Genomic DNA, 56425 nt, shown 5'->3' on the forward strand with positions numbered 1-56425 from the left:
GCAGATCAACAGCCAGCTGATGCAACGTAAATACGAAGGGTTCCTCAAGTGAGACTTGTCATCCTCGGTCCGCCCGGAGCAGGCAAAGGCACGCAGGCCGAACTGCTCTCGGAGGCGCTCGGTATCCCGCACATCTCGACGGGGGACCTGTTCCGCGCCAACATCTCGCAGGGCACGCCGATCGGCCTCGAGGCCAAGAAGTACCTCGACGCCGGTGACCTGGTTCCCTCCGCGGTGACCGTCGACATGGTGCGCGAGCGTCTCACTGAGCCGGACGCCGCCAAGGGCTTCATCCTGGACGGCTTCCCCCGCTCGGTGGAGCAGGCCGAGGCGCTGACCGGCATCCTCGAGGCACTGGGCGTCGAGCTCGACGGTGTGCTGTCGTTCGTGGTGGACGAGGACGCCGTTGTCGAGCGCATGCTTGCCCGCGGGCGCGCCGACGACACCGAGGACGTCATCCGCAACCGGATGAAGGTCTACGCCGCCGAGACCGCGCCGCTGCTGACTCACTACGCCGGCACCATCACCGAGATCGACGGCATGGGTGAGGTGGCCGACGTGCACCAGCTGGTGCTGGGCAAGCTCGGCAAGGCCTGATCCGTCCGTGAGCGTCTGACCGTGGTTCGTTTGCGAAAGCGCCGGGTGGTTCCGTTCCGCTCGGCCGGAGAACTGGACGCGATGGCCGCCGCCGGTGCGATCGTGGGCGCCGCCCTGGTCGCCTGCCGGGAGGCCGCCGTCCCCGGGGTCAGCACCCTCGACCTGGACGAGATCGCCGAAACGGTGATCCGCGAAGCCGGTGCCGTTCCGTCGTTCAAGGGCTATCACGGTTTCCCGGGATCCATCTGCAGCTCGGTGAACGATGTGGTGGTGCACGGCATCCCGTCGTCGGCCACGGTGCTGGCGCCCGGCGACCTGGTCTCCATCGACTGCGGCGCCATCCTCGACGGCTGGCACGGCGACTCCGCGTGGAGCTTCGGCGTCGGTGCGCTCTCGCGCGACGACTCCGAACTCAGCGACGCCACCCGCTTGTCCCTGGAGGCCGGCATCGCCGCGATGATCCCGGGCAACAAGGTCAACGACGTGTCGCGGGCCATCGAGGCCGGCACGCGGGCCGCGGAGAAGCGGTTCGGCCGGTCCTTCGGGATCGTCGAGGGCTACGGCGGCCACGGCATCGGCCGCGAGATGCACATGGATCCGTTCCTGGCGAACGAAGACAATCCCGGCCGCGGCAAAGAGGAACTGGTGGTCGGCTCCACGCTGGCCATCGAACCCATGCTGACCCTCGGCGGATCGGACACCAGCATCCTCGACGACGACTGGACCGTGGTGACCGACGACGGCACCCGCGCCGCCCACTGGGAACACACCGTCGCGGTGACCGAAGACGGCCCGCGCATCCTCACCTTGCGTCCCTGACCCCTGACCCCTGACCCCGGGGGGGCGTCAGACGTCGACGATCAGCGTGACCGGACCGTCGTTGGTCAGCGCCACCTGCATGTGCGCCCCGAACCGGCCGGTGGCCACCGTGGCGCCGAGCCCGCGCAACTCGGCGACGACGGCCTCCACCATCGGTTCGGCCACCGGGCCGGGCGCGGCCGCATTCCACGACGGCCGACGGCCCTTGTCGGTGTTCGCGTACAGGGTGAACTGACTGATCACCAGGATCGGGGCGGCCAGGTCGGCGGCCGACCGCTCCGGTCCGTCGGGGGCGTGGAAGATCCGCAGCCGCCACAGTTTGTCGGCGAGCTTGGCCGCGGCCGCCGCATCGTCGTCGTGGGTGACCCCGACCAGCGCCACCAGCCCGAGGTGTCCCGCAGGCAGGTCGAGGGTCCCGACCACCTCGCCGTCGACGCTGACCGAGGCGGCCGAGACCCGCTGGACGACCGCCCGCACTAGTGGGTGACCGGCAGGCCGGTCTGCACGGGGTCGGTGCCGGCTTCCAGGCGCACGACCACCTGCTTGGATGTGGGCGTGTTGCAGCCGACCGCCACCGATTCGCGCGGCACCAGGGCGTTGCCCTCGGGGAAGTAGACCGCGCAGCAGCCCTTCTTGGTGTCGTAGGAGACGACGCGGTAGCCGCGCAGCACCCGGTCGGGCTGGCCGGGCCACTCGGAGAAGATGTCGACCGTCTGCCCGTCGGACAGGCCGAGTTCGGCCAGGTCCTCGGGGTTCACGAAGATCACGAAGCGGCCGTTCGCGATGCCGCGATACCGGTCGCCGAGCGCATACATCGTGGAGTTGTGCTGGTCGTGCGCCCGCATGGTCTGCAGCACCAGCCGCCCCTCGGGGACGTGGAAGTGATCGACCTCGTGCACCGCGAAGTGGGCCTTGCCGTCGGCGGTGGGGAAGGTGCGCGAATCACGCGGCCCGTGCGGGAGCAGGAATCCCTTCTCCTTGCGGAGCCGCTCGTTGAAGTCGTCGAAGCCGGGGATCACCGCTTCGATCTTGTCGCGGATCTTGTCGTAGTCGGCTTCCATTCCCGCCCAGTCGATCTCGCCGACATCGGGGACCAGCCGCTGCGCGAGGCGGCTCAGCACCGACACGTCGGAGAGCAGATCGTCGCTCACCGGCGGCAGTTCGCCGTGGGTGGCGTTGACGAAGCAGACGGTGTCCTCGACCGTGGTGTGCTGACGTCCGGTGGCCTGCTCGTCGTATTCGGTGCGGCCCAGCACCGGAAGCAGCAGCGAGGCCTTGCCGGTGAGGACGTGCGAGCGGTTGAGCTTGGTGGTCACCGAGACGGTCAGGTCGACGTTGCCGATGCCTTCGGCGGACCGGTTGGAGTCCGACATCGCCGCCATCAGATTCCCCGCCATCGAGAACAAGACCTTGATCTTGCCGTCGTCGATGGCGTTCATCGCGTTCACCGAGTCGTAGCCGTGGGCGCGCGGGAAGGTGTGGGCGAAGGCCACGTCGAGCTTGTCGAAGTAGGCGTCGCCCATCTGCTCCCAGATGCCCATGGTGCGGTCGCCCTGGACGTTGGAGTGTCCGCGGACGGGGGAGGCGCCGGCGCCCGGCTTGCCGATGTTGCCCTTGAGGAGCAGCAGGTTCATGATCTCGGCGATGGTGGCCACCGCGTTGCGGTGCTGGGTGATGCCCAGGCACCAGGTGACGATGGTGGCGTCGGAGTTCAGGTAGCGCTCGGCGAGTTCCTCGATCTCCTCGGCGGCCAATCCGGTCGCGGCGAGCACCTCGTCGTCGTCGATCGCCATGATGTGGTCGCGGTACTCGTCGAAGTCCGCGCAGTAGGTGTTGATGAAGTCCCAGTCCAGGACGTTGCCCGGATCGGTCTCCTCGGCCAGCAGCACCCGCTTGGCGATCGCCTGGATCAGGTGCATGTCGCCGCCGATGTGGATCTGCACGAATTGATCGGCCATCGCGATGCCGTCGCCGATCACCCCGGCCGGCTTCTGCGGGTTCTTGTAGCGCAGGAGCGAGGCCTCCGGCAGCGGGTTGACCGCCACCATCGTGCCGCCGTTGACCTTGGTGTCCTGCAGGGCGTTGAGCATCCGCGGGTGGTTGGTGCCCGGGTTCTGGCCCATGACGATCACCAGGTCGGCCTTGCCGAAGTCGTCGTAGTGGACCGTCGACTTGCCGATGCCGATGGCCGGCACCATCCCGGAGCCGGTCGCCTCGTGACACATGTTGGAGCAGTCCGGCAGATTGTTGGTGCCGTAGGCGCGGGCGAGCAGTCCGAACAGGAACGCCGGCTCGTTGGTGATGCGCCCGGACGTGTAGAAGATGGCTTCGTTGGGGTCGTCGAGACTCTTGAGCTTGTCGGCCACCAGGTCCAGCGCGTCGTCCCACGAGATGGGACGGTAGTGGTCGTCGTCGGGGGCCTTGTACATCGGTTCGGCGATGCGGCCCTGCAAGCCGAGCCACCACTCCGACCGGCCGGCCAGTTCGGTCACCGAGTGCGCCTCGAAGAAGTCGCGCGGCACCACCAGCGGGGTGGATTCCCACACCACCGACTTCATGCCGTTCTCGCAGAACTCCAGCGGCTTGGACCGATCCGGGTTGGCCCACGCGCAGCTCGGGCAGTCGAAACCGGACTTGTGATTGATGGAGAACGAGACCTTCGCGGTGCGCGCCGGATCGAGCTCGCCGAGCGCGGGGAGCATCGCGTGCTCGATGGCGGGCAGGCCCACCGCCCACGTGGCGCGCGGCGTCACCTTCAGGTCGGCGTCAGTGAAGTCTTCCACCGGCGGTTTGAACGTCATGATTGTTCCTCTCCCCTGAGACCGTGCCGGTTGTCGGCGACCGGTCCTCGTCTTCTATGACCCGGTCCTCGCGGCTGTAGAGGACCAGGGAGTCTCCCCGGACGAACCCGGCGAGGGTGATGCCACGCGCCTCGGCCAGATCCACCGCCAGCGACGACGGCGCCGACACGGCCGACAGCACCGGGATGCCCGCCATCGCCGCCTTCTGCACCAGCTCGAAACTCGTCCGCCCGGACACCTGCAGCACGGTGCCGCGCAGCGGCAGGAGGTCGGCGTTGAGCGCCCAGCCGATCACCTTGTCGACGGCGTTGTGGCGGCCCACGTCCTCGCGGACCGCCAGCAGCTCACCGGTGGCGGCGTCGAACAGCGCCGCCGCATGCAGGCCGCCGGTCTTGTCGAACACGGACTGTTGGCCGCGCAGCCGCTCGGGCAGGTCGAGCAGGAAGTCCGCGGTAACGGTGACCGGGTCGCCGGCGGGATCGAAGGCCGAGGCGGTCTCGACGCCGTCGATACTGGTCTTCCCGCACACGCCACACGCGCTGGTGGTGGTGAAGTTGCGGGCGCTCGAGGCCGCCGGGGGCGGCACGTCCGGGCCGAGTGTCACGTCCAGGACGTTGTAGGTGTTCTCGGCGAGTCCGTCGGGGCCGCTGGTGACCGCGCCGGCGCAGTAGCGTGCCGTCTGCAGGTCGTCGCGCCGGGTCAGGACGGCTTCGGAGACCAGGAATCCGGCAGCGAGCTCGACGTCGTGCCCCGGCGTGCGCATGGTGACCGCGAGCGGGGATCCGTCGACGCGGATCTCCAGCGGCTCCTCAACGGCGAGCAGATCCGCGCGGCTGTCGGGGCTGAGGCCGCGCCGGACCCGAGTCACCCGCCGTCGGGCAGTGATTCGTCCCATCGCCCATCAATATACGGCTAACGGCCACCGCGGGGACCGTTCGCCGAGGTTCCCGCCGAGGCGGCTCACCGCGGCCCGACCGGCGACCGGGGAGGGGCTCACATCCGCTCTTTCACCCCGCTGCTGATCAGCCACCAGTTGACCGGATACGCGGTGCAGAAACCGGCCAGCATCGCGAGCTGCATGGTCAGCCAGAAGACCGGGGTGCCCACCGAGACCTGTCCGCCGAACCAGGCGGGAAAGACCACCAGTTGCGCGATCGCCATCACCCCGTACATGCCGATCTGCCAGGCCGACAGCGAGAGCACGTCGGCTTTGGCCGCGGCGCCGATGTTGCCCGGCCTGCTCCGCTGCGGATTCATCGGGGCGATCGCGAAGTACTGGAAGGTGATCCCGGTGGCCAGAGCCACGAAGTAGGCGATCACCCAGCCCGCGTACAGGGCGCCGTGGCTGATCGAATCGGGGAACAGCCAGTGCAGGCCGCCCACCACGGCGAACGACGGCAGCGCGAACAGGGTCCACTCCACGATCAGGTCGGCCAGCGAGCAGCCCGCACCGCAGTGGCTGGTACCGCAGAACACCGAGACCGGCATGCTGTGCGGTTTGCCGGACAGGCCGAGCGCCGGCTTGCCCATGCCGGGCATGTCCTTCATGTCCATGCCGGGCATGGTCTTCGTGCCGTCCATCGACGTCATGCGGTCCATCGGCTTCGACGTCGTCGCGGGCACCGCCTCCGCCCCGGCGTGGGTACGGTCCACGGCGGACGTGCCGGCGTGCTTGTCCGGCAGGTCGGCCCGGCCCCACCACAGATAGCCGGCCAGCCACAGAAGTGAGCCGAACAATGCGCAGATCGGCCACACCACGTTCATCACCTTCATCGGCTGCGGCCGGCGAGCGATGTCGGCGGCGATGAGCAGCGAACAGAGGATCCCGAGCGCCAGGCTGATCCACGCGACGATGATCAGCCATTCGGGCAGGGCAGAGTCGGAAACGGTCATCGTGAACTCCCCCGAATCGAGTGCAGCGGCCCCGTGCCGCGGAGCCGGCGCCCCCGCGGTGCCGGTCAGGAATACAGGTTGTCGACCTTCTCCGGCAGCAGCAGCGCCGTCAGCCAGCTGACGATCGAGATCACCAGGGCGCCGAAGATCGCCGCCCAGAAGAAGCTATCGACCTCCAGGCCCCAATGGGTCAGATTGTTGGTGATCCACGCCGTCAGTTCCAGCATGAACGCGTTGATGATGATGTGGATCAGGCCCAGCGTCAGCAGATACAGCGGAATCGACAGCACCTGAACGATCGGCTTGATGAACGCGTTCACCAGCCCGAACACCACCGCGATCAGCAGCACGACGCCGAACTTGGCCCACCATGAGGAGAGCGAACCGAAGTCGAACTCGAGGCCGGGTACCAGCTCCACCGCCACCCACAGGGCGAAGGCGGTCAGCAGGGTGCGGATCAGAAAGGAGCGCATGTCCCCAGTCTGTCAAACACGCGCGGGTTCGGGGGATAAGACGTGCCGTGATCGTTCCCGGTAGGGGCGGTTTGGCCGTGGCGGTGCGCCCGCGTACTATAGAACCTCGGTGCGTCACGCGGATTCCGCATGCCTGCGCGCCGCTCCCAACGGGAACGGTCCAGGCGGAGAACGCTGATGTGCCGACCGTAGCGGAAAACCAAGGATTCAACCGGGAGACGCACTATGCGCCGCCCAGAATCGCGGAGGATATGGCCAAGAAAGATGGAGCCATTGAGGTCGAGGGTCGCGTCGTCGAACCCCTGCCCAATGCGATGTTCCGCATTGAGCTGGAGAACGGCCACCGGGTGCTCGCCCACATCAGCGGCAAGATGCGGCAGCACTACATCCGCATCCTGCCGGAGGATCGCGTCGTCGTAGAGCTGTCGCCCTACGACCTCACTCGCGGCCGCATCGTCTACCGCTACAAGTAGACCGTCCGGGGCGAGCACGTTCCCGGGACTTTCAATAAGGAGAAGCTGACGTGAAGGTCAAGCCGAGCGTCAAGCCGATCTGCGAGAAGTGCAAGGTGATCCGCCGTAACGGACGGGTCATGGTGATCTGCGACAACCTGCGTCACAAGCAGCGTCAGGGCTGATCAACGTCCTTCTTCAGGTCCGCTTGAAGAACATGACAACTCAATATCGTCACCACCAAGGAACTCCCAGCACCAGCCTGCGCAGACGCGCGCTCGCCTACCCCCGGACCAGAGGCCGGGGCCCGACGCAGAGTCGGGACGGACTGGGAGCAGACCTCTGAAAATCGAAGGAAACGCCACATGGCACGTGTTGCTGGTGTCGATCTCCCCCGCGAGAAGCGGCTGGAGATCGCACTGACTTACATCTATGGAGTGGGTCGCACCACCTCCAAGGAGATCCTCGGCGCTACCGGGCTCAACCCGGACATGCGCGCCAAGGACCTCACCGACACCGACGTCTCGAAGCTCCGTGAGTACATCGAATCCTCGGTGAAGGTCGAGGGTGACCTGCGCCGCGAGGTCCAGGCCGACATCCGTCGCAAGATCGAGATCGGCTGCTACCAGGGTCTGCGCCACCGTCGTGGCCTGCCCGTTCACGGTCAGCGCACCAAGACCAATGCCCGTACTCGTAAGGGCCCGAAGAAGACCATCGCCGGGAAGAAGAAGTAATGCCCCCCAAGTCACGCAGTGCCGGCCCCAAGAAGGGCACTCGCCGTCGCGAGAAGAAGAACGTTCCGCACGGCCAGGCGCACATCAAGTCGACGTTCAACAACACCATCGTCTCGATCACCGATCCCGAGGGCAACGTGCTGAGCTGGGCTTCGTCCGGCCACGTGGGCTTCAAGGGCTCGCGTAAGAGCACCCCGTTCGCCGCGCAGCTCGCTGCCGAGAACGCCGCCCGCAAGGCCATGGAGAACGGCGTCAAGAAGGTCGACGTCTTCGTCAAGGGCCCGGGCTCGGGTCGTGAGACCGCCATCCGTTCACTGCAGGCAGCCGGCCTCGAGGTCGGCACCATCTCCGACGTGACCCCGCAGCCGCACAACGGCTGCCGTCCGCCCAAGCGGCGCCGGGTCTAGCGGGAGAGGGAGAAAGAGGAAACATGGCTCGTTATACCGGCCCCGCAACCAAGAAGTCCCGTCGTCTCCGCGTCGACCTGATCGGTGGAGACCAGGCTTACGAACGTCGTCCGTACCCGCCCGGCCAGCACGGCCGCGCGCGGATCAAGGAGACCGAGTACCTGCTGCAGCTGCAGGAGAAGCAGAAGGCCCGCTTCACCTACGGCGTCATGGAGAAGCAGTTCCGTCGTTACTACGAGGAGGCCAACCGCCGCTCGGGTAAGACCGGTGACGAGCTGCTGAAGATCCTGGAGACCCGTCTGGACAACGTCGTCTACCGTGCCGGCCTGGCCCGCACGCGTCGTCAGTCCCGCCAGCTGGTCAGCCACGGCCACTTCACCGTCAACGGTGTCTCCGTGGACGTGCCCAGCTACCGCGTCAGCCAGTACGACATCATCGACGTCAAGCGGAAGTCGCTGCAGACCCTGCCGTTCCAGATCGCCAAGGAGACCCTCGGCGAGCGTCCCGTTCCGGCATGGCTCCAGGTGGTCCCGTCGACCCTCCGCATCCTCGTGCACAGTGTGCCCGAGCGCGCGCAGATCGACGTGCCGCTCACCGAGCAGCTCATCGTCGAGTACTACAGCAAGTAATCACCGCGACAGCAGCCGCTGTCCGGTAACCCCCTCAGGCCGTCATATAGCGGGCGGTAGAAGGAGAATCACTCACCAATGCTCATTTCACAGCGACCCACTCTGTCCGAAGAGGTCATCGCCGAGAACCGGTCGAAGTTCGTCATCGAACCCCTCGAGCCGGGCTTCGGTTACACCTTGGGCAACTCGCTGCGGCGCACGCTGCTGTCGTCCATCCCGGGCGCGGCGGTCACCAGCATCCGCATCGACGGTGTCCTGCACGAGTTCACCACCGTCCCCGGGGTCAAGGAGGATGTCACCGACATCATCCTGAACCTCAAGGGCCTCGTGGTCAGCTCCGAAGAGGACGAGCCGGTCACCATGTACGTCCGCAAGCAGGGCCCCGGTGCCGTCACCGGCGCCGACATCGTGCCCCCGGCCGGTGTCACGGTGCACAACCCGGACCTGCACATCGCGACCCTCAACGACAAGGGGAAGCTCGAGATCGAGCTGGTCGTCGAGCGGGGCCGCGGCTACGTGCCGGCCGTGCAGAACAAGGCCACCGGTGCCGAGATCGGCCGTATCCCGGTCGACTCGATCTACTCGCCGGTCCTGAAGGTGACCTACAAGGTCGAGGCCACCCGTGTCGAGCAGCGCACCGACTTCGATCGTCTGGTGCTCGACGTGGAGACCAAGAACTCCATCTCCGCGCGCGACGCTCTGGCGTCCGCCGGTAAGACCCTGGTCGAGCTGTTCGGCCTGGCCCGGGAGCTCAACGTCGAGGCCGAGGGCATCGAGATCGGACCGTCGCCCGCCGAGGCCGATCACATCGCCGCGTTCAGCCTGCCGATCGAGGATCTGGAGCTGACCGTCCGCTCGTACAACTGCCTCAAGCGCGAGGGTGTGCACACCGTCGGCGAGCTGGTGGCACGCACCGAGTCGGACCTGCTCGACATCCGCAACTTCGGTCAGAAGTCGATCGACGAGGTCAAGGTGAAGCTGCACGGCCTGAGCCTGTCCCTGAAGGACAGCCCGGCCAGCTTCGACCCGTCGCAGGTCGCCGGTTACGACCCGGCCACCGGCACGTGGAGCGATGAGGTGTCGTACAGCGACGACGCTGGTGAGGATTTCGCCGAAACCGAGCAGCTGTAGCCCGCAGACCATTTGAGACTGCCGGTCTTCCGATCGGCGCCCCTCCTAGGAGAAATCAATGCCCAAGCCCACTAAGGGTACCCGCCTCGGCGGGTCGGCCAGCCACCAGAAGGCGATCCTCGCCAACCTGGCCACGGCGCTCTTCGAGCACGGCCGCATCACCACCACCGAAGCCAAGGCCAAGCGGCTGCGTCCGTACGCCGAGAAGATCATCACCCACGCGAAGGCCGGCGAGCTCGCCAACCGTCGCGAGGTGATGAAGGACATCCGCGACAAGGACATCGTTCACGTCCTGTTCGAGGAGATCGGTCCGTTCTTCTCCGACCGCGACGGCGGCTACACGCGCATCATCAAGACCGCGCCGCGCAAGGGCGACAACGCCCCGATGGCCGTGATCGAGCTGGTTCGTGAGCGCACGGCGGCCAACGAAGCGAGCCGCGCCACCCGCGCCGCCGCGTCGAAGAAGAAGGCGGAAGCCGCCGCGGAGACCGAGAACCCGGTCGAGGCCGTGATCGACGACGCCACCGAGGCCGAGGTCGAGAACGCCGACGCCGTCGCGGAGGCCACCGACGAGAACCAGGCCTCGGCGACCGCCGAGGACGCTCTCGCCGAGGGCGCCGACGTCGACGGCTCCAACGAAGAGAAGTAGTCGGAGCTCGCCATCAGCGAGAATCCGATGACGCAGCCCGCCGATCCCCATGAGGGGGCCGGCGGGTTCGTCGTATCCGCCCCGCAGGTGCGCCTGCGCCTGGTGATCGGCTACGACGGCACCGACTTCTCCGGGTGGGCCCGCCAGCCCGGACGCCGCACCGTGTGCGAGACGGTGGAGGACACCCTCGCCACGGTGCTGCGCGTACCGGTGCGGCTGACCGTGGCCGGCCGGACCGACGCCGGCGTGCACGCCACCGGGCAGGTGGCGCACTGCGACATCCCGGCCGCCGCCCTGGACGCCCGGTCGATCGGGGGAGACCCGGCACGACTGGTGCGCCGGCTCGCGAAGCTGCTTCCCGACGACGTGCGCGTGAAGGCGGTCGAGGCCGTGCCCCGCGAGTTCGACGCCCGATTCTCGGCGCTGGCCCGGCGGTACGAGTACCGGCTCTCCGATGCGCCGTGGGGGCCCGAGCCGCTGGCGGCCCGCAGTACCGCGCACTGGCAGCGCCCCCTGGACGCCGAGGCGATGAACGAGGCCTCCGCGCGTCTGCTGGGGCTGCATGACTTCGCCGCCTTCTGTCGTGCCCGGGAAGGGTCGACCACCATCCGCGAACTCCAGGAGTTCGCGTGGCACCGCGGCGACGACGGCGTGCTGGTCGGCCGGGTCCGGGCCGATGCCTTCTGCTGGTCGATGGTGCGGTCACTGGTCGGGGCGGTGGCCTCGGTGGGCGACGGCCGCCGCGACCTCGCCTGGTGTGCGGGCCTGCTGGACGAGCGGGTCCGCAGTGCGCAGGTGCCCGTGGCGCAGGCGCGCGGCCTGATTCTGGCCCAGGTGTACTACCCGGCGCGGCACGAGTGGGCGGCGCGCAACGCTCGCACCAGAGACGTCCGGAAGGCTTCAGATCTGGACGCCGGGGAGCTGGGCGGCTGCTGCGGCGGCTGAGTCCGGCTCAGTCGCGCCGATAGCCGTTGGACAACTCCGTCAGCAGTTCGGCCACCAGCGGGTTGGGGGTGGCGTCGGTGCGCAGCACCGCAGACACGGGCAGCGTGAACTCCAGCCCCCGCCGGCACACCAGCCCGGGGACCAGCGGATCCTCGTACAGCAGCGTCCAGCTGTCCGGGTGATTGATCAGTTCGAAGGCCACCGGGTGCCCCGGTCGCAGCCCAGGACCGTAGCGGGGTGTGCGGCCGGCGCGCGTGAAGACCCGGTCCACCAGCTGATGCAGCAGCACCTGCTGTTCGGCGGGCGGCAGCACCAGCGGATAGTCGGCCAGATCGTGCGGACCGGGACTGCGGCCGAGACCGGCCAGCGGATGCCGGGACGAGAAGGCCACCACCGGTTGATCCAGCCAGAGTGGATCCAGGTAGAGGCCCTCCCGGTCCACGGCGCCCCGCACCAGCGCCAGATCGGCCTCACCGGAGGCGACGGCGTCGATGCGCTGCACGAAGGACTTGATCAGGAAGTCGATCTCGGCCTCGGGGTGGCGGTCGCGCACCGCGGAGACCGCGCCCAGCGCGGTCCGCGCGAAGGACATGTTGGCGGCGATCCGCACCCGGTCGGGACGCGGGGCCACCGCCGCGACGGCGTCGTCGCGCAGCGCCAGCAACTCCTCCGCGCGCGGCAGCAGGGTCTGGCCGGCCTCGGTGAGAGTGACGGTGCGGCTGGAACGTTCGAACAGCTCGACCCCCAGTTCGCGTTCCAGGGCCGCGATCTGGTGGCTGACGGCGGATTGAGAGACGAAGCAGGCGCGCGCAGCGCGCGAGAATCCGCCCTGCGTCGCGACCGCGACCAGGTAGGTGAGCTGACGGAACTCCATGCCGCCATTATATGAGCAGAACAGATCGGTCTGATCCGATAATGCATGGTCGACGGGCTTGGCGGGACGTGTCTCCATCTACCACAGTGGTGGTCAGTGATTCGAGAGCAGAGGAGATCGCCCATGCGGACCACCGAGGTCGTCGTCATCGGTTCGGGCTTCGGCGGACTGGCCGCGGCCAAGCAGCTGGCCAAGTCGGCGGTGCCGACGACGCTGATCTCGGCCACCGCCGAGCACCTGTTCCAGCCGTTGCTGTACCAGGTGGCCACCGGGGTGCTCCCGGCCGCCGAGATCGCCCCGCCGATCGCTGGAATCCTCGACGGCAAGGACTGCATCGACGTGATCGAGGGTCGGGTGACGGCACTGGACGCCGACGCCCAGGTGCTCACCTACCGCACCGAGACCGGGGATCGGCAGATCGGCTACCGCCGACTGATCGTGGCGGCCGGTGCGGCGCAGGGCTACTTCGGGCACGACGAGTGGGCCGACCGCACCTTCTCGCTGAAGACCCTCGACGACGCCGTCGGTCTGCGCGCCCATCTGCTCGACTGCTTCGCCGCCCCGATGGCCGACACCGCGGCGCACACCTTCGTGGTGGTCGGCGGCGGCGCGACGGGCGTGGAGATCGCCGGCCAGATCCGGGAACTGCGTACCCGGCACTTCACCGACGTCCCGGCCGAGGTCTACCTCGTCGAGGGCGCCGGCGACCTGCTGCCGGTCTACGGTGGACGACTCTCGGACTTCACCCGCAAGACGCTGGAGGCCGAGGGCATCCGGGTGCTCACCGACACCTTCGTCACCGACATCGACGACGACGCCGTCACCGTGCGCGGCGCCGACGGCGCCGAGCAGACCATCGCCACCCGCACCGTGGTCTGGTCGGCGGGTGTGCAGGCGACACCGCTGGCGGCCGTGGTCGCCGAGGCCGCCAAATGCGAGACCGACCGAGCCGGACGCCTGCTGATCAACCCGGACCTGACCGTCGGCGCCCGCGCGGACATCTACGCGATCGGCGACATGACCAGCCTGAACGGCTATCCCGGCCAGAGCCCGGTCGCGATGCAGCAGGGCCGCCACGCCGCCGACATGATCCGCGGCAAGACGGTCACCGGCACCGCCTTCCGCTACCTCGACAAGGGCAGCATGGCCGTCGTCAACCGGCACAACGCCGTCGTCGACGCTCCGCTGGGGATCAAGCTCACCGGCCTGCTCGGCTGGTTCACGTGGCTCGCCGTGCACCTGTTCTACCTCGTGGGATTCCGCAACCGGTTCGCCGCCGTGTGGTCGTGGCTGCGTGCCTTCGGCGGGCGGGCGCGGCCGGGGTTCGACGAAGTGACGGTACCCGCGCGAGATTCCGGCGGTGCGGCAGACCGCGAACGTACGGCCGAGCGGGAGGAACCCGCAAGGGTGGCCTGACGGCCCGCCTCACGCGCGCGGTGGATTCCGCCCGTCAGCGTCGCTGTCGGTCAGGCGACGGCGGCCAGCGTCTGCGCGTAGCCGACGCGGGAGGCGATGTCGGGCATGGTGCCCTGCGAGATCGCCGGAATGTTGCTGTAGTGCGTGACCCCGTTGACGCCGCGGACGGTCACCTGGATGTAGCCGGTGGTCCTCCGGTCCTTCATCAGCAGGAACAGCAGACTGAACACACAGACCAGGAAGAAGCCGACCAGCGCCAGCACCAGGCCCGTCTGGGACATGGTCTCGGAGTACTGGGAGCGGTCGGTCACCGACCACTGCGAACCCTTGACCGGGAACGAGCCGCTCGGCGTGATCACCTGCGACTGTGTGACCGTGATGTCGCCGATCTGCACCAAGGGCGGTTCCATCGGCGGGGGGAACGATGCGCCGTATGCGCCGCCCGGCGGTGGGAAGCCGTTGACGGGATCGTGGGGGCCGAGCGGATTGGTCACCGCGGCATCGTCGCACACCGCCCCCGGTGTCGATCGATCAGCTGACGCTGCGTTCGTCCTCCATGGCCTCGAGGATCTCCTCCAGGATGTCCTCGTCGCCGACCATCGCGTCCAGGCGCTGACCCGCAGACATCAACGAGCGCCAGTTGTACGGATCGAACTCGACGGGCTCGGTGGCCGCGATGAAGTCGAGCACCAGTTGTGTGAAGCGTTGCGGCTGGTCGTGGAACGGGAAGTGGCCGGAGCCGGCGAAGAACTCGACCTGTGCGTGCGGGATCGCGGCGTGGATCAGCTCCGCGTGATGCACGGGGATCACGGTGTCCTTGTCTCCCCACACCACCAGCATCGGCAGACGTTCAGTGAGGTGTGCGCGGTCGAGCATGGTGATGGTCTGGCCACGCCAGTCCACCACGGCGCGCAGGGTGCGGATGAAGGCCGCCTGGGTGTGCGGGTCGGCGAGGTCGCTGAGGATGCGCAGCAGGTCCTGATGATCGATCATCAGGCCGCGCGGTGTCAGCCGCGCCGGCAGTCCGGGCACCGAGTCGGCGCGCACCAGCGACCGCGAGGCCCCGCGCAGCAGCGGCAGCATCCCGGGCAGGCCCAGAGCGCGCAGGGCGGTCGGCACACCGGGCACCGACGCCAGACGCAGCGCCGGATTGACGTCGGTGGTGACGCCGCCGGCGGCCACCAGCACCAGTCGCTGCACGAAGCGCGGGAACTGGTAGCAGAACTGCATCGCCACCCCGCCGCCCAGGGAATGGCCGACCACGGTCACCTTGCTGATCCCCAGCACCACCAGCAGGTCGCGCATCCCGTTCGCGAAGGCCGCCACGGAGTAGTCCGCGCGGGGCTTCTCCGACAGTCCGTGCCCGAGCAGGTCGGGGGCGATCACCGTGTGGTCGCGGGCCAGCTCGCCGATGATCTCCTCGAAGGTCGACGAGTTGTCGCCGATGCCGTGGATCAGCAGGATCGCCGGGCCCTCACCGGCGATCCGGAAGGCGCGGCGGTAGCCGTGGATCGTGCGGTACTCGATCCGCACCGGAGGAAGGTTCTTCCGGGCGGCGTCGTCGGCGTGCATCTCGGTCATGGGTGACCTCCGGCTCGGGCTGCGGCCCGGCGCGGACGCCGGGCGTTCACCCTCATTCAACCCCAGCGTCGCCGAGTCGTCAGAACTCAAGGCCCCGACCGAGGTGTGTCCTGGGTCTCAATCTGCCAGGAACGGAGGGTGTCTGCGCAGGCCGGTGCCCCCGAAGTCGTCGGCGATGATCGCCGCCAGTTCGACGAATCCGCGCCTCGTCCGGCGGTTGAGCAGCTCCAGATCGATATCCGCGCCCTCGGCCAAATGGTCGTCGAAGACGATCGGCTGGACCGCGCGGCACCGAGTCAGGAAGTGCTGGGCCAGCTGGTCGGTGTCGATGGACGACGATCCCGGGCGTGCAGAACTGAGCACCACCACCGACCGCGCGATCAGATGGCCGAAGCCGTGGCCGGCCAGCCAGTCCAGGGTGGCTCCGGCGCTGCGTGCCCCGTCGAGTGCGGGTGAGCTGACCAGGATCAGGGCATCCGCCAGATCCAGGACGCCGCGCATCGCGCTGTGCGACAGACCGGTTCCGCAGTCGGTCAGAATGATGTTGTAGTAGCGCTGAAGGATCGCCATCACGCCGCGGTACTCGTCCTCGCTGAAGGCCTCGGCGGCCGCCGGATCACGTTCGGAGGCCAGCACCTCCAGGCGGCTGGGCGCCTGCGAGGTGTGCGCCCGCACGTCCGAGTAGCGGTGGATAGCCGGATCGGCGAGCAGGTCCCGCACGGTGGACTCGGTCTGCCGCGGGATCCGCTGGCCCAGCGTCCCCAGGTCCGGATTGGCGTCCACGGCGATCACCCGGTCCCCGCGCAACGAGGCGAAGGTGGACCCCAGGCCCACCGCGGTGGTGGTCTTGCCGACCCCGCCTTTGAGCGACAGCACAGCGATCCGGTAGTCGCCGCGGACCGGTCTTCCGACTCTCTCGAGCAGCTCCTGATACTCCAGTTCGGCCGTGGACTCGCCGGGATTGATGGTCCCCGCGGACAGACTGTGCACCGCCCGCCGCCAGCCGCGCGCCGGTGCGCGCCGCGCCTTCCGCAGCAGCGCCACCTGATCGAGTGCCGGTCCCGGCGCCGGCCGTTGATCCGGCACTGCGCCGGCGGACCGGGGCGGATACGGCGCCGCTGCGGCCGGCGGTGACGCGGCCGTGGCGTGCGGGTGCACCGTCTCGGGGTGCGGAGGGCCGGGTTGCCGGCGATGGGGCTGCTCATGGGGCTGCTGGTGATGGGTTTGCGGTGGACTGGGCTGCGGTGAACTGGGCTGCGGCGAACTGGGCTGCGGTGGACTGGGCTGGGGCGGAGCGGGCTGCGGGGGACCGGCTTGCGGGGGAGTGGGGCCCGGTGCCGCCTGCGGTGAGACGGGCACCCCCACGTGCGAGAGGTCGAGCTGCGCGTCGTCCTCGCTGAGCCACGGTGGCAGTGCCACGGGTGTATCGGTCATGGTCTTCCCCCTTGGTCTCCCGGTTCTGGCCGGGAGCCGAACGCTACGGGGCCGCCGGTGCGCCGCGCCCGGAAAGGCCGCGATGGAACCGCGGCCGCCGGCGGTGCGTCCAAGTACGACGGGGCGGCGCCGGCGGCCGCCCATACGGCACGCCGTGCTCCGGGTGTCGAGGGAACCGCAGGCGCCGCCGCAGCGTCTAAACCGGCATGAAGACCAGCAACCTCACCAGCAGCACCCCGGACGGCAGCGGGCAACCACCGCCCGACACCAGCCATGCATCGTCACCCTGCGGCGGCCTTGCGGTCACCACCACCGCGGAGGGGCTGCCGATCGGTCTGCGCATCGCCCGATCCCAGCTGGCCGTCAGCCTGGACGTGGTCGCCGCCCGCATCGTCGCGCTGTGCGCTCTGGCCCGGGGGAGCAGCGCCCACCAGCGCCGCCTCCGGTTGCAGGAGACCGGCACCCCGGCCGAGGTGCTCGACGCCCTCGGCCTGCCCGACCGCAGGGCGCTCCTGCAGCTGGAAGAAGACGCCGACCGCTGGTGTGCTGCGACGGTGCGGCGATGACCGGCGCGATGGACCAGATCACCGCTGCGGCCGCCGCGCACCTGGCCGCCCTCGAACGCGTGCACCAGGACCTCACCGGGATGTCGGTGAGCGCGAGCACCGACGGCGGTCGCGTGACGGTCCGGCTGGACGCGACCGGTGCGCTGGCCGCACTGGACTTGCTGCCCGGCGCCGGACGCGGCGACGCCGCCCGCCTGTCCCAGCTGATCGTCGAGGCCGCCGCCGACGCCGCCCGGGAGCTGTGCGCCCGCCGCGCCGACCTCACCCGCGAGTTCCTCGCCGAGTTCGACGACACACCGGAAGCGCAGGGAACCGCGGACGCCCCGGCGGCGTCTAATCCGTATCCCGTCCGTCCTGGGCGGCACACAGACAGTCAGGGGGAACGATGAGGGACGTGACCGTCGCGGCCGAAGCCGTGGAGTCCTTCGCGGCGACCGCGGCCGCGCTGAGTGCGGCGACCGCCGCCGCCGGGACCGCCGACACCGCCGCCCAGACCGCGGTGATGACCGGCGCCTTCGGCCTGATCGGCCAGGAGTTCCTGGCCGCCTTCGGCATCGCGCAAGCCAACCATCTCGCCGCCGTCAGCGCACTCGCCGCCGTGCAGGCCGCGACCGCGGGCGCCGCCACCGCGGGCCTCGGGGCGTTCCGGGGCGCCGACGCGGACGGCGCCGGCGGGATCGCCGGCGCATGAGCGAGCAGGATGCGGCCGGCGAGCCCACCCTGGGCGAACTGCTGGCACCCACTGGACTGCCCGACCTGCTCGAGACCACACCGAGCCGGCTGCTGAACGACCTGGGGCTGGCGCACCTCGTGCCCGGGGCGGGTGCGGCGCCGACCGGCACGGGCGATCTCGCTGCGCTGTTCGCACCACCCGGGTTGCCGGACCTGCCGACACTTCCGGCCCTCGACCCGCTCGCGCTGCTGACTCCACTCCGCGAGCTGCTGAGCACTTTCGGAACCGGCACGCTGCCCGGCGGCTCCGGTGATCCGACTGTGATGCTGACCGGCATCGCCCAGACGCTGCAGTCCGGTATCGGGGCGGCGACCGGCGCGATCGAGGCGCTCAGCGGGCTGTGGGCCGGTGACGGGGCGACCGGAGCGGTCGCCAAGACTGCGCTGGCCACCGCCGACGCGGGTGGACTCGCCGCACAGTCGGCGGCGATGAGCACCGACATCTCGGGCGGCCTCGCCATCGTCGGTGCCGGACTGGCCGCGCTGCAGGGAGTGATCGTGAAGACCGCCGGCCTCATCGCGGCAGCGATGCCGGCGATCGCCACCCCGCCCGGACAGGTCGCCGTCCTCGGCTTCGCCGCCGAGGGCCTCACCGAGGCGATGGGCGTCGTCGCCGCCACCCGGGCTCAGCTGGCCGCACCGACCGCCAAGATGGCCGTCGACGGGGCGCCGGTCCCGGTGACCCCGCCGCCGGTCACCCCGGACACCGTCGCCGGACTCGTCCGGGCGGCGCTGCCGCTGGCGTCCTCCGGACTGCAACTGGCGGGTACCCTCCTCGGCTCGGCCGCGCCGGTGGGGCCGCCCGCCGTACCGGCCCCGGCCGGGGTCACACCGGCGTCGCCATTGCCGGCGTCCGCCATCGGTCCGGCCGCCGCCGGACCCGCGAACCCCGGCCCCACGACGATCGGGTCGACCGCGAGTTCGCCGGATACAGCTGCTGGGCCGACGGTCCGTCCGGCTGCGCTGGGCACGGCCGGTCCGGTGGCCGCCGAGCCCGTCTTGTCCGGCCGGCCGGTCAGTGCCGAGCCGGTCGGCGGGGCCACACCGTCTGCTCAGCAGCCGGCCCCGGGCTGGAACCGGCCCGCGGCCGCGACCGGTCTGGGAGCACCGATGGCGCCGATCGCCCCCGCCATGGCCGGGTCCGGCGCCGGGGCGACCCGCGTCAGCACCGTCGCGCGCGGCCCGGCCGTCGACGCCGGGATGCCGGTACCGGTGGCGGCAGTTCCGGTCCTCGGGGAGTCCGCGCCGCCGCCGATCACCGTCGACGTCGACTTCCGGCTCGGCGACCCGGAGGTGGGCGGATGAACCGGCCCCCGGATCGCCGGCCACCGGCAGGCAACCGACCGGATCCCGACGTGATCCGGCAGAGGTAGGGAAGAGGAGAAGCAGTGAACACGAACGGATTGAATCTGGACGTCGCCGGCGGCCAGGCGGCCGCCGCCGGCATCAAGGGGATCGTGGGCGACATGCGCGCGGTGATCGGCCGCATCAAAGCGTCCGCGGCCGGGGGCCTCAGTGACTGGAACGGAGTGGCAGCCAAGACCTTCGACGGCACCCACACCGACTGGAACGCCACCGCCATGCGATTGGAGCAGGCTCTCAACGCGATCGAGAACAAGCTCACCACCGGCTTCCACGGATACGACGACCAGGACACCGCGGCGAGCAAGCAGATCATCGGTGCGGCCGGCGGCGGCCTGAACCTCTGACCGCGCCCGGCCATCACCATCACCACATCGACACACGGGGGAGAACATGAACGGAGCGACCATCCGCTACAACTTCGAGGGCCTGGGCACTCTCGCCGGCGACCTGAAGAATCAGTTCGGCCGGCTCGAGGAGCTGTCCGGCCAGCTCAAGCGGCAGGCGAATGCGCTGTCGGCCAACTGGGACTCGGGCGGCGCCGCCGCCTACCGCACCGCGCAGGCCGAATGGGACAAGCTGTTCGCCGACGCCCGGCTGCGCCTGGACGGCCTGGGCACCGGGGTGGCCAACGCGAGCAACCGGATGCGCGAGACCGATCAGCGCGTCAGCAAGTCCTTCGCCACCTGACGGCGAATCCGCCGCCGAACCCGGCGGCACGTCCTCGGCTCCCCGACGGGGGTCCGGTTCGCGAACTACCGGCGGATCGGGTGCGCACCGCGCCGCCCGATCCGCCGGGGGCAGCGGCGCCCGGCGCACTACGCTGGCACAGTCTGAACAGCGGCCGGGCGAGGCGAGGAGAGTGCGATGTCGACCGAGGGCTCCAAGAAGGCGATCGTGGCGGCACTGCTGGCCAACGCCGGCATCGCAGCCGCCAAGTTCGTCGGGTTCGCCGTCACCGGCTCGTCGTCGATGCTCGCCGAAGGTGTGCACTCGGTCGCCGACACCTCCAACCAGGGGCTGCTGCTGCTCGGTCAGCGGCGCTCCAAGAAGGAGGCCGATCAGCTGCACCCGTTCGGTTACGGGCGGATGCGCTACTTCTACTCCTTCGTCGTGGCGCTGGTGATCTTCTCTCTCGGCTCCCTGTTCGCGCTCTACGAGGGCGTGCAGAAGATCCGCCACGCGCACGACCACGGTCTCGAATCACCGATCGTGGCCGTGGTGATCCTGCTGGTGGCAATGGCTCTGGAGGGCTACAGCTTTCACACGGCGCGGCGCGAATCGCGGCCCCTCAAGGGCAATGCCTCGTGGTGGAACTTCATCCGCAACTCGCGGAATCCGGAACTGCCGGTGGTGCTGCTCGAAGACGCGGGCGCCCTGATCGGCTTGGTACTGGCCCTGGGCGGCGTCGGGCTCACCATGGCAACCGGCAACGCGATCTGGGACGGGGTGGGCACCCTGTCGATCGGCCTGCTGCTGGGCGCGATCGCGGTACTGCTCATGATCGAGATGAAGAGCCTGCTGATCGGCGAAGGTGCCACCGAGGCAGAGGATCGCGCTCTGCGCGAGGCACTTCCGGGTGACGGCGTCGACCGCGTCATCCACATGAAGACCCAGTACCTGGGTCCTGATGAACTTCTGCTCGCGGCCAAGATCGCCATCTCGCCCGGCGCCGGGGCTCTTCAGATCGCGGCCGCCATCGATGCCGCTGAGGCGCGTGTGCGTGCGGCCGTCCCGCAGACGCGCGTGATCTACCTGGAACCCGACATCGAACGCGGTCCCGCGGACTGAGCGACGCGCACGCCCGCGTGCGCTACCGTCAGGAACATTCGCGAGCAGAAAGGCGCCCGATGACGGAAACCGGTACCACCGGCGGCCAGCGGCAGACGTGGACTTCGAACCGGGGATTCATCCTCGCGGCCATCGGCTCGGCGGTCGGCCTCGGCAACATCTGGCGCTTTCCCGGCGTCGCCTACGACAGCGGCGGCGGCGCGTTCCTCATCCCCTATCTGATCGCTCTGGTGACGGCCGGCCTGCCGATCCTGTTCCTGGACTACGCGATCGGCCAGCGGTTCCGCGGCTCGGCGCCACTGGCCCTGCGCCGGCTCTGGCGCAAAGCCGAGGTGATCGGCTGGTTCCAGACCATGCTGCTGTTCATCATCTCGGTGTACTACGCGGCCGTGATCGCCTGGGCGCTGAGCTACTTCTACTTCTCCTTCGGCAACAAGTGGGGTTCGGACACCGCGAGCTTCTTCGTCGACGACTACCTGCAGGCCTCCGAGCCGGGTATCTCGTCCGAACTGGTGGCCGGCGTCGCGTGGCCGCTGGCGCTGGTCTGGGTGGCCATCATCATCGTGCTGGCGCTCGGCATCGCCGGCGGTGTGGAGAAGGTCAACGTCATCGGCATTCCGCTGCTGGTGCTGGGCTTCGGTGCCCTGGTGATCCGGGCGGTGACCCTGCCCGGCGCCGCCGACGGCCTCAACGCGCTGTTCACTCCGGACTGGGGTGAGCTGGGCAATCTCAACGTCTGGATCGCCGCCTACAGCCAGATCTTCTTCTCGATGTCCATCGCCTTCGGCATCATGATCGCCTACAGCTCGTTCCAGCGGCGCCGGTCCAACATGACCAGCTCCGGTCTGGTGGTGGGCTTCGCGAACTCGTCCTTCGAGATCCTCGCCGGTATCGGCGTCTTCTCGGCGCTGGGCTTCCTCGCACACCAGGAGGGTGTCGGCGTCGCCGACCTGGAGGGCCTCACCGGGCCGATCCTCTCGTTCGTGACCTTCCCGGCGGTGATCTCCGAGATGCCGGGCAGCGCGTTGTTCGGCGCCCTGTTCTTCGGCTCCCTCGTCATCGCCGGCTTCACGTCGCTGGTGTCGCTGGTCGTCGGCGTCTCGGTCGCGATCCAGGAGAAGTTCGGACTGTCCCAGCGTGTCGCCGCGGTGGTGGTCGGCGTGGTCTGCGCCGTGGTCTCCTTCGGGCTGTTCGCCACCACCACCGGCCTGTTCGCCCTCGACACCGTCGACATGTTCGCCAACAACATCGGCGTGGTCAGCTCCGCGATCGCGATGTGCGTCGCCGTGGTCTGGTTCGCCCGCAAGGGCGACTTGCTGCGGCTGCACCTCAACTCCGTGTCGACGTTCGAACTCGGCAAGTGGTGGCTGCCGCTGATCGGTGTGTTCGCCCCGGTGTTCCTGCTCGTCATGATGATTCAGAAGATCGTCGACGTGATCAACAACGGCTACGAGGGCTATCCGGACTGGTACATCAACCTCTTCGGCTGGGGGACCGTGGCACTCGCCGTCATCGGTGCGATCGTCGGCACGGCGATCAGCTGGCGAGGCCGGGACGATCCGGCCTTCCGGCCGTGGCCCTCCGTTGACTTCCTGGAAGGACAGAAGCGATGACCGGACCTGCGATCGCCCTCCTCGTGGTGGCGGTAATCCTGGTGTGGGGCGGCCTGATCGCCAGCGTGCTGTTCATCCGCGCGCGGCCGGAGGTCGATCCGGCGTCGCTGCCGCCGCTGCCGCCGGAAGCCGACGAAGCGGACGAGACGCGCGCCGCGCAGCCGCATCCGACTCGCGACACCTGAACCCGCCGTTCCGGCGCGCCCGGAATAGCGTCGACTCCGCCGTCGGCTCGGCTACTTTGAACGGGTCCTGACAGCGGCCACCGGGGTCGGTGGGCAAGTGAAGGGAGCGCCGAGTGAGTAATCCGTTCACGCGGGTGAAGTCCGTCGAGCAGTCGATCGCCGACACCGACGAACCCGACTCCCGGCTTCGGAAAGACCTCACGGCCTGGGATCTGACCGTCTTCGGCGTCGCCGTGGTGGTCGGCGCCGGAATCTTCACGCTCACCGCGCGCACGGCGGGCAATGTCGCCGGCCCGTCGGTGTCGCTGGCCTTCGTGATCGCCGCCGTCGCCTGCGGCCTGGCCGCCCTCTGCTACGCCGAGTTCGCGTCGGCGGTGCCCGTCGCCGGCAGCGCGTACACGTTCTCCTATGCGACCTTCGGCGAGTTCGTCGCCTGGATCATCGGCTGGGACCTGATCCTGGAGCTGGCGCTGGCCGCCTCGGTGGTGGGCAAAGGCTGGTCGCTGTATCTGGCCAAGGTGATCGGCGTCGACGGCTCGACGGTGATCGAGTGGGGGTCGGTCAGCATCGACTGGGGTGCGCTGCTGCTGATCGGCGTGCTCACCGCGCTGCTGGCGCTGGGCACCAAGCTGTCGTCGCGGGTGTCGCTGATCATCACCGCGCTCAAGGTCTCGGTGGTGCTGCTGGTCATCATCGTCGGCGCGTTCTACATCTCGGCCAAGAACTATTCGCCGTACATTCCGCCGGCGGAGCCCGCCGAGCGCGGCGTGGGCATCCACCAGACACTGTGGTCGTGGATGTCCGGTGCCGACGGGAGCAACTTCGGCTGGTACGGCCTGCTTGCCGCCGCCTCCCTGGTGTTCTTCGCGTTCATCGGCTTCGACATCGTGGCCACCACCGCCGAGGAGACCAAGAATCCGCAGAAGGCACTGCCGCGCGGCATCCTCGGTTCGCTGCTGATCGTGACGGTGCTGTACGTGGCCGTCACCCTGGTGCTCACCGGCATGGTGCCGTACACAGAATTGGCGGGGGAGAGCGGAACGCTCTCGACCGCCTTCCAGCTGCACGGCATCACGTGGGCGGAGTGGATCATCAACCTCGGCGCACTCGCCGGCCTCACCACGGTGGTGATGGTGATGCTGCTGGGTCAGACGCGCATCGGTTTCGCGATGGCCCGCGACGGCCTGCTGCCCCGCGGCCTGTCCAAGACCGGCAGCCGCGGGACCCCGGTGCGCATGACCCTGCTCGTCGGCGCCGTCGCCGGCGTCCTGGGCACCTTCTTCCCGATGGGGGCACTCGAAGAGATGGTCAACATCGGCACGCTCTTCGCCTTCGTCCTGGTCAGCATCGGCGTCGTCGTGCTGCGGTACCGCCGTCCCGACCTGGAGCGGGGCTTCCGTGTGCCGCTGATGCCGCTCATCCCGATCCTGTCGGTGATCGCCTGCTTCTGGCTGATGCTGAACCTGTCGATCGAGACCTGGCTGCGTTTCGTGATCTGGATGGTGCTCGGTGTCGTCGTGTACCTGGCGTACGGGATGCGGCATTCGGTGCTGGGCATGCGTGAACGCGGCGAAACGCCCGCCCCGATCCACGATGTGCTCTGACGTGCCACGCCGGTGCAGCGCGCCGTCGGCGAGAGGATAGCCTTATGCCCGACGAATCACGGCCGCCATCGAGAGGGACCAGATGACCACCGCGCCCGACAGCGCATTGACCGCCGACGTAGTCAACGGAATCGATTTCAAGGTCGCCGACCTATCGCTCGCCGACTACGGCCGCAAAGAGATCCGCCTGGCCGAACACGAGATGCCCGGCCTGATGGAGCTGCGTCGCGAATACCACGACGTGCAGCCACTCAAGGGGGCCCGGATCTCCGGTTCCCTGCACATGACCGTGCAGACGGCGGTGCTGATCGAGACCCTCGTCGCGCTGGGCGCGCAGGTCCGCTGGGCGTCGTGCAACATCTTCTCCACGCAGGACCACGCGGCCGCCGCCATCGTCGTGGGCCCGTACGGCACCCCCGAGGAGCCGGCAGGCGTCCCGGTGTTCGCCTGGAAGGGCGAGACGCTGGAGGAGTACTGGTGGGCCGCCGAGCAGATGCTCACCTGGCCGGCCACCGACGAGAACCCGGCCGGCACCCCGAACATGATCCTCGACGACGGCGGTGACGCCACCATGCTGGTGCTGCGCGGCGCCGAGTTCGAGAAGGCCGGTGTGGTGCCGCCCACCGACGACGAGCATCCCGCCGAGTACAAGGTGTTCCTGGAACTGCTGCGCGCGTCGCTGGCGAAGAATCCCACCAAGTGGACCGCCACCGCCGAGTCGGTGCAGGGCGTCACCGAGGAGACCACCACCGGCGTGCTGCGCCTGTACCAGTTCGCCGCCGCCGACGAACTGGACTTCCCGGCGATCAACGTCAACGACTCGGTCACCAAGAGCAAGTTCGACAACAAGTACGGCACCCGCCACTCGCTGATCGACGGCATCAACCGCGGCACCGATGTGCTGATCGGCGGCAAGAAGGCCCTCGTCTGCGGCTACGGCGACGTCGGCAAGGGCTGCGCGGAGTCGCTGGCCGGTCAGGGCGCGCGCGTCCAGGTGACCGAGATCGACCCGATCAACGCCCTGCAGGCGATGATGGACGGCTTCGACGTCGTCACCGTCGAGGACGCGATCGGCAACGCCGACATCGTCATCACCTCCACCGGCAACCTGGGCATCATCACCTTCGAGCACATGAAGCAGATGAAGAACCAGGCCGTGCTCGGCAACATCGGCCACTTCGACAACGAGATCGACATGGCCGGCCTGGAGTCCGCCGAGGGCATGACCCGCATCAACATCAAGCCGCAGGTGGACCAGTGGGTCTTCCCGGACGGCAACAGCATCATCGTCCTGTCCGAGGGGCGCCTGCTGAACCTGGGCAACGCCACCGGTCACCCGTCGTTCGTGATGAGCAACAGCTTCGCCAACCAGGTGATCGCGCAGATCGAGCTGTGGACCAAGAACGACGAGTACGACAACGAGGTCTACCGGCTGCCCAAGCACCTGGACGAGAAGGTCGCCCGCATCCACGTCGAGGCGCTCGGCGGTCAGCTGACCAAGCTCACCAAGGAGCAGGCCGAGTACATCGGCGTCGACGTCGAAGGGCCGTACAAGCCGGAGCACTACCGCTACTGATCGAGCGAAGTCGAGATCCCTCGCCCGTCACCTCCCGCAGGTGGCGGGCGAGTGGCATCCGAGTTCGGCGTCAGGACCGGAGCGAGGCACCGGGGACGGTCAGGCGCAGCACCGCGGCGACCGCCTCGTCGCCGTCGGCGACGAGCCACGGCGACACCCACTGCCGGTCGGCCAGATCGAGGTAGGCGCGCCAGACGCGGGTCTGCAGGTCCGCGTCGCGCTCGTAGGCGTCCTTGGCCCGCGACGCATCGGTGTCCGCGCGCCCCTGGGCGCGATCCATCGCGACCTCCGGGGGCACGCCGAGCAGCAGCTGGTGGTCGGGCACCGGCAGGTCGAAGCGGCCGAACTCGAGCTCGCGGATCCACCGGACCACCTCGCCGTCGGGTCCCTGATCGAGCCGGGCGGCACTGTAGGCGGCGTTCGAGGCGACGTAGCGGTCGCACAGGACCAGCTCGAACTCCGCCAGCGCCGCCCGTAGGGCGGGTGCGGACCGGCGGCGGTCGAGGGCGAAGAGCACGGCCATCGCGTAGGCGCTGTCGCTCAGATCGCCGTGTTCGCCGTGGAGCGCCTCGGCGGCCAGATCGGCGGTGATCGAGTTTCCGTAGTCGGGGAAGGCCAGTGTCGTCATCGAGATGCCGTGGTCGGCGGCCTGCGCGCGGATCCGCTGCACGATGGTGTTCTTACCTGCGCCGTCCAGGCCTTCGATCGCCACGAGGATTCCCATGCCGCCGATCCTAGTGTCCGGGCCGGGGAGCAACCGGCGGCTGAGGTTCAGGAGCGGTCCTCAGGGTCGCCCAGGTTCTCCCGGAGTGCCCGCTTGGCTCGGGACAGGCGACTCCGCACGGTCTGGACGGGGATCGCGAGCTGGTCGGCGATGTCCTGGTACGTCAGATCACCGTAGACACGCAATACGAAAGGGACCCGGTAGTGCTCGGGCAGGTTGTCCAGGGCCTCCTGAATCAAGTCAGACCAGGCTACGTCGGTGGTGAAATCGCCTTCCGCGGCGAACTCATGATTCTCGATGGTCAGGGTCTGAGGTCGGCGCTTGGCCTGGGCGAGCGCGGCGTTGGAGGCGATCCGGTACAGCCAGCTGGAGAAGGCAGAATCCCCGCGGAAGGTGGCGAGTCCGCGCCACGCGGCCAGCAGGGTCTCCTGCAACGCGTCCTCGGCGTCTTCAGGGTTGCCGGTGATGCGATAACAGACCGACCAGAGGCGGTTCCGGTGTGCGCCGGCGAGTTCCGCGTAGGCGTGCTGGTCGCCTGCCATCGCGGACTGCAGCAGTGCAGCGGCATGGTCGTTGGCTGAGCCCGACCCCACCGCCGCCATTACTCCGCCCCCACCGCACGCGTGACGGTGGACGCCACGGCCTGAATTGTGAAGTATGTCACGGATGGATTCTAGCCCGGTGCGTCACTTGCCGTCGGAGTTAGTGGCGTGGGCAAACACTCCGGAGCAATCCGTCAGAGTTCGATGTCCCCGCCGTCTGCCGTCTGCTCGCCGTCGGGAGGGTCATCGGCGACCGGTTCGGACTCGAGCCCTGATCCGGGGTCGTCGTCGAGCCCGGACAGGGGATCCAGGTGGTCGTGGGGAAGGTCGTCCGCCTCGGGGAGATCGGCGATTTCGACGGAGTGGACGTCCGGCCCGGGCGGCAGGTACAGGTCGGAGTCCACGTGTGCCCCGAGATCGAAGGCGTGATCGAGGGCGCGGTTCCAGACTCCCAGCGGTGGTGTCAGCGTCTCGGGGTCCTCGTATCGCCGCCACCAATGCGTGAGGTCGTCGTTCACGGTCGGGTCGCCTGACTTGTCGCGTGCCATCAGAGCCCCGGCTGTTGCCGCCACCAGTCGAGCACTTCGTCACGGTCACCGGGGGCGTAGTGGAGACAGGCCATCGTGTTGGTGCTGTCGGTGGAGTGGCAGACCGAGAGAGGAGTCTCGTTCCAGTAGCGTCCACCGCCGCGAGTTCCGTCTTCATAGGTCCAGGACTCGTTGGGCGGTCGTTCGTAGTCCGCCACGTCTCCCGGGTACCGGGCGATGTCGATCTGACGGACTGTCGGGTCCTGCACGCGGCAGGTGATGGCGGCGGTCACGGCGGGAAGGTCCCACGGGCCGCAGCTGGCCGTGGGCTGCAGGTCTGGCGGAATCATCGCGAACAGAGCGCACTCCTCAGTAGCGGAGAAGGGACAGGTGGGAGTCGCCGAACCTTCGGGCTCGTCGCCGACGGGGGTGCCGGACAGTCCGGAGGCCGTCGGAGGTGGCGGTTCTCGGTCTCCGTTGAGGGAGACCACGGTGAGGACGAGCGTTGCGATCAGCACCAGCACGCCGGCGGCACCGCCGATGATCAGCGCCATCGTGCGACCGGACAGGGGAGGTTTCGACGGAGACGGAGGCGGAGGTGGTGGCGGTGGTGGAGGAGGCGGGGGCTCCGGCTTGCTCTGCCGGCGAGACCGGGGTTTGGCCAGGTCGTTGGCTGGCGTGATGAGGCCCTCGGCGCCGAGTGCGCCCTGGGCCACGACGGTCTTGGGGTCACCCAGCGTCGCGATGGCGCCGAGAGAGCTCAGCTCGCGGTGCACCACTGGGATATTGCTCGACCCGCCGACCAAGAAGATCCGGCTGATCGGGGCGGGGGTCACCGCGTCCGCTTCTGCGATGACGCGCCGGGTCAGCGCCAGCGCCTCGGCGACGTCGGCGGCGATGAGCTGCTCGAACTCCGTGCGGGTGATCTGCAGCGACGTCCCGTCGGGGAGCGCGATCACCGCCCGGTTCGACGACGACAGCGTCTCCTTGGCATCTCGGATCCGGTCCAGGACGGTCAGCCGGGCAGCGGGTTGGCTGAGCCGCCCGGCCAGCGCCGGTGCCGCCGACCGGCAATGGTCGAGCACCCACCGGTACAGCCGGGCGTCGAGGTCGTCGCCGCCGAGATCGTGCAGTCCACCGGATGCGGCGACGACGAAGGTACCCGGCCTGGTGCAGTCCAGCACCGTGACATCGCAGGTGCCCCCGCCGAAATCGAAGACGGCCAGGCGGTCACCGGCGGCCACCGGTGTGGCGGCCGCGTAGTAGGCCGCCGCCGCCTGGGATTCGCCGAGCAGACCGAGCCGATGCACGTCGAGGCCGGCGTTGCGGGCGGCGGCCACCAGCCGCTCGAGCATCTCGGTGCGCCACCCGTCCGGATGCGTCAGGACGACGCCGTCGAATCCACCGCCGTGACGCGACGTGGCGGTGGTGACGGCCCGACGCAGTACCGCGCCGGCCAGTTCGGCGGGGCGGTAGGAGTGGTCGCCGAGCGTCACGGTGTCGTCGCGGAGACGACGCTTGGGCATGGGTTCGAAACGCCCCGGCTCGGTGAGGGCGAGGTTGAGGGCGGCGGTGCCGACCACCAACTGATCGCGGTCGGCGAAGACCGCCGACGGCATCGCCGCCGCCGACGCCGACAACCGGACTTCGTGCACCGTCCCACGGCGGTCCCGGAATGCCGCGGTGGTGTTGGTGGTGCCCAAATCGATGCTGAGCAGGGACGCTCCGGGACGCATCGGCTCGCCCCCTTCGGCATGTCGGTCGGCCATCGGCCCGTTCATTCGGCTGCGCTCCAGACTGTCACGTCGGCTGCCCGTAGCGGGCGGCCGTCGCGAACCCGGGTCCACCCCGGACGCTCGGTTCTCATCACGGTGCCCAGCCGCCCGGAGGAACGAGTAGCCGGCACCGTGGCCACGCACCGGAACCGTTGCGGATCGAACGGGGCGCCGGGGTCCGGTGCCACCCGGGTCACCCCCGCGCGTTCCAGCTCTTGCCTCACATACGACCGCACCGAGTCCTCGGTCGACGTGTCGTAGGCGCCGGTGAGGGCCATGATGAGGTCGTCGGCACGCTCGGTGGCGGCCGGTGACGCCTCCGGCCCGCGGATCCCGCCGGAAGTGCGGTGTCCGACCGGGTCGACGGCGCCGCGCAGCAGATAGCCGGCCACCAGCGCCACCTCGGCGATCGCGGCTGCGGCGGCGATGAGGAGACCCCAGTTCATCGGGGATCTCGTGATGTCGTCGCGGCCGTCGCCACGCTCTTCACGGCCACCCCGGCACCCAAGACCACGGGCATCAGCACCCACGGGTTATGGGTGAGCCAGCCGATCGCGTCCGCCAGTCCGGTGGAGTCTTCGGTGCCACCGGCGACGCCGGCCGGTACCTCGGCTCCAGCTTGCGTCGAACCAGCCTGGGTCGAACCGAACCCGGCCGGTTCGGTCGCCGCCGTGGGCTGAGCCGCCGGGAGCCCGGTCTCGCCGGAGGCGAACTCGATGTTCGGTGAGGGGACGTCGCACACGATCATCTGATTACCGCTCTCGGCCCAGGCCTCCTCGAACCGGTACAGCGGCACTTCCAGCATGTCGCCGCCCTCCCCACCGGTGTCGGACAGATAGACCACGCCTTTCTCCACATCGATCTCGGAGATGACGACGCAGTGGTCGGCACCCTGATCGGTGCCTGTCAGCTGGTCGACCACTTCTTGTCCGGGATCCCAGTAGCCCGAGTCGACGGCCACCATGACGCCGTGGCCGCCGTCGAGCAGGTCCTGGAGAGTCGCCAGATCACCGAAGGCCACGGTGGCGGGTATCCCGGAGGCCTCCAGGATCTGCGCACCGGCTTCAGCGGTCATCCCGTTCTCGATCACCCCGTCGGCGAAGAGTCCGTGGTCGAGCGCGTACTGCACGAACACCGATTCATCGGCGAAGGTGGTTCCGGTGTACTCGGAGACGATCTGAGCGACGCTCGCCGGCACGCACGTTCCGTTCGCGGCCTGGGTGAACCAGTGCTCGGAGTACTCCTCGGCGGCCGCGCCGCCGGCCGGCGCCGATACCCCAGGGAGATCGGCGGGCAACTCGGGCACCTCGCCGGCCTCGGGGCCCGGATCGAGCGGGTCGTCCTCGGGGGTGTCGCAGAGGTATTCGATCGGCTCGTCGGCGGGAGTGTCCTCGGGGAAGTCGAGCTGGTCCATGACTGGCCTTTCGGTCTCGTCTGGTCGTCGGTGGAAGACCGCTGTGAGAAGTAGGAGTGCGCACAGCGGGAGAAAAGTTCCAAGACCGGTGGAAAGGTTCCAGACCCCTCTGGCGGCTCGGTACGGTGACCAGGTGGCCGGCAACACCGATGCAGTGCTGATGGACGCTGTTCGCGGGCTGCTGCGCGACGTCGCCGCGACGGTGCCGGCGCGGGAGCGGCCGGCGGTCGAGGCTGTGACCAGCCGGGTCTTCGGGGCGCCGACCGTCGCGCTGGCGGGTCGCGTCAGCTCGGGCAAGTCGACCCTGGCGAACGCCTTGATCGGACAGCAGATCGCACCGACCGATCAGCGGGAGTGCACCAGAGTGGCAACGCTGTACGAGTTCGGTGTGCCCGAGCGGGCGGAACTGGTGGGGCTCGACGGTGCGCGGCACGAGCGGCCGGCTTTCGGTTCGCGGGAGCTCGGATGTCCGCCGGAGGACGTCGATTTCGAGGTGGTGCATCTGGCTCAGGCGCCCCTGCGCGATCGTTACCGGATCATCGACACCCCCGGCCTCACCGGGCACACCACATCCTCGGAGCGGGCGACGCGCCGCGCGCTGATCGACGGACACGGTCTGCCCGCGCCGGACGCGGTGCTGTTCCTGGTGGAGGGCGGTCGCTTGCGGACCGACGAGGTCAGTTTCCTGCAGGACCTTGGTGCCTCACCGCGCAACACCATGCTGGTGAGCTCGCAGGCCGACACCGCCGGAGAGGGAGCCGCCGGTGACGTCGACCCCTTCGACGTCGCGGCCCAGCACGCTGCGGTCCTCGCCCGGGAGTTCGCACACTTCACGCAGCTCGTTGTGCCGGTGTCGGGGCTCATGGCCGAGGCCGCGGAACTGGGGATCTCCGAACGGGAAGCCGCGGCGCTGAGCTCGCTCGCCGGTATCGATCGGGACGAGTTGCTGCTGGCGATCCACGCCGGTGAGACCTCCCCGGAGATCGCCGGCCTGCTCGAGCGCATCGGACTGTACGGACTGCTGCACGGCAGGAACCGGGCCCGCGCCGGTGCCGTGGCGATGTCGGACTGGCTGCTCGACCGGTCCGGACTGGTGACTCTGCGCAGGGCGATCGACACGGTCCTGCGCCGTGCGAGCTCGGTCGGCCGGGCCCGCGTGGCGGTGGCCGGCGTGCGGGAACTCGCGGGGCGCAGCGCCGCGCGGGATGCGGTGGCGGCCCTGCTGGAACGGTTCGAACTGGCACCGGCCGCGCACCGGCTGCGCGAGACGGCCGTCGCGGACCGGTTGCGCCGGCGCGAGCCGGACAGTCCGGTGCTGGCAAGGCTGGCGGCCGTGCTGGCCGCCGACGGACCGGCGGCGGTGTGCGGTTTGCCGCCGTCGGCGTCGCCGGCGCAGATCACCTCGCGCGCCGCCGCTCTGCTGACCGACTGCCGGGCGCAGCGGATCGCGGTGCTGTCCAGTGCCGAGCGCGAGGCCCTCACCGTGCTGGAACGTACGTACCAATTGGCCGCCGAAGGCGGCAGCCGGTGAGTGAGGCGCCGAGACGACAGGCTCACACGCCGCTCGAAGCGGCGCAGTTGGTGCTGCGCAAACACGGCCGGGAGGCCGAGGCAGAACGGATCGTCGCGGTGGCCGGGCAGCCGCCTCCGGACCGGACGGTGGTGGTGGTCGGCGAGGTGAAGCGGGGAAAGAGTTCGCTGGTGAACTCCCTGATCGGTCGGGTCGGCGCGGCGAAGGTGGACGTGGGCCTCGCCACGGCCGCGCAGGTCCGCTACGTCCCGCCGGACGCCGGGCACCCGGACGGGTCGGCGTGCCTGCTGCTTCCCGACGCCAGCCGCCGGCCGATCCCGGCCGGCGAGGTCTTCCGGTGGGTCACCGTCGACGGCGACCTGGCCACCACTCCGGTCGACGGCATGGTGCCGGTGGGAGCCGAGGTTCGGGTGGCTGGACGCAGCCTTCCCGACGTGACGATCGTCGACACCCCCGGTGTTCACGGCCTCGACCACCGGCACGCCGAGGCGGTGGTGGGGGCGACCACCGGTGCCTGCGCGCTGCTGATGGTGTGCGACGCCCTCGCTCCGATCAGCGCGGCGGAACTGGAATTCCTGTCCGGCGTCGGGGCGGAGATCGGCACGGTGATCATGGCGGTCACCAAGGTGGACAAGTCGCCGACCGGCTGGCGGATCGTCGTCGAGGAGAACCGCCGACTGCTGCGCGAGCACGCGCCGCAGTTCGCCGGAATTCCGGTGATCGGGGTGTCGAACGTCTTCGCCGCGGCGGCGATCGCGCGCGACGGTGAGCCGCAGGCGCAGGTGCGCTGGCAGGCCTCGGGGATTCCCGACCTGGCACGTGCCTTTCAGGAGGCGCTCGGAGACCCGGCCCGCATCGTCGAACGCAATGCCGCCCAGTGTGCGGCGGTGGCGCTGACGGTTCTGCGTGCCGAATTGCGGCTGCGCCGGCAGGCGCTGGTCGACGGGCCGCGAACCCGGCAAGAGATGAGCGCAGAAGCGAGCCGTCTCGAGCGACTGCAGAACGAGCAGGGGGAGTGGAGCATCCGCCTCGAACAAGACCTGCAGCGCCTGAAGCTGCGGGCCCAGTCCCGTGGCCGCGATGCGCTGGGCGACTTCAGGGAACAGTGGGACAAACGCATCGGTGCGGCTACCACGGTGTCGGTGACCCGCGGCGGACAGGTCATGGCTGCCGAGCTGACGGTGGAACTGCAGGCGCTGGTGAACACCCTCACCCGCCAGGTCAGAGACGAACTCGCGGCGTTCGCCGAGAAGTGGCTCACCGGGGCGATCCTGCAGACCGCCGCCATGTCCGAGGCACTCGGGAGCCTGGACTCGGTGGACCTGCGGCCCCCGCCCGAATACGAACGGTGGAAGGGCTACCTCGCGCCCCGCACCATGATGTTCGCCGCCATGCGCCCGATGATGGCGCCGATCTTGGTGGGCCTGCAGCTGAAGTCGGTGGGCCAGGAGAAGCTGCGGACCGCGATGAATGCCGCGCTGCGGAGCGCGCAGGACGAGATGGGCGCTGCGATCCGGGCCGTCTACAACGAGGTCGGTCCCGAACTGAAACTGGCCTACCGTGCCGAACTGACGGCGTCGATCGCCGAGGCCAAGGAACTCCTCAAGGAGGCTGACGCCGACCGCAAAGCCGACGACGCGGCGCGGCGCAAGGACGTCAACACGTTGGACACCGAACTAGTGCTGATCGACCGGATTCTGCAGGCGTTCGCCGCACACCGGACGACCGGCGCCCCGGCGGGCGGGGATCGGGAGAGACCGGAGAAGGAAGCGACCGACCGGGAGGCGGGAAGCAATGCGCCGTAGACATCCGAAGCCGGAGAATCCGGAGCCGGGAAACGTGTACCCGGACCAGCGCGCCGCCGCCGGATCGAGGACGTTCCTGCCGAACGAACCCGGAGACATCCGCCATCTCCCCTACGCGAACGGTTCGGTCTCGGCCAACGTCGGCCACCTGACCTGGAGCTGCGACCAGTCGCGGGATTCGGTCGCCGAAGCGGCCACGGCGGCGCTGCGGCAACTGCTCGCCGGGGCGATACCGATCGACGACGTCTCGATCGGCGAGGGGGACGCCGGCCTCGTGATCGAGGTCTCGATCGGCCCGTTCCCCGACTCGGGCATGCGCGGACGGCTGGTGGTGGCGCCGACCCCGCCGACCCCCGGACAGTCCGGCGGCGCCGTCGCGCCCGGTACGCGCTCGTTCCTGTACTCGGAGACCTTCAGTCCGCAGGCCGGCGAACGCTGACCATCGGCGCCGGTGTTCAGCGGCGCCAGCGCTGCGCGGCCGCTCGCACGGCGTTGTCTTGCGTGGCGATCCAGGCGTCGGCCAGATCGGCGAGCGCCGCGAGCCCGGGCCGCCGGATCCCGATCTGATCGCCCTGGGCTTCGGGCCAATCGTCGTCGCGGGCGATCAGTGTGCGGAGGTCGCCGGGCGTTCCGTCCCAGCAGTGGAAGGTCAATCGCCAGCCCTCGGGCAGCGGCAGGAGTGCGACGTAGCCGGACGGCAGCCCGGACACCGACAGCACGCAGGTGTCGTGGAAGTTCGCTCCCTCCACTCGGGCATCGGTGAGCCGGGTGCCGAGCAGATCGGCACCGGTCAGATCGGCGCCGGTCAGATCGGCGCTCCACAGATCCGCACCGGTGAGCCGGGTCTCGTGGAGCCGGGCTTGGGTGAGCGTTGTGCCGATCAAGGTGGCGCCGGTCAGGTCGGCAGCGGCAAGATCACTGCGGTGTGCCGTCGCTCCGGAGAGTCTGACGTTGCGCATCGTCGCCTGGTGCAGGCGCGCCTCGGCCATTTGCGCCATTGACAGGTCGGCGCCGGTGAGGACCGCGGCGTGCAGGTCCGCGCGGTTGAGTGAGGCGCCCGTCAGGCCGGCGTCTGTCAGGACGGCCCCGGCCATCCGGGCGATCTGCAGGCGGGCGCCGTCGAGCCTGGCCCCGGTCAGATCACTCTCGCGCAGGTCGGCGCCCCGCAGATTGGCCCCACGCAGGTCGGCGCCCCGCAGCAGGGTTCCGCGGAGATCGGTGTCGCGCAGGTCCCGTTCCCGCAGATCGCGGCCGCTCAGGTCGCTGCCCGGCGCAATGTCCACGCATCGATTCTAATGCTCGTGGCACCCGTGCCACCGGGTATCAGGACCGGGCCGGGAACCTTTCTGGTCCAGGACGCCTCTTAGAAGTGAGAAGCCACCGAACCGGAGGAGACGACCATGACCGACTTCGACATCGACGGCGACGGCATCATCGACGCCGTCGGGTACGACACCGACGGCGACGGCCACCTGGACACCTACGACTACGACACCGACGGGGACGGCATCACGGACACCAGGGGGATCGACGCGAACCTGGACGGAGTCGCCGAGGTCAGTCTCTTCGACACCAACCGCGACGGGGCCTTCGACCGGGCCGAGGTCGACACGACGGGCGACGGACGACCCGATTACGTGTCGGTGGACACCAACTTCGACGGCGTGCACGAGGCTTTCTTGTTCGACACCGACGGCGACGGCCATCTGGACGCCTACGCAGCGGACGGCGACCAGAACGGGACCTACGACATCGTCCAGTTGGACGACGACGGAGACGGCACCGTCGACCGCACACTCACTCCGCAACGCGATTTGCCGCCCGAGCCCGGGGTCGCGGTGGTCGGCGGTGACTCGGGGACCGACTACACGATCGTCGGCGACCCGGTGCCGGGCACCGGTGCGGCCGAGAGCTGGCAGGTCGATGCGATGGTGGCCGAGCACAACGGCCGCATCGCCGACATCTGGCTCGACACCGACCGCGACGGCGACGGCACCCCCGATCACCGGGATCGGGCTCCCCGGGACTCGAGCCGGCGCTGACGGATGTCGCGCCGGAACGCGGCTCGAGGCCGCGGTCCGGCGCGTCGTCCACGTCTCGGTGAGATAACAGTGTCACGATGGTCGACATGAAGCCACGGATCCTGGTCGTCGACGACGATGCCTCGCTGGCCGAGATGCTGACCATCGCGCTGCGCAACGAGGGATTCGATCCGTACGTGGTCGGCGACGGCACGCAGGCGCTGCCGGCGGTCCGCGAACTGCGCCCCGACCTGATCCTCCTGGACCTGATGCTGCCCGGCATGAACGGCATCGACGTGTGCCGCGCCGTCCGCAACGAGTTCAATGTGCCGATCGTGATGCTGACCGCCAAGTCCGACACCGTCGACGTGGTCCTCGGCCTGGAGTCCGGCGCCGACGACTACATGGTCAAGCCGTTCAAGCACAAGGAACTGGTGGCCCGCATCCGCGCGCGCCTGCGCCGCACCGACGACGAGCCCGCAGAACTGCTGTCCATCGGGCCGGTGGAGATCGACGTGCCCGCCCACAAGGTCACCCGCGACGGCGTCCCGATCTCGCTGACGCCGCTGGAGTTCGATCTCCTGGTGGCGCTCGCGCGCAAGCCGCGGCAGGTCTTCACCCGCGAGGTGCTCCTGGAACAGGTGTGGGGTTACCGCCACCCCGCCGACACCCGCCTGGTGAACGTGCACGTCCAGCGGTTGCGCGCGAAAGTCGAGACCGACCCGGAGAACCCGGAGATCGTGCTCACCGTGAGGGGGGTCGGCTACAAGGCCGGACCGCCGTGATCAACCGACGGAGGGTCAACCGCTCCATCGCTTCTGTCCAACGCGCGGCCGCCGGTGTCGGCCGCGCGTTCGGTTCGCTATGGCGTCGTTCGCTCCAGCTGCGCGTGGTGGTCTCCACCCTGGCGCTGTCGTTCGTGGTGCTGCTGATCGTGGGCTTCCTGCTGATCAGCCAGATCGCCGGGCGCCTGCTCGAGGACAAGCAGGCCATGGCACTGAGTCAGCTGGAGCGCTCGCGGATCCTGGTCGAAAGGGTGCTCACCTCCAGCGAAGCCAGCGCGTCGACGCAGACGCGGCTGGCGCGGGCGCGGGCGTTGCTGACAGATCAGGACACCGATGCCGCGACCACCTCGTCGACCGGCGGCGCCTACGACACTGTGCTGCTGGTGCCGGGCCGGAGTGGGGAACCGCCGCTGGCCGGGACCGGACCGGTGTCGGAGGTCTCGCCGCAGCTGCAGGCCATGGTCTCCCGGGGACAGGTCGCCTATCAGTACACGACGGTGCAGCGCGGCAGCGAACAGGTGCCGGCGCTGGTGACCGGCACCCCGGTGGAGACTGCGATCCCCGGCCTGGAGCTGTACATGGTCTTCCCGATGGGCAGCGAGCAGAAGACGGTTTCGCTGGTCCGCAACACCATGCTGGTCGGCGGCGTCGTGCTCCTCGGGCTGCTCGCGGCCATCGCCTGGCTGGTGACGCGGCAGGTGGTCGGCCCGCTGCGGTCGGCGTCCCGGATCGCGGTGCGCTTCGCCGACGGCCGCCTCACCGAGCGCATGCCCGTGCACGGCGAGGACGAGTTCGCGCGGTTGGCGGTGTCGTTCAACGACATGGCCGAGAGTCTGTCCCGGCAGATCACCCATCTGGAGGAGTTCGGCGGCCTGCAGCGCCAGTTCACCTCCGACGTCTCCCACGAGCTGCGCACTCCGCTGACCACCGTGCGGATGGCCGCCGACATGCTGTACGAGGGCCGCGACGAACTCGACCCGATGCAGCGGCGCAGCGTAGAACTGATGGACAAGGAGCTCGACCGCTTCGAGACGCTGCTGACCGAGTTGCTGGAGATCTCCCGGCACGACGCCGGGCAGGCCGAACTCTCCGCCGAGAGGATGGACATGGCCATCCCGATCGAGGCCGCCCTGGCCACCGTGGAACCGCTGGCCGCCGACACCGGCACCGAACTGGTCGTGGATCTGCCGGTGGAGCCGGTGCTGGCCGAGATCGATCCGCGACGCATCGAGCGCGTGCTGCGCAACCTCCTCGCCAATGCCATCGACCACGGAGAACATCGACCGGTGACCCTCACCATGCGCTCGGACGGCGACGCCGTCGCCGTCACCGTGCGCGACGAAGGCATCGGACTCAAGCCAGGGGAGGAGAAACTGGTCTTCAATCGCTTCTGGCGCTCGGACCCGTCGCGGGTGCGCCGTTCCGGCGGCACCGGCCTCGGCCTGGCCATCAGCATCGAGGACGCCCGCCTGCATCAGGGGCGCCTGGAAGCAGCGGGCGAACCCGGCGTGGGCTCGTGTTTCCGACTCACCCTGCCGCTGGTGCGCGGACACAAACTGCTGGGCAGCCCGCTGCCGCTGCATCCGGCCGGGGGGACGACGCGATGAGGACACGCGTGAGGCGCGCACTGCTCGCCCCCTGGATCGTGGTGCTGGTGGCACTGATGGCGGCCACCGGCTGCGTGGCGATCCCGGACTCGTCGTCGCCCCAGCCGGTGCAGGAGTTCAACCGGTCCCTGCCGACCAACCTGGTGCCCACCCCCAAACGCTCCGACGACCCGGAGACGCTGGTCCGGAACTTCGTCAAGGCCATGGCCGATCCGGAGTCCGGGCACAGTGCCGCGCGGCGCTTCCTGACCCCGGGCGCCTCCGAACGCTGGGACGACCAGGGGCCGATGACGATTCTCAGCGACCTGCGGGTGGTGGTGGACGAACGCAGTGAGAGCGCGGTGCGGTTGCGGGTGATCGGCGAGCAGGTCGGTGTCCTCAGCACGATCGGCCAGCTGACGCCGAGCGCCGGCGAGAAGGTGATCCCGCTGACCCTGACCAGGCCCAACGGCGCCTGGCGGATCGAAGGCGACATGCTCGCCGGCACCGTCACCGACAGCACCCAGTTCGACGCCACCTACCGCCTCGCCCAGCTGTACTTTCCCGATCGCACGGCCACCCGGCTGGCCGGCGACCCGCGCTGGATGTACGGCGCCTCCGTCGATCCCACCGAACTGGTGAGCCGTCTCGTGTCCGGACCGGCACCCGACCTCACCGGAGCGGTGGAGACCGCGGCCGGCAAGGACGTGACCATGCGCGGCCCGGTGGTGCAGGAGGGGGAGCGGGTGACGATCAACCTCGGCGGTCTGACCGACGCCGACACGCGCAACCGCACGGTGATCGCAGCCCAGCTGATCTGGACGCTCGACGAGGCCGGGATCCGGGGCACCTATCTGATCAATGCCGACGGCAGTCCGCTGATCGCCGAGCGGTCCGACGGGTGGCGGCCGGCCGACGTCAAGGCGTTCGACCCCGAACCCGACACCGGCCCGATCCCGCTGCACGTGGTGCGCGGCGGTCTGTATCGGGTCACCGCGACCGGCACGGCGCCGGTCGCCGGCCCGCTCGGCACCGCCGACGATCTGCGGTCCGCGGCGATCTCGGTGAATCAGACCCGGGTGGCCGCGGTCGCCGACCGCGGCGATGAGCGCGTGCTGCTGCAGGGGCCGTACGGCGGGGACGTGACCGAGGTGACCAGCGCCGGCGAGATCAGCAGCCCCAGCTTCGGGGCCACCACCGACACCGGCTACGCGCTGGTCGACTCCGAACCCGTGCTGTGGACGGTGGACGACGCAGGCTCGACCGCGCGGGTGGTGCCGCTGGACATCAGCGAGGTCACGGCTGTCGACCCGGGCCCGATCACCTCGTTCAAGGTCTCTCCCGACGGCGTCCGCGTCGCCCTGGTGGTCGGCGGCCGCGTGCTGCTGGCGGCTCTGTCGACCAGCGACCGCGGCGCGCCCTCGTTGACCGGCGTGGACATGGTCTCCTACGGGGTCACCTCCCCGGTGGTCTCGATCGCCTGGGGCGGGGTCACCAACCTGTATCTGGCGCGGGAAGGCGACGACACCCCGATCATGCGGGTCCCGATCTCCGGGCTGCCCCCGACCGGACTGGTCTCGGGCAACCTGAAGCCCCCGGTGCGCGCGGTGGCCGCCACCCGCACCACCGTGTACGCGGGTGACGTGCGGGCGGTCCTGGAACTGGGAACCGCCCCGGGCTCGGCCGACCAGTACTGGACCTCGGTCGGCGACGTCCCCGACGGCGCCGTCCCGGTGACCCAGGCCGGATAGCCCCGGCGACGCGGCGCCGACCCTCCGCGGAACGTGACCGACCTGTGGTCCGAGACCGCGGAAGGTCGGCCGGCGATCGAGGGGAGTCGTGACTGCCGGCACGTCGCGCGCTCAGGGCTGGGGATACCGCCCTCGACAGCGCGGCCGCCGCCGCCGACGATGCCCACATGGCCGCTGGGATGCGCGGGGTGCTCGGGGCCGCGCTGGAACTGGCCGTGCCGGTCGAGTGCGGCGGCTGCCGGCGCCCGGGCACGCCGTGGTGCCCGCGGTGCGCCGCCGCGGTGCGCGACGATCCGGTCGTGCTGCGGCCCCGCGTCGAGATCGGTGTGCCGGCGTGGGCGACGGGCCGCTACCGGGGGCCGCTGAGAACCGCGGTGGTCGATCTGAAGGAGCATCGGCGGGCCGATCTGGTGCCGGTGCTCGGCGCGGTGCTCGCCCGCAGCCTGCTGCGGTTGGCCGAATGGGAGGCGATCGTCCCCGCCGCACGGCTGGCACTGGTCCCCGCGCCCACGCGGGTGCTGTCGGCGCGGCGGCGCGGCGGCGATCCGGTCACCGCACTGGCGCGCGACGCCGCCGCACGGCTCGGACCGCGCGTGGCCGCGGTGCCGCTGCTGACCATCGCGCCGTGGACGCGCGACTCGGCCGGGCTCTCCGCCGGCGGGCGCCTGGCGAACCTGCACGGGGCGGTGCGCCTGGTCCGCCGCCCGCCGCCCGCGCTGAAGGCGCCGCACCCCGGCACCGTCGTGCTGCTGGTGGACGACGTCCTGACCACCGGGGCGACGGCGGCCTCGGCCGTGACCGCCCTGGAGGCCTCCGGGGTCGCCGTCTCCGGTGTGGTGGTGCTTGCCGGTGCCTGAGTGACGGCTGTGAAGGCTGACACCAAGCCCTGTCTGTCGCGTGGAAATGTAGAGAAGAAGTGCCGGAGCAGATAACGTCGACGGTGACAGTGATGAACTTCAGCTGCAGGAGGTGGATGTCCTTCGCCCGGCGCCGAAGTTCGTCGGAATCGGGACTCGACTGATCGGCAATCTGCGGTGAGTCACTGCGAAGTAGTCGTGCAAATCCCTTGTGCGGCAAACGAATTGCAACCGTCCTGGATTTCAACCTCCGGGGCGGCGCGATCGGAGGAGGATGTCGATGTCGGTTGTTCATCGCAAAGGACAGCGGGAACCGAAGGGCCCAGCCCCCACCGAGGCCGAGGTGCGTGATTCTTCGGCCTTCGAGCGTCCCGCGTCGCTGCGGGCCGTCTCCGAACCGGCCCAGCCGGATGCCGAAGTGGTGATGAGCGGACGCAACGTGGTGATCCCGGATCACTTCCGCGTGTACGTGGGCGACAAGCTCGCCCGCCTCGAACGGTTCGACACCTCGCTGACGCGCTTCGAGGTGGTGCTCTACCACGAGCCCAACCGACGCCAGCAGAAGCAGGCAGAGGTGGTGGAGGTGACCGCGCGCTGCGACGGCCCCGTCGTCCGCGCGCAGGCCAGCGGTGAGAACTTCTACGCCGCCACCGAGCAAGTGATGGACAAGCTGCAGAAGCGGCTGCGCCGTGCCAACAACCGCAAGCGCATTCGCAAGAACGGTCCAGGCCGTGCGATGTCGCTGGCCGAGGCGACCGCGCCCGGCGCTCTCGTCGACGATCCGGACCCGGAGACCCTCGCCGAGGCCGAGGACCGGTGGGACGACGGCGTCGAACCGTACGAACCCGGTCGGGTGGTCCGCTTCAAGGAGCACGACGCCATCCCGATGACCGTCGACGACGCCCTCTACGAGATGGAACTGGTCGGACACGACTTCTTCCTGTTCCACGACAAGGAGAGCGACCGGCCGTCCGTGGTCTACCGGCGCCACGCCTTCGACTACGGGCTCATCCGCCTGTCCTGAGCGAAGCGAAGCGGAGTCGAAGGGCCTCGCCTGAGCGGAGCCGAACGCAGATCGGGGCGTCGTCCTGATCGGTGACAAACGAATGAACGGTACGATGGAATCCGGTCTGCACTTGACGTGCAGACCGGATTCTTTGACGATCACGACCGATGGGGACTGTGAGACCGTGCTGAACAAGCTGCTGCGCCTGGGTGAAGGCCGGATGGTCAAGAGGCTCGACGCCATCGCCGACCAGGTCGACGCCCTTTCCGACGAGATGGAAGCGCTGTCTGACAACGAGCTGCGCGCCAAGACCGAGGAGTTCCGCGAGCGGCTGAAGGACGGGGAGACGCTCGACCACCTGCTGGTGGACGCGTTCGCCGTGGCCCGCGAGGCGGCGGTGCGCGTGCTGGCTCAGAAGCACTTCCACGTGCAGATCATGGGCGGCGCCGCCATGCACTTCGGGAACATCGCCGAGATGAAGACCGGTGAGGGCAAGACCCTGACCTGTGTGCTCCCGGCCTACCTCAACGCGCTCAGCGGCGACGGCGTGCACGTGGTCACCGTGAACGACTACCTGGCCAAGCGTGACGCCGAGCAGATGGGCCGTGTTCACCGCTTCCTGGGTCTGCAGACCGCCGTGATCCTCACCGGTATGACTCCGGACCAGCGCCGCGTCGCCTATCACGCCGACATCACCTACGGCACCAACAACGAGTTCGGGTTCGACTACCTGCGCGACAACATGGCCCACAGCCTGGAAGAACTGGTGCAGCGCGGCCACAACTACGCCGTGGTCGACGAGGTCGACTCGATTCTGGTGGACGAGGCGCGGACCCCGCTGATCATCTCCGGCCCCGCGGACTCGTCGAGCAAGTGGTACACCGAGTTCGCGCGGATCTCACCGCTGCTGGAGAAGGACGTCCACTACGAGGTGGACATCAAGAAGAAGACGATCGGCGTGCACGAGGCCGGCGTGACGCTGGTCGAGGACCGCCTGGGCATCGACAACCTGTACGAGCCCGCCAACTCGCAGCTGGTCAGCTACCTGAACAACGCGATCAAGGTCAAGGAACTCTTCCACAAGGACAAGGACTACATCGTCCGCAACGGCGAGGTCCTGATCGTCGACGAGTTCACCGGCCGCGTCCTCGACGGCCGCCGGTTCAACGAGGGCCTGCACCAGGCGATCGAGGCCAAAGAGGGCGTCGAGATCAAGGCGGAGAACCAGACCCTCGCCCAGATCACGCTGCAGAACTACTTCCGCCTGTACGACAAGCTCGCGGGCATGACCGGTACGGCCGAGACCGAGGCCGCCGAGTTCCAGCAGATCTACAAGCTCGGCGTGGTCCCCATCCCGACCAACATGCCGATGATCCGCATGGACAAGTCCGACCTGATCTACAAGACCGAAGAGGCCAAGTTCGCGGCCGTGGTCGACGATGTCACCGAGCGCCACGAGAACGGTCAGCCGGTCCTGATCGGTACCACCAGCGTCGAGCGTTCGGAGTACCTGTCCCGGCTGCTGACCGAACGCGGGGTCAAGCACACGGTGCTGAACGCCAAGTTCCACGAGCAGGAGGCGCAGATCGTGGCCGAGGCCGGCCGGCTGTCGGCGGTCACGGTGGCCACCAACATGGCCGGCCGCGGTACCGACGTGGTGCTCGGCGGCAACCCGGACATCATCGCTGACACCCGGCTGCGCAAGGCGGGTCTGGATCCGGTGAACACCCCGGACGAGTACGAGGCGGCCTGGGACGAGGCCATCGAGGTGGCCCGGAGCAACGCCGCGAAGGAGGCCGAGGACGTCTGTGCGGCCGGCGGCCTCTACGTGCTGGGCACCGAGCGGCACGAGTCGCGCCGTATCGACAACCAGCTCCGCGGCCGCTCCGGCCGTCAGGGAGACCCGGGCGAGTCCCGCTTCTACCTGTCGCTGGGCGACGAGCTGATGCGGCGGTTCAACGCCGCCGCGCTCGACACCATCATGACGCGGTTCAACCTGCCCGAGGACGTGCCGATCGAGGCGAAGATGGTCACCCGGGCCATCCGCAGCGCACAGACGCAGGTCGAGGAGCAGAACTTCGAGATCCGCAAGAACGTCCTCAAGTACGACGAGGTGATGAACGAGCAGCGCAAGGTCATCTACGGCGAACGCCGCGAGGTCCTCGAGGGCGAGAACCACCGCGAGCAGATCCGCCAGATGGTGGCCGACGTGGTCGGCGCGTACGTCGACGGCGCCACCGTCGAGGGGTATGCCGAGGACTGGGACATCGACGAGCTGTGGACCGCGCTGGGCAACCTGTATCCGATCTCCCTGGACAAGGCGACCGTCTTCAGCGAGAACGAGTTCGGGGAGCGCGACGACCTGGACCGCGATGAGCTGCGCTCGATCGTCGTCGACGACGCGCTGGCCGCCTACGACCGCCGCGAGGCCGAGCTGGCCGCGATCGGCGGCGACGACGCCATGCGCCAGCTGGAGCGGTCGGTGCTGCTGATGGTGCTCGACCGCAAGTGGCGCGATCACCTCTACGAGATGGACTACCTGCGCGAAGGCATCCACCTGCGGTCGATGGCGCAGCGCGATCCGGTGGTCGAGTACCAGCGCGAGGGCTACGACATGTTCATGGGCATGCTCGAGGGCATGAAGGAGGAGACCGTCACCCTGCTGTTCAACGCGCAGGTGCAGGCGCAGGCTCCCGAACCCGCCCTGGGCAGTTCGGTCTCGGACATGCTGGCCGGCGGAGGTCTGGGCGGTGGCCTGGCCGCCGAGGACGAGAGCGAATCGCAGATCACCTACAGCGGACCGTCCGAGGACGGCACGCCCGAGGTGCGCTCGGCGGTCGAGGAACTCTTCTCGGGTACCCCGGCCGAGGTGCTGGGCGACGACGCGCACGAGCCGGTCACCGGCACCCGCAAGGAGCGCCGCGCCGCCGAACGGCGCAACCGCCGCCGCAAGTAGCGCCCGGCCCCCGCCGGCGATGCCCGTGCGGGGAGTGGTGCCCCTGCGCGGAGCGAGAATCCTGCGCCGATCCGGCGCGTCGTGGAACCGAAACGGTCCCCGGCGCGTCGGATCTGTATGACGGGGATACTGCTCGACGCGCAACGGGAGGCACCACCGGAACCGGAGCTGCCGCCGCCCGACCTGGATCTCGCCACGACGGTCCGGTCGTTCGCGGTGGCCGTCCTGGCCCGGACCCTGGAGGTGCTCGACGGCCGCCGGCCGCGGACGCAACTGGCCGGGGCGGTGGCCGATCCGGTGCTGGCGCAGATCACGGCGCTGCTGCAGCACGGGATCGTCGGGGGCAACGCCGACTGCGCCCGCCTGCATCGGGTGCACGTGCAGCTGCGTTCTCCGGCGGCGGCCGAGTTCTTCGGCACCTTCGTCCGGGGCGCCAGGGCGCGGGCCCTGGCCGGGAGTCTGGAGCGCCGCGAGGTGCGGGTCTCGCCTCCCGGTGTGCTCCCGCGCAGGACCCGCGAACGCTGGGTGGTCGCCGAGTTCACGATCCTGTGATCGTGGGCTCGTGAGCACGCAGACGGGGCGCATCGGCGGGCCCGTGACCGGCGGCGCGGATGCCGCGGCGGGGAACTATCATCGAGTGATCATGGTGAATCGACTGTCGCCGGACGACGCGATGTTCTATTTCCTGGGCGGGGCGGGTACGACGACCCATCTGGGCGCGCTGTTGATCCTCGATCCGGCGCAGGCCGGGCCCGGCGCGGCGAAACTGGACTACTCGTCCCTGGTCTCCCTGGTGGAGAACCGGCTGCAGTTGGTGCCCCGCTACCGGCAGGTGGTCACCGAGGTGACGCTCGGGCTGGCGCGGCCGCTCTGGGTGGACGACCCCGATTTCGACATCGCCTTCCACGTCCGGATGTCGGCGTTGCCGCAGCCCGGCAGCGACGAGCAGCTGCAGGAACTGATCGCCCGCGTCATGTCGCGGCCGCTCGACCGCGACCGGCCGCTGTGGGAGCTGTATCTGATCGAGGGCCTGGCCGACGGCCGCCTGGCGATCCTGAGCAAGACCCACCGCTGCCTGCTCGGTTCGGGGGAGGGCCTGGAGATCAGCGAGGTGATCACCGACGACACCGCGGAGCCGGAGCTGCTGCCCACCGATCTGTGGATGCCGGGACACCCGCCGGGACCGCGGAGCGTCACGATGGGGGCGCTGGCCGAGGCGATGGCGCGGCCGGGGGAACTGGTGGAATCGCTGTTCAACGGCAGCGGCCCGATCGCGGACCTGCTCACGCTGGCCGATCGTTCGGCGCGCTTCATCGGCAACTCGGTGCAGCAACTGGTGAACACCGCCCCCGACAGCCCCCTCAACACGGTCTCCAGTTCGGCACGGCTGTACACCTTCGCCTCGCTGTCGCGCGCGGAGTGCCTGCGTGTCGCCGAACGTTTCGAGTGCAGCTTCAACGACGTGGTCCTCGGCGTCATCACGGGTGTGATGCGCCGGTGGACGCTGTCGGTGAAGGACTCGGTGGCGCACGGCGAGACCGTGCGCGCGGTGCTGCCGCTGGGGGCGCGCGAGCCGGTGGCCGACGGTCGGCGGGGCGGCGGCTGGATCAGTGAGGGGCGCGCCGAGTTCGTCACCGACCTGCCGGTCGGGGAGGACGCGCCCGCGGTGCGCCTGATGCAGGTGGCGGGCTTGGCCGACCGCTACTCGCAGTCGCAGCGCCGCATGACCCCGGGGATGCGTCCACTCCTGCCGGAGCTCGGCGTGGTGCCCTTCGCCGACGTGTCCACCCGGGTGTTCAACAGCATCTTCCAGCGGTCGTTCAACGTGCCGATCAGCATGGGCGACCACCGGATCGCTCCCCGCTACGTGGCCGGGGTGCCGGTGGTCTCGCTTTACACGATCCCGACGCTGATCACCCAGCGTGCGCTGGCGATCAGCGTCAGCGAGTACGGCGAGAGCGTGGAGTTCGGCTTCATGGCCGACCGGAACGTGGTGGGCGACCTGCCGGCGATGGCCGGCTACGTCGCCGAGTCGATGGAAGAACTGGCCACGGGCGGGTTTCCGGACCGGCCCTTCGACCGCCGTGCGGTGACCGGCGACGACTCCCGGAACGAGGTGGACGAATGAGGGTGTACCTGCCCGCGACCCTGTCCGACGTGCAGCAGTTGCTGGCCGACGGCGCCTGGATGCCGCTGGGCGGTACCGGCTTCGCCCTCACGCCTGCGCTGCGCGAGGCGTACGTGGCCGGCGACGACGAGGAATTGTCCGAGGTGGCCCTGCGCGAAGCCGCCCGGGCCAGCCTGCGGTTGCTCGCGGCGCGGGACGGCGACCTGCCGGTGCGGCGGGTGGTGGTGGTCGCCGAGCGCGACGATGCGGCGGCACGCCCGGACCTGGACGTGGCCGTGGTGCGGATCTCCGGTCCGGTGACCGAAGATCAGGTGGTCGCGGTGCATGTGGACGGCGCCGACGCCGAGACGGCGGTGCGCGCGGCGGTGGACTGTATCGACGAGGCCGACCTCGGTGACGAAGATGCCGAATTGGCGCTCGGCGATGCCGAGGACCACGACCTGGCCTGGTACGCGACGCAAGAACTGCCGTTCCTCCTGGACCTGCTGTAGCCGAGCGGTGCCTCCGGTCGACTTGCGCCGCACGGCTACGGGTCCGTAAGTTACGGTACCGTAGGTAGCCTGGCGGGAACTCCGGCCGAGCGGGTTCGAGAGGGAGGTCACGATGAGTGCGTGGCGGGAACGATTCGAGGCTCCGGCACGTGCCGCAGCGTCGTCCAGCAAGGGGGCGCACTGGTTGCGCGCCGCCGCGGCGCGCGTGACCACACCGCTGTTGCCCGACGACTATCTGCACCTGGCCAATCCGCTGTGGTCGGCGCGTGAACTGCGCGGCAAGGTCGTCGCGGTGACCGCGGAGACCGAGGACTCGGCGACCATCGTCATCCGGCCGGGCTGGGGCTTCTCCTTCGACTACCGCGCCGGGCAGTACATCGGGATCGGCATTCCGGTGGAGGGGCGCTGGACCTGGCGGTCGTACTCGCTGACCAGCGACCCGGACACCTCGCGCGGAGACAAGACCGTGGCGATCACCGTCAAGGCGCTGCCCGAGGGCTTCCTGTCCTCGCATCTGGTGAGCGGGCTGGCGCCGGGCACGGTGGTCCGGCTGGCCGCACCGGCGGGCGAATTCGTCCTGCCCGAGCCGCTGCCCGAGAAGCTGCTGCTGGCCACGGCCGGCAGTGGGATCACCCCCATCATGTCGATGCTGCGCACCATGCGCCGCCGCGGCCGGCGCAGCGACGTGGTGCTGATCCATTCCGCGCCCGCCGAGGATGCCGTGCTGTTCCGCGACGAACTCCAGGCGCTCGCCGACGACGGGATGCTGACGCTGCGGTTGTGGCTCACCCGCGACAGCGGGCGGCTGACGCCGGAGGCGCTGACCAGGCTGTGCGGGGACTGGGCGCAGAGGGAGACCTGGGCGTGCGGTCCCGGGGGCTTTCTGGACATGCTCACCGGAGCCTACGAGGGCGCCGGAGTGGGCGATTCCCTGCATATCGAGCGCTTCGCCCTCGAACGCGGCGCCCACGGCGCGCAGGGGGGCACCGTCACGTTCGGCACTCGCGACAAGACGATCGACGTCGACGGCGCCACCACGCTCCTCGAAGCGGGGGAGCAGGCCGGGGTGCAGATGCCCTACGGCTGCCGCATGGGAATCTGCCAGACCTGCGTCATCATGCTCGACAAGGGTTGTGTGCGCGATCTGCGGACCGGCGTCGAGCACGTGGAGGGCGAGCGTATCCAGACGTGCGTGAGCGCTGCCGCGGGCGACTGCACACTCGACGTCTGACGTCCCGGGCCGTGCCTGCGCGGAATCGTGTCCGGAAATAGCCGACGGAAGCGGACAGAATCTGTCCGCAATGCCTGGGAACGTAGGAGTTGCCCGAGAAGGCGCCGACAATCCGGAGGACACCATGTACACACCAGCCCGCGACGACGAACTGACCGGTCTCACGAACTACGCCGATCAGCAGCTGGGCGCTCTGCGCGCCGCGCTGTACGGACTCACCGAGGAGCAGGCGCGGTCGACGCCCTGCCGCAGCAGCCTCTCGGTCGGCGGGATCGTCAAGCACGTCGAGCAGGGAATGGCCGGCGCGATCGACCGGCTGCGCAACGGTGCGCAGTCGCCGGAGCTGGACGAGGCCGGAGTCGCCGCGTACCTGGACGGCCTGGTCCTCGGTGCCGACGAATCGGCGGCCGAGCTCGTCGAGCGCTTCGACCGCACCCGGGTGGAGTTCCTCGAGGCGCTGGCGCAGACGGATCCGGACAGCGAAGCGGAAGCGCCGCCCGCGCCGTGGTCGGGGATCTACGAGTCCACGCCCATCAAGAACCGCTACTACCTGGTGCATCAGATCGAGGAGTTCGCGCGTCACGCCGGGCACGCCGACATCATCCGCGAACAGATCGACGGACAGTCGGTGCCGGGGCTCGAGATGTCGATGGCCGGTGCACCGGCGAATCAGTTCTTCACCCCGTTCGTCCCCGAGCCCGGGACGCTGCTGACGTGACCGGGTGATCCGGTTCACGTCTGGTCGAGGGTAGACAACCTACGGTGCCGTAACCTACGCTTGCGTAAGTTGTAGAGACTCGACGTGAGGAGAGCCAATGGCGATCAAGGACATCCCCGAGTACGCGCACCTGACCGATTCCGATGTGGCGGCCATCGCCGTCGAACTCGAGCAGATCCGGACCGACATCGAAGCCGATCGGGGCGAGCGCGATGCGCGCTACATCCGGAACACGATCGCCTTCCAGCGCGGTCTGGAGCTCTCCGGGCGCGCCTTGATCTTCGGCTCGCGCAAGCGTTCGCTGTGGTGGGCCGGAGCCGGCGCGCTCGGCGTCGCCAAGATCATCGAGAACATGGAGCTCGGGCACAACGTGATGCACGGGCAGTGGGACTGGATGAACGATCCGGAGATCCACTCGACGTCGTGGGAGTGGGACAACGCCGGCCCCAGCGCGCACTGGAAGCACCAGCACAACTTCGTCCACCACAAGTACACCAACGTCCTGGGCATGGACGACGACGTGGGCTACGGCCTGCTGCGCGTCACCCGCGACCAGCGCTGGCGCCCGTTCTACCTGGGCAACATCCTGTGGAACACCGTCTTGTGTGTGGCCTTCGAATACGGTGTCGCCGCGCAGCACCTGGAGCTGGGTAAGAAGCGCAAGACCGACGAGGAACGCGCCCAGTTCCGGCAGGACCTGCGCGACGCCGGCCGAAAGATCGGCAAGCAGGCGGCCAAGGACTACGTGGTCTACCCGGCGCTCGTGGGTGGGGCCACCCGCTCGCGGCGCGGCTGGCGCAAGGCGCTCACCGCCAACGTGATGGCCAATGTGATCCGCAACGTGTGGACCAACGCGGTGATCTTCTGCGGGCACTTCCCCGACGGCGCCGAGAAGTTCACCAGACGCGACATGGCCGTGGAGAACAAGGGTCAGTGGTATCTGCGGCAGATGCTCGGCAGCGCCAATTTCCGGTCCGGTCCGGTGCTGGGCTTCATGAGCGGCAACCTGTCGTACCAGATCGAGCACCACATCTTCCCGGACCTGCCGAGCAACCGGCTGCCGGAGATCTCGGTGCGCGTGCAGGCCATCTGCGCCGAGTACGACCTGCCGTACACCACCGGCTCGTTCCCGCTGCAGTACGCGAAGTCCTGGCGCACCATCGCCAAGCTGTCGCTGCCGAACAAGTACCTCAAGGCCACCAGCGACGACGCCCCCGAGACGGCCTCGGAACTGCGGTTCAAGGAGTCGCCCGAGCAGCGCCTGACGGCCTCGGTGGATCCGCGCACCGGCCGTCGACGCGGCCTGAAGTCGGCGCTGGTGCGCCGGCGGGACCGCCGCCGCGGCGTGGCGCAGTTGCCGGTGCGCAGTGATGATCGACCGGCGGCCTGAGACGGGTACTGCATTTCCGTCTCGGGCGGGGCATACTGGACAGTAATGGCGATCTCAGACATCAACGAGTATGCGCACCTGAGCGATGCGGACGTCGAAGCACTCGGCATCGAACTCGATGCGTTGCGTCGCCGTGTGGAATCCGAGCTCGGCGAGAGCGACGTGCGGTACCTGCGCCGCACCATCGCCGCCCAGCGCGGTCTGGAGGTGGCCGGGCGGCTGGCGCTGTTGGGCAGCGGGCGCAGGTCGCTGTGGCTGGCCGGTACCGCCTCACTCGCCCTGGCCAAGATCATCGAGAACATGGAGCTCGGGCACAACGTGATGCACGGGCAGTGGGACTGGATGAACGACCCCGAGATCCACTCCACCACCTGGGAGTGGGACATGGTGTGCGCGGCGCCCCACTGGAAGCACTCGCACAACTACATCCACCACAAGTACACCAACGTCCTCGACATGGACCACGACGTCGGTTACAAGATGCTCCGCGTCACGCGCGATCAGCCGTGGGAGCCGCGCCGGCTGTTCCAGCCGGTGTCCAACCTGTTCCTGGCCGCCACCTTCGAGTGGGGCATCGCCCTGCACGACCTCGACATCGGCGGGATCATCGCCGGTCGCCGGTCGAAGGAAGAGGGGATCCCCGAGGTCAAGCGTTTCCTCGGTAAGGCGGCCCGCCAGATGGGCAAGGACTACGTGCTGTTCCCGGCGCTGTCGGGCCGGAACTTCAAGCACACCCTCACCGCGAATCTGACGGCGAACCTGATCCGCAACCTGTGGGCCTACGTGGTGATCTTCTGCGGGCACTTCCCGGACGGGGCGGAGAAGTTCACCGTCGAGACCCTCGAGGACGAGACGCCGGGCCAGTGGTATCTGCGTCAGATGCTCGGAACAGCGAACTTCGAGGCCGGTCCGGGGCTGGCCTTCATGAGCGGCAACCTCTGCTACCAGATCGAGCACCACCTGTACCCGGACCTGCCGAGCAACCGGCTGGCCGAGGTCTCGGTGACGGTCCGCGAGCTGTGCCAGAAGTACGATCTGCCGTACAACACCGACAGCTTCACCATGCAGTACCTGCGGACGCTGCGGACCATCAACAAGCTGGCTCTGCCCGACCGGTTCCTTTCCGACACCGTCGACGATGCGCCCGAGACCACCTCGGAGCGGCGCTTCGACGGGCTGGCCACGCGCTCGCCGGGGCTGCGCACCGCGCTGACCCGGCTCAAGGAGAGCCGCGCTTCGCGCGCCCTCCGCAACCGTCGGCTCTAGTCCGCCGGGCGTCTCAGCGCAGACCGCCGCCCGGCGGCGGGCTCTCCGGTACCGGTTCGGCCGGCCCGGGATCGCGGACGGCGACGAGTAGGGCGCGGACCGCCATCGCGCGGCGGTGCGAACTGCCGGTCAGCAGATCGAGCGCGCACTCGGGATCGGCGGGCGGCCCCAGGTGGGTGCAGCCGCGCGGACAGTCGGCGATCGCCTCCCGCAGGTCGGCGAAGGCGTCGATGATCTCGTCGGGCGTCACGTGGGCCAGACCGAACGACCGGATGCCGGGGGTGTCGACCACCCAGCTCCACCCGTCGGCCCCGCCGTCGCGCGCGGGCAGCGGCAGGGCGACCGACTGAGTGGAGGTGTGCCGCCCCTTGCCGACCCCGGAGACGCGGCCCACGGCGCGCTCGGCATCCGGCACCAGCCTGTTGACCAGGGTGGATTTGCCCACGCCGGAATGGCCGATCAGGGCGGTGAGATGGCCGTCCAGGGCGGCGGCGACCTCGTCGATCGGGTCGTCGCGACCGGCCACCAGCACCGGCAGTTCGAGATCGGCGAAGTGCGCGGTGAACTCGGCCGGATCGGCCAGGTCGGATTTGGTCAGGCACAGCATGGGGCTCAGTCCGCCGGCGTAGGCGGCGGCCAGGGCGCGTTCGACGAAGCCGGTGCGCGGCGGCGGATCGGCCAGGGCCGTCACGATCATCAGCCGGTCGGCGTTGGCGACCACGATCCGCTCGTACGGGTCGGTGTCGTCGGCGGTGCGTCGCAGCACGGTGGAGCGGTCGTCGACGCGCACGATCCGCGCGAGGGTGTCGGGCTTGCCGGACAGGTCGCCCACCACCGCCACCCGGTCGCCGACGACCACGGGGGTGCGGCCGAGTTCGCGGGCGCGCATGGCGACCACGTGGCGTCCGGGATCGCCGTCGATCACGCAGCCCCAGCGGCCCCGGTCCACCGAGACCACCATCGCGGTCTGCGCATCGGTGTGCGCCGGCCGCGTCTTGGTGCGCGGCCGCGTGCCCTTCCCGGGACGGATCCGCACGTCGGATTCGTCGTAGGAGCGGGCGGACCGGCTCACCGGGCGGCGTCCCCGGTCGCCGCGAGCTGCGCCCACTGCCGGGGGAAGTCGGGCATGGTCTTGGCGGTGGTCTCCACGTTCTCCACCGTCACGCCGGGGACGGCCAGCGCGATCGCGCACCCGGCGGTGGCCATCCGGTGGTCGGCGTACGACAGCCAGCGCCCGGCGTGCAGCCGGTCGCGGCGCCCGGTGATCACCAGGCCGTCCGGGGTCTGCGTGCAGTCGCCGCCGAGACGGTTGATCTCCGTGGACAGCGCGGCCAGCCGATCGGTCTCGTGACCGCGCAGGTGGGCGATGCCGCGCAGGGTGGAGGTGCCGTCGGCCAGCGCGGCCAGGGCCGCGACCGTGGGGGTGAGTTCGCCGACCTCGTGCAGATCGATGTCCAGGGGCGCCAGCACCGCCGGCCCGGTCACGGTCAGCAGGCCGTCGTCGGATCGCGTTGCGGTGCAACCCATGTCGCGGAGGATCCCGACGATAGCGGCTCCCGGTTGCGTGGTCTGCTCCGGCCAGCGCGGCACGGCCACCCGGCCGCCGGTGACGGCCGCGGCGGCGAGGAAGGCGGCGGCGTTCGACAGGTCCGGTTCGATCTCCCAGTCGACGGCGCGGATGGGGCCGGGCGCCACCGACCAGCACGTGACCGCGCCGTCGGGGCCGGCCGCGGTGGTCACGTCGACGCCGGCGGCGGCCAGCATCTCGACGGTCATCTCCACGTGCGGCATGGACGGGACCGGGTCGCCGTCGTGGGTGATCTGGGCGCCGTCGCCGAACCGAGCGGCCGACAGCAGCAGTCCGGAGACGAACTGCGAGGACGCCGAGGCGTCGACGGTGACCGGACCTCCGGTCACCGTTCCGGTGCCGTGGACGGTGAACGGGAGCCCGTCGCCGTCGATGGCCACGCCGAGCGTGCGCAGGGCGTCGAGCACCGTGCCGAGCGGGCGGCTGCGCGCCTGTTCGTCACCGTCGAAGGCGACGTCGCCGTCGACCAGTGCGGCCACCGCAGGCAGGAAGCGCATCACCGTCCCGGCCAGGCCGCAGTCGACGGTGCGTTCGCCGGAGCGGTCCGGGTGCACCGGCATGGGGGTGACGGTGACGTCGGTGGGATCGCCGGGCGCCACGGTGATTCCGGCGCCGAGGGCGGCCAGGCCGTCGAGCATCAGGTCGGTGTCCCGGCTGCGCAGGGTGCCGCGCACCCGGGAGGGGGCGTCGGCCAGGGCCGCGAGGATCAGTGCGCGGTTGGTGATGGACTTGGAGCCGGGCAACTCGACGACCCCGTCCACGGGTCCATCAACGGTCGGCGCTGCCCAATCACTCATGCGTCTCAGTCTGTCATGTCCGGTCTCGCGGGCGGCCCGGCCCGTGACGCCTGCCCTCAGCGGAGGTCGCCGGGCCGCTCGCCCGTGGTCGCGAATGCCCCATAGAAGGCGCCGAGGCTGCCGAATCCGCTGGCATGGGCGATATCGGCGACGCCCCGGTCCGCCCAGCGCGCATCCCGCAGACGGGTTCTGGCCGCGCCGATCCGTGCGGATCGGATCATCGCGGTGGGCGTCGTACCGTGTGCACGTGCGGCCGACTGCAGCGCGCGCAGCGACCACCCGAGACGGCCGGCCAGATCGGCCGGGGTGAGGTCCGGATCGTCGGAGTACTCACCGATGAGCTCGGTCGCGAGGTCGAAGAGCCCGGGCCTGGAGCCACCAGTAGCCAGTCGCGCCAGCAGCCTGACGGCGAGCTCGAACGAGTCTAAGAAAGGCGGTGCGTCCAGCTTTCGACGATGGACGAGCAGATCGTCGACGAGGCCGACGACCACTGCTCCGGGCCCGCCGGTCAGGTCGATCATGTGCGGCGCGCGCGGATCCGGGAGTCGCGGCCACTGCGCGATGGGGAAGCTCAGGACCCGCGCCTGCGTGCCGGCCCGGTGTGCCACCGCGAAACTCGCAGCCATGGAGACTGCGATCGCCTGCCCCGGGCGGATGATCGCTTGCGCGTCTCCCGACTCGACTGCGAGGACGCCGCGATTCGGCAGGAGTACCCGGATCGTGTCGTCGCCGTCGCGGCGCGCGGCCGCAGCCTCCCGGCGGTACGTGATCGCGTCGGACTCGAACGCGACGATCTGGCAGTCCGCGGCCCGTTGCACCCTGGTGCGGCCGGTGAACCCGGGGCGTGCGTCTGCGGTGAGCGTCAATCCGCCGTGGTTCTCGCGGACATGATCGGTCCACGCCTCGAACCGGACCTCCGGAGAATCGCGGACCGTCGAGTAGTCCGCGACTTCGTACGCGGGACTCCTCGACGACAGCATCCTCGACTCCTCTCGGCGCATCGTGCGCGATGACGCAGGGACCGTGCGCGTGCGTGGAGGTGTGCTCCGCCGACGGCGCATACGGTTCGGATAGTACCTGTGACGACCGTCACCGGTCGTGAGGAAGGATCTGCCATGCTCCCCGTCCAGACCGTTTCCGTGCGTGACGCGCAGCTCGCCCATGTCGATTCCGGACCGGCCGCCGGCGACACATTCGTGCTCAGTCACTCGCTGTTCTTCGACCACACGATGTTCGATCCGCTCACCGAGCTCCTGGTGGCCGCCGGACACC

The 56425-nt window shown here is 69.5% G+C and carries 60 protein-coding genes (2 of these 60 cut by a window edge); 41 read left to right on the plus strand and 19 right to left on the minus strand.

What is annotated here, in order from left to right:
- The 3 genes in view from secY to map are tightly spaced (at most 21 nt apart) and all read left to right on the plus strand, a layout consistent with a single transcriptional unit that may run on beyond the window.
- Positions 1–52, plus strand: the 3' end of a protein-coding gene (gene secY / locus ABD732_RS04595; protein ID WP_344781043.1) for a preprotein translocase subunit SecY. The gene continues 1280 nt to the left of window position 1, outside the view; the window shows 52 of its 1332 coding nt (coding positions 1281–1332); its start codon lies beyond the left edge, outside the window; its stop codon occupies positions 50–52.
- Positions 49–597 carry an adenylate kinase gene (locus tag ABD732_RS04600; protein ID WP_344781045.1) on the plus strand — a complete coding sequence of 183 codons (549 nt, stop codon included), beginning with the start codon at positions 49–51 and terminating at the stop codon, positions 595–597. The genes secY and ABD732_RS04600 overlap by 4 nt, the downstream gene beginning before the upstream one ends.
- A 21-nt stretch (positions 598–618) precedes the next feature.
- Entirely contained in the window at positions 619–1416 is a 798-nt protein-coding gene (gene map / locus ABD732_RS04605) for a type I methionyl aminopeptidase (RefSeq protein WP_344781047.1), read from the plus strand.
- A 27-nt stretch (positions 1417–1443) separates the two neighbouring features.
- Here the strand turns inward: map and dtd are convergent, their stop codons facing one another.
- From dtd to ABD732_RS04630, 5 genes are all read right to left on the minus strand, one after another.
- Positions 1444–1893, minus strand: coding sequence for a D-aminoacyl-tRNA deacylase (gene dtd / locus ABD732_RS04610; protein WP_344781049.1), 450 nt, complete (start codon positions 1891–1893; stop codon positions 1444–1446).
- On the minus strand, positions 1893–4217 hold the full coding sequence (locus ABD732_RS04615; protein ID WP_344781051.1) for an FdhF/YdeP family oxidoreductase: 2325 nt from the start codon (positions 4215–4217) through the stop codon (positions 1893–1895). Before ABD732_RS04615 ends, dtd begins: the two co-directional genes overlap by 1 nt.
- Positions 4183–5112, minus strand: a complete 930-nt coding sequence (gene fdhD, locus ABD732_RS04620; RefSeq protein WP_344781053.1) for a formate dehydrogenase accessory sulfurtransferase FdhD — start codon at positions 5110–5112, stop codon at positions 4183–4185. The genes ABD732_RS04615 and fdhD overlap by 35 nt, the downstream gene beginning before the upstream one ends.
- 98 nt (positions 5113–5210) lie before the next feature.
- Positions 5211–6110, minus strand: coding sequence for a DUF4396 domain-containing protein (locus tag ABD732_RS04625; RefSeq protein ID WP_344781055.1), 900 nt, complete (start codon positions 6108–6110; stop codon positions 5211–5213).
- A 65-nt stretch (positions 6111–6175) separates the two neighbouring features.
- Positions 6176–6583 (minus strand): phage holin family protein, encoded by a 408-nt coding sequence (locus ABD732_RS04630; RefSeq protein ID WP_344781057.1) that lies wholly within the window; start codon positions 6581–6583, stop codon positions 6176–6178.
- Between the two features lie 251 nt (positions 6584–6834).
- Here ABD732_RS04630 and infA point away from each other — a divergent pair, with 251 nt between their 5' ends.
- The 8 genes from infA to truA all read left to right on the plus strand — a co-directional run bounded on the left by infA (position 6835) and on the right by truA (position 11530).
- Positions 6835–7056: a translation initiation factor IF-1 gene (gene infA / locus ABD732_RS04635; protein WP_065023936.1), complete on the plus strand. Its 222-nt coding sequence runs from the start codon at positions 6835–6837 to the stop codon at positions 7054–7056.
- 50 nt (positions 7057–7106) lie between these two features.
- Positions 7107–7220, plus strand: coding sequence for a 50S ribosomal protein L36 (gene rpmJ, locus ABD732_RS04640; protein WP_009679193.1), 114 nt, complete (start codon positions 7107–7109; stop codon positions 7218–7220).
- Positions 7221–7400: 180 nt separating this feature from the next.
- A complete protein-coding gene (gene rpsM, locus ABD732_RS04645; protein ID WP_344781063.1) occupies positions 7401–7769 on the plus strand; it encodes a 30S ribosomal protein S13 in 369 nt (122 codons plus the stop codon).
- Complete coding sequence (rpsK, locus tag ABD732_RS04650; protein WP_246991829.1) at positions 7769–8176, plus strand: 30S ribosomal protein S11; 408 nt, start codon at positions 7769–7771, stop codon at positions 8174–8176. Before rpsM ends, rpsK begins: the two co-directional genes overlap by 1 nt.
- 23 nt (positions 8177–8199) lie before the next feature.
- Complete coding sequence (rpsD, locus tag ABD732_RS04655; protein WP_344781067.1) at positions 8200–8805, plus strand: 30S ribosomal protein S4; 606 nt, start codon at positions 8200–8202, stop codon at positions 8803–8805.
- 78 nt (positions 8806–8883) lie between these two features.
- Positions 8884–9936: a DNA-directed RNA polymerase subunit alpha gene (locus tag ABD732_RS04660; RefSeq protein WP_344781069.1), complete on the plus strand. Its 1053-nt coding sequence runs from the start codon at positions 8884–8886 to the stop codon at positions 9934–9936.
- Between the two features lie 58 nt (positions 9937–9994).
- On the plus strand, positions 9995–10585 hold the full coding sequence (gene rplQ, locus ABD732_RS04665; protein ID WP_344781071.1) for a 50S ribosomal protein L17: 591 nt from the start codon (positions 9995–9997) through the stop codon (positions 10583–10585).
- Between the two features lie 27 nt (positions 10586–10612).
- Complete coding sequence (truA, locus tag ABD732_RS04670; protein ID WP_344781073.1) at positions 10613–11530, plus strand: tRNA pseudouridine(38-40) synthase TruA; 918 nt, start codon at positions 10613–10615, stop codon at positions 11528–11530.
- A gap of 7 nt (positions 11531–11537) precedes the next feature.
- On the opposite strand, the gene ABD732_RS04675 is transcribed toward truA, so the two are convergent.
- On the minus strand, positions 11538–12404 hold the full coding sequence (locus ABD732_RS04675) for a LysR family transcriptional regulator (protein WP_344781075.1): 867 nt from the start codon (positions 12402–12404) through the stop codon (positions 11538–11540).
- 123 nt (positions 12405–12527) lie between these two features.
- On the opposite strand from ABD732_RS04675, the gene ABD732_RS04680 reads away from it, so the two are divergent.
- Positions 12528–13820, plus strand: coding sequence for an NAD(P)/FAD-dependent oxidoreductase (locus ABD732_RS04680; protein WP_344781077.1), 1293 nt, complete (start codon positions 12528–12530; stop codon positions 13818–13820).
- A 50-nt stretch (positions 13821–13870) separates the two neighbouring features.
- Here the strand turns inward: ABD732_RS04680 and ABD732_RS04685 are convergent, their stop codons facing one another.
- The 3 genes from ABD732_RS04685 to ABD732_RS04695 all read right to left on the minus strand — a co-directional run bounded on the left by ABD732_RS04685 (position 13871) and on the right by ABD732_RS04695 (position 16835).
- Positions 13871–14314: a hypothetical protein gene (locus ABD732_RS04685; RefSeq protein ID WP_344781079.1), complete on the minus strand. Its 444-nt coding sequence runs from the start codon at positions 14312–14314 to the stop codon at positions 13871–13873.
- 37 nt (positions 14315–14351) lie between these two features.
- Complete coding sequence (locus ABD732_RS04690; protein ID WP_344781081.1) at positions 14352–15401, minus strand: alpha/beta fold hydrolase; 1050 nt, start codon at positions 15399–15401, stop codon at positions 14352–14354.
- Between the two features lie 117 nt (positions 15402–15518).
- Positions 15519–16835 (minus strand): MinD/ParA family ATP-binding protein, encoded by a 1317-nt coding sequence (locus tag ABD732_RS04695; protein WP_344781083.1) that lies wholly within the window; start codon positions 16833–16835, stop codon positions 15519–15521.
- Positions 16836–17041: 206 nt separating this feature from the next.
- Between ABD732_RS04695 and ABD732_RS04700 the strand changes: the two genes are divergently transcribed.
- The 11 genes from ABD732_RS04700 (at position 17042) to ahcY (ending at position 26264) form a co-directional block, all read left to right on the plus strand.
- Positions 17042–17401 (plus strand): hypothetical protein, encoded by a 360-nt coding sequence (locus tag ABD732_RS04700; protein ID WP_344781085.1) that lies wholly within the window; start codon positions 17042–17044, stop codon positions 17399–17401.
- Entirely contained in the window at positions 17398–17790 is a 393-nt protein-coding gene (locus tag ABD732_RS04705) for a YbaB/EbfC family nucleoid-associated protein (protein WP_344781087.1), read from the plus strand. The genes ABD732_RS04700 and ABD732_RS04705 overlap by 4 nt, the downstream gene beginning before the upstream one ends.
- Positions 17787–18092 (plus strand): hypothetical protein, encoded by a 306-nt coding sequence (locus ABD732_RS04710; RefSeq protein ID WP_344781089.1) that lies wholly within the window; start codon positions 17787–17789, stop codon positions 18090–18092. Before ABD732_RS04705 ends, ABD732_RS04710 begins: the two co-directional genes overlap by 4 nt.
- Positions 18089–19438 (plus strand): hypothetical protein, encoded by a 1350-nt coding sequence (locus tag ABD732_RS04715; protein WP_344781091.1) that lies wholly within the window; start codon positions 18089–18091, stop codon positions 19436–19438. The genes ABD732_RS04710 and ABD732_RS04715 overlap by 4 nt, the downstream gene beginning before the upstream one ends.
- Before the next feature lie 83 nt (positions 19439–19521).
- Positions 19522–19842 (plus strand): WXG100 family type VII secretion target, encoded by a 321-nt coding sequence (locus ABD732_RS04720; RefSeq protein WP_344781093.1) that lies wholly within the window; start codon positions 19522–19524, stop codon positions 19840–19842.
- A gap of 46 nt (positions 19843–19888) precedes the next feature.
- Positions 19889–20185 (plus strand): WXG100 family type VII secretion target, encoded by a 297-nt coding sequence (locus ABD732_RS04725; RefSeq protein ID WP_344781095.1) that lies wholly within the window; start codon positions 19889–19891, stop codon positions 20183–20185.
- A 177-nt stretch (positions 20186–20362) separates the two neighbouring features.
- Positions 20363–21286, plus strand: coding sequence for a cation diffusion facilitator family transporter (locus ABD732_RS04730; protein ID WP_344781097.1), 924 nt, complete (start codon positions 20363–20365; stop codon positions 21284–21286).
- A 59-nt stretch (positions 21287–21345) separates the two neighbouring features.
- Positions 21346–22899, plus strand: a complete 1554-nt coding sequence (locus ABD732_RS04735) for a sodium-dependent transporter (RefSeq protein WP_344781099.1) — start codon at positions 21346–21348, stop codon at positions 22897–22899.
- Positions 22896–23084 carry a MetS family NSS transporter small subunit gene (locus ABD732_RS04740; RefSeq protein ID WP_344781101.1) on the plus strand — a complete coding sequence of 63 codons (189 nt, stop codon included), beginning with the start codon at positions 22896–22898 and terminating at the stop codon, positions 23082–23084. The genes ABD732_RS04735 and ABD732_RS04740 overlap by 4 nt, the downstream gene beginning before the upstream one ends.
- Positions 23085–23197: 113 nt before the next feature.
- The gene (locus tag ABD732_RS04745) at positions 23198–24688 is read left to right on the plus strand and encodes an amino acid permease (protein ID WP_344781103.1); all 1491 of its coding nucleotides are present in this window, start codon (positions 23198–23200) and stop codon (positions 24686–24688) included.
- An 82-nt stretch (positions 24689–24770) separates the two neighbouring features.
- Positions 24771–26264 (plus strand): adenosylhomocysteinase, encoded by a 1494-nt coding sequence (gene ahcY, locus ABD732_RS04750; RefSeq protein ID WP_344781105.1) that lies wholly within the window; start codon positions 24771–24773, stop codon positions 26262–26264.
- Positions 26265–26334: 70 nt separating this feature from the next.
- Here ahcY and ABD732_RS04755 read toward each other — a convergent pair whose 3' ends face one another.
- The 6 genes from ABD732_RS04755 to ABD732_RS04780 all read right to left on the minus strand — a co-directional run bounded on the left by ABD732_RS04755 (position 26335) and on the right by ABD732_RS04780 (position 31246).
- Positions 26335–26988 (minus strand): dTMP kinase, encoded by a 654-nt coding sequence (locus ABD732_RS04755; RefSeq protein WP_344781107.1) that lies wholly within the window; start codon positions 26986–26988, stop codon positions 26335–26337.
- A gap of 47 nt (positions 26989–27035) precedes the next feature.
- Positions 27036–27581, minus strand: coding sequence for an RNA polymerase sigma factor (locus ABD732_RS04760; protein WP_344781109.1), 546 nt, complete (start codon positions 27579–27581; stop codon positions 27036–27038).
- A 143-nt stretch (positions 27582–27724) separates the two neighbouring features.
- On the minus strand, positions 27725–28048 hold the full coding sequence (locus ABD732_RS04765; protein WP_344781111.1) for a hypothetical protein: 324 nt from the start codon (positions 28046–28048) through the stop codon (positions 27725–27727).
- Positions 28049–28077: 29 nt separating this feature from the next.
- Positions 28078–29826 (minus strand): Hsp70 family protein, encoded by a 1749-nt coding sequence (locus tag ABD732_RS04770; RefSeq protein WP_344781113.1) that lies wholly within the window; start codon positions 29824–29826, stop codon positions 28078–28080.
- A gap of 8 nt (positions 29827–29834) precedes the next feature.
- Positions 29835–30278: a nucleotide exchange factor GrpE gene (locus tag ABD732_RS04775; protein ID WP_344781115.1), complete on the minus strand. Its 444-nt coding sequence runs from the start codon at positions 30276–30278 to the stop codon at positions 29835–29837.
- Positions 30275–31246 (minus strand): cysteine peptidase family C39 domain-containing protein, encoded by a 972-nt coding sequence (locus ABD732_RS04780; protein WP_344781117.1) that lies wholly within the window; start codon positions 31244–31246, stop codon positions 30275–30277. The genes ABD732_RS04775 and ABD732_RS04780 overlap by 4 nt, the downstream gene beginning before the upstream one ends.
- A gap of 133 nt (positions 31247–31379) precedes the next feature.
- On the opposite strand from ABD732_RS04780, the gene ABD732_RS04785 reads away from it, so the two are divergent.
- From ABD732_RS04785 to ABD732_RS04795, 3 genes are read left to right on the plus strand one after another with little or no spacing between them, the layout of a single operon-like run.
- Positions 31380–32777 carry a dynamin family protein gene (locus ABD732_RS04785; protein WP_344781119.1) on the plus strand — a complete coding sequence of 466 codons (1398 nt, stop codon included), beginning with the start codon at positions 31380–31382 and terminating at the stop codon, positions 32775–32777.
- Positions 32774–34582: a dynamin family protein gene (locus ABD732_RS04790; RefSeq protein ID WP_344781121.1), complete on the plus strand. Its 1809-nt coding sequence runs from the start codon at positions 32774–32776 to the stop codon at positions 34580–34582. The genes ABD732_RS04785 and ABD732_RS04790 overlap by 4 nt, the downstream gene beginning before the upstream one ends.
- Positions 34572–35021: a hypothetical protein gene (locus tag ABD732_RS04795; protein WP_344781123.1), complete on the plus strand. Its 450-nt coding sequence runs from the start codon at positions 34572–34574 to the stop codon at positions 35019–35021. Before ABD732_RS04790 ends, ABD732_RS04795 begins: the two co-directional genes overlap by 11 nt.
- A 16-nt stretch (positions 35022–35037) precedes the next feature.
- Here the strand turns inward: ABD732_RS04795 and ABD732_RS04800 are convergent, their stop codons facing one another.
- Entirely contained in the window at positions 35038–35865 is an 828-nt protein-coding gene (locus ABD732_RS04800; protein WP_344781125.1) for a pentapeptide repeat-containing protein, read from the minus strand.
- A gap of 117 nt (positions 35866–35982) precedes the next feature.
- Between ABD732_RS04800 and ABD732_RS04805 the strand changes: the two genes are divergently transcribed.
- The 14 genes from ABD732_RS04805 to ABD732_RS04870 all read left to right on the plus strand — a co-directional run bounded on the left by ABD732_RS04805 (position 35983) and on the right by ABD732_RS04870 (position 52768).
- Positions 35983–36624 carry a hypothetical protein gene (locus tag ABD732_RS04805; RefSeq protein WP_344781127.1) on the plus strand — a complete coding sequence of 214 codons (642 nt, stop codon included), beginning with the start codon at positions 35983–35985 and terminating at the stop codon, positions 36622–36624.
- 77 nt (positions 36625–36701) lie between these two features.
- A complete protein-coding gene (mtrA, locus tag ABD732_RS04810) occupies positions 36702–37388 on the plus strand; it encodes an MtrAB system response regulator MtrA (protein WP_344781128.1) in 687 nt (228 codons plus the stop codon).
- Positions 37385–38995, plus strand: a complete 1611-nt coding sequence (gene mtrB, locus ABD732_RS04815) for an MtrAB system histidine kinase MtrB (RefSeq protein WP_344781130.1) — start codon at positions 37385–37387, stop codon at positions 38993–38995. The genes mtrA and mtrB overlap by 4 nt, the downstream gene beginning before the upstream one ends.
- Positions 38996–39003: 8 nt before the next feature.
- Positions 39004–40725 carry an LpqB family beta-propeller domain-containing protein gene (locus ABD732_RS04820; RefSeq protein WP_344781132.1) on the plus strand — a complete coding sequence of 574 codons (1722 nt, stop codon included), beginning with the start codon at positions 39004–39006 and terminating at the stop codon, positions 40723–40725.
- A gap of 167 nt (positions 40726–40892) precedes the next feature.
- A complete protein-coding gene (locus ABD732_RS04825) occupies positions 40893–41582 on the plus strand; it encodes a ComF family protein (RefSeq protein WP_344781134.1) in 690 nt (229 codons plus the stop codon).
- Positions 41583–41862: 280 nt separating this feature from the next.
- Positions 41863–42606, plus strand: a complete 744-nt coding sequence (gene hpf, locus ABD732_RS04830) for a ribosome hibernation-promoting factor, HPF/YfiA family (protein WP_344781136.1) — start codon at positions 41863–41865, stop codon at positions 42604–42606.
- 166 nt (positions 42607–42772) lie between these two features.
- On the plus strand, positions 42773–45544 hold the full coding sequence (gene secA / locus ABD732_RS04835; RefSeq protein WP_344781138.1) for a preprotein translocase subunit SecA: 2772 nt from the start codon (positions 42773–42775) through the stop codon (positions 45542–45544).
- 117 nt (positions 45545–45661) lie between these two features.
- Positions 45662–46096, plus strand: coding sequence for an Rv3235 family protein (locus tag ABD732_RS04840; RefSeq protein WP_344781140.1), 435 nt, complete (start codon positions 45662–45664; stop codon positions 46094–46096).
- A 91-nt stretch (positions 46097–46187) separates the two neighbouring features.
- The gene (locus tag ABD732_RS04845) at positions 46188–47672 is read left to right on the plus strand and encodes a wax ester/triacylglycerol synthase family O-acyltransferase (protein ID WP_344781280.1); all 1485 of its coding nucleotides are present in this window, start codon (positions 46188–46190) and stop codon (positions 47670–47672) included.
- Positions 47669–48163 carry a DUF6912 family protein gene (locus tag ABD732_RS04850; RefSeq protein ID WP_344781141.1) on the plus strand — a complete coding sequence of 165 codons (495 nt, stop codon included), beginning with the start codon at positions 47669–47671 and terminating at the stop codon, positions 48161–48163. Before ABD732_RS04845 ends, ABD732_RS04850 begins: the two co-directional genes overlap by 4 nt.
- Positions 48164–48275: 112 nt before the next feature.
- Positions 48276–49394 (plus strand): ferredoxin reductase, encoded by a 1119-nt coding sequence (locus tag ABD732_RS04855; RefSeq protein WP_344781143.1) that lies wholly within the window; start codon positions 48276–48278, stop codon positions 49392–49394.
- A 124-nt stretch (positions 49395–49518) separates the two neighbouring features.
- Positions 49519–50112: a mycothiol transferase gene (locus tag ABD732_RS04860; RefSeq protein ID WP_344781144.1), complete on the plus strand. Its 594-nt coding sequence runs from the start codon at positions 49519–49521 to the stop codon at positions 50110–50112.
- Positions 50113–50209: 97 nt separating this feature from the next.
- Positions 50210–51502, plus strand: a complete 1293-nt coding sequence (locus ABD732_RS04865) for a fatty acid desaturase family protein (RefSeq protein ID WP_344781146.1) — start codon at positions 50210–50212, stop codon at positions 51500–51502.
- Positions 51503–51547: 45 nt separating this feature from the next.
- Positions 51548–52768 carry a fatty acid desaturase family protein gene (locus ABD732_RS04870; RefSeq protein ID WP_344781148.1) on the plus strand — a complete coding sequence of 407 codons (1221 nt, stop codon included), beginning with the start codon at positions 51548–51550 and terminating at the stop codon, positions 52766–52768.
- A gap of 13 nt (positions 52769–52781) precedes the next feature.
- On the opposite strand, the gene rsgA is transcribed toward ABD732_RS04870, so the two are convergent.
- The 3 genes from rsgA to ABD732_RS04885 are packed head-to-tail and all read right to left on the minus strand — an operon-like array spanning position 52782 to position 56133.
- Positions 52782–53840 (minus strand): ribosome small subunit-dependent GTPase A, encoded by a 1059-nt coding sequence (gene rsgA, locus ABD732_RS04875; RefSeq protein WP_344781150.1) that lies wholly within the window; start codon positions 53838–53840, stop codon positions 52782–52784.
- Entirely contained in the window at positions 53837–55153 is a 1317-nt protein-coding gene (aroA, locus tag ABD732_RS04880) for a 3-phosphoshikimate 1-carboxyvinyltransferase (RefSeq protein ID WP_344781151.1), read from the minus strand. The genes rsgA and aroA overlap by 4 nt, the downstream gene beginning before the upstream one ends.
- A gap of 56 nt (positions 55154–55209) precedes the next feature.
- Positions 55210–56133: an AraC family transcriptional regulator gene (locus ABD732_RS04885; RefSeq protein ID WP_344781153.1), complete on the minus strand. Its 924-nt coding sequence runs from the start codon at positions 56131–56133 to the stop codon at positions 55210–55212.
- Between the two features lie 135 nt (positions 56134–56268).
- Here ABD732_RS04885 and ABD732_RS04890 point away from each other — a divergent pair, with 135 nt between their 5' ends.
- Positions 56269–56425, plus strand: partial view of an alpha/beta fold hydrolase gene (locus ABD732_RS04890; protein WP_344781154.1) — the start only. 659 nt of this gene lie beyond the right edge of the window; the window shows 157 of its 816 coding nt (coding positions 1–157); it begins with the start codon at positions 56269–56271; its stop codon lies beyond the right edge, outside the window.

Origin of the sequence: Gordonia caeni, assembly GCF_039537105.1 — a bacterium.
Taxonomy (GTDB): domain Bacteria; phylum Actinomycetota; class Actinomycetes; order Mycobacteriales; family Mycobacteriaceae; genus Gordonia; species Gordonia caeni.

Coding starts and splice junctions, on each gene's coding strand:
- ABD732_RS04715 (WP_344781091.1), top strand. CDS start 18,089: ATGAGCGAGCAGGATGCGGCCGGCGAGCCCACCCTGGGCGAACTGCTG.
- ABD732_RS04615 (WP_344781051.1), bottom strand. CDS start 4,217: ATGACGTTCAAACCGCCGGTGGAAGACTTCACTGACGCCGACCTGAAG.
- ABD732_RS04775 (WP_344781115.1), bottom strand. CDS start 30,278: ATGAACTGGGGTCTCCTCATCGCCGCCGCAGCCGCGATCGCCGAGGTG.
- ABD732_RS04730 (WP_344781097.1), top strand. CDS start 20,363: ATGTCGACCGAGGGCTCCAAGAAGGCGATCGTGGCGGCACTGCTGGCC.
- rpsD (WP_344781067.1), top strand. CDS start 8,200: ATGGCTCGTTATACCGGCCCCGCAACCAAGAAGTCCCGTCGTCTCCGC.
- ABD732_RS04770 (WP_344781113.1), bottom strand. CDS start 29,826: ATGGCCGACCGACATGCCGAAGGGGGCGAGCCGATGCGTCCCGGAGCG.
- ABD732_RS04680 (WP_344781077.1), top strand. CDS start 12,528: ATGCGGACCACCGAGGTCGTCGTCATCGGTTCGGGCTTCGGCGGACTG.
- ABD732_RS04865 (WP_344781146.1), top strand. CDS start 50,210: ATGGCGATCAAGGACATCCCCGAGTACGCGCACCTGACCGATTCCGAT.
- rpsM (WP_344781063.1), top strand. CDS start 7,401: ATGGCACGTGTTGCTGGTGTCGATCTCCCCCGCGAGAAGCGGCTGGAG.
- rpsK (WP_246991829.1), top strand. CDS start 7,769: ATGCCCCCCAAGTCACGCAGTGCCGGCCCCAAGAAGGGCACTCGCCGT.
- ABD732_RS04855 (WP_344781143.1), top strand. CDS start 48,276: ATGAGTGCGTGGCGGGAACGATTCGAGGCTCCGGCACGTGCCGCAGCG.
- infA (WP_065023936.1), top strand. CDS start 6,835: ATGGCCAAGAAAGATGGAGCCATTGAGGTCGAGGGTCGCGTCGTCGAA.
- ABD732_RS04675 (WP_344781075.1), bottom strand. CDS start 12,404: ATGGAGTTCCGTCAGCTCACCTACCTGGTCGCGGTCGCGACGCAGGGC.
- ABD732_RS04755 (WP_344781107.1), bottom strand. CDS start 26,988: ATGGGAATCCTCGTGGCGATCGAAGGCCTGGACGGCGCAGGTAAGAAC.
- aroA (WP_344781151.1), bottom strand. CDS start 55,153: ATGAGTGATTGGGCAGCGCCGACCGTTGATGGACCCGTGGACGGGGTC.
- ABD732_RS04710 (WP_344781089.1), top strand. CDS start 17,787: ATGAGGGACGTGACCGTCGCGGCCGAAGCCGTGGAGTCCTTCGCGGCG.
- rplQ (WP_344781071.1), top strand. CDS start 9,995: ATGCCCAAGCCCACTAAGGGTACCCGCCTCGGCGGGTCGGCCAGCCAC.
- ABD732_RS04805 (WP_344781127.1), top strand. CDS start 35,983: ATGACCGACTTCGACATCGACGGCGACGGCATCATCGACGCCGTCGGG.
- truA (WP_344781073.1), top strand. CDS start 10,613: ATGACGCAGCCCGCCGATCCCCATGAGGGGGCCGGCGGGTTCGTCGTA.
- ABD732_RS04660 (WP_344781069.1), top strand. CDS start 8,884: ATGCTCATTTCACAGCGACCCACTCTGTCCGAAGAGGTCATCGCCGAG.
- ABD732_RS04885 (WP_344781153.1), bottom strand. CDS start 56,133: ATGCTGTCGTCGAGGAGTCCCGCGTACGAAGTCGCGGACTACTCGACG.
- ABD732_RS04860 (WP_344781144.1), top strand. CDS start 49,519: ATGTACACACCAGCCCGCGACGACGAACTGACCGGTCTCACGAACTAC.
- hpf (WP_344781136.1), top strand. CDS start 41,863: ATGTCGGTTGTTCATCGCAAAGGACAGCGGGAACCGAAGGGCCCAGCC.
- ABD732_RS04740 (WP_344781101.1), top strand. CDS start 22,896: ATGACCGGACCTGCGATCGCCCTCCTCGTGGTGGCGGTAATCCTGGTG.
- ABD732_RS04695 (WP_344781083.1), bottom strand. CDS start 16,835: ATGACCGATACACCCGTGGCACTGCCACCGTGGCTCAGCGAGGACGAC.
- ABD732_RS04630 (WP_344781057.1), bottom strand. CDS start 6,583: ATGCGCTCCTTTCTGATCCGCACCCTGCTGACCGCCTTCGCCCTGTGG.
- ABD732_RS04625 (WP_344781055.1), bottom strand. CDS start 6,110: ATGACCGTTTCCGACTCTGCCCTGCCCGAATGGCTGATCATCGTCGCG.
- mtrA (WP_344781128.1), top strand. CDS start 36,702: ATGGTCGACATGAAGCCACGGATCCTGGTCGTCGACGACGATGCCTCG.
- ABD732_RS04840 (WP_344781140.1), top strand. CDS start 45,662: ATGACGGGGATACTGCTCGACGCGCAACGGGAGGCACCACCGGAACCG.
- ABD732_RS04870 (WP_344781148.1), top strand. CDS start 51,548: ATGGCGATCTCAGACATCAACGAGTATGCGCACCTGAGCGATGCGGAC.
- ABD732_RS04735 (WP_344781099.1), top strand. CDS start 21,346: ATGACGGAAACCGGTACCACCGGCGGCCAGCGGCAGACGTGGACTTCG.
- ABD732_RS04725 (WP_344781095.1), top strand. CDS start 19,889: ATGAACGGAGCGACCATCCGCTACAACTTCGAGGGCCTGGGCACTCTC.
- ABD732_RS04700 (WP_344781085.1), top strand. CDS start 17,042: ATGAAGACCAGCAACCTCACCAGCAGCACCCCGGACGGCAGCGGGCAA.
- ABD732_RS04690 (WP_344781081.1), bottom strand. CDS start 15,401: ATGACCGAGATGCACGCCGACGACGCCGCCCGGAAGAACCTTCCTCCG.
- fdhD (WP_344781053.1), bottom strand. CDS start 5,112: ATGGGACGAATCACTGCCCGACGGCGGGTGACTCGGGTCCGGCGCGGC.
- ABD732_RS04705 (WP_344781087.1), top strand. CDS start 17,398: ATGACCGGCGCGATGGACCAGATCACCGCTGCGGCCGCCGCGCACCTG.
- ABD732_RS04850 (WP_344781141.1), top strand. CDS start 47,669: ATGAGGGTGTACCTGCCCGCGACCCTGTCCGACGTGCAGCAGTTGCTG.
- ABD732_RS04825 (WP_344781134.1), top strand. CDS start 40,893: ATGGCCGCTGGGATGCGCGGGGTGCTCGGGGCCGCGCTGGAACTGGCC.
- ABD732_RS04845 (WP_344781280.1), top strand. CDS start 46,188: ATGGTGAATCGACTGTCGCCGGACGACGCGATGTTCTATTTCCTGGGC.
- ABD732_RS04780 (WP_344781117.1), bottom strand. CDS start 31,246: ATGGACCAGCTCGACTTCCCCGAGGACACTCCCGCCGACGAGCCGATC.
- ABD732_RS04795 (WP_344781123.1), top strand. CDS start 34,572: ATGCGCCGTAGACATCCGAAGCCGGAGAATCCGGAGCCGGGAAACGTG.
- ahcY (WP_344781105.1), top strand. CDS start 24,771: ATGACCACCGCGCCCGACAGCGCATTGACCGCCGACGTAGTCAACGGA.